The sequence below is a fragment of the Haloglycomyces albus DSM 45210 genome, from assembly GCF_000527155.1.
GTDB lineage: Bacteria > Actinomycetota > Actinomycetes > Mycobacteriales > Micromonosporaceae > Haloglycomyces > Haloglycomyces albus.
The window spans coordinates 1724702-1782372 of sequence record NZ_AZUQ01000001.1; the positions used below are offsets into that span (position 1 = coordinate 1724702).

Annotated in this window: 43 protein-coding genes, 2 tRNA genes and 2 pseudogenes (2 of these 47 running past the window's edge); 33 read left to right on the top strand and 14 right to left on the bottom strand. The window is 60.9% G+C overall.

The window, feature by feature from the left end; genetic code table 11:
• Together HALAL_RS19295 and HALAL_RS19470 are read left to right on the top strand one after the other, a co-directional pair.
• A protein-coding gene (locus tag HALAL_RS19295) for an NUDIX domain-containing protein (RefSeq protein WP_156937669.1) crosses the window boundary here: on the top strand, positions 1-312 show its 3' portion. It extends 144 nt beyond the left edge of the window; the window shows 312 of its 456 coding nt (coding positions 145-456); its start codon lies off the left edge, out of view; its stop codon occupies positions 310-312.
• A 261-nt stretch (positions 313-573) separates the two neighbouring features.
• Entirely contained in the window at positions 574-954 is a 381-nt protein-coding gene (locus HALAL_RS19470) for a YrdB family protein (RefSeq protein ID WP_425402659.1), read from the top strand.
• A 39-nt stretch (positions 955-993) separates the two neighbouring features.
• Here HALAL_RS19470 and leuA read toward each other — a convergent pair.
• Together leuA and HALAL_RS0108140 are read right to left on the bottom strand one after the other, a co-directional pair.
• A pseudogene (gene leuA, locus HALAL_RS19300) lies at positions 994-2688 on the bottom strand (2-isopropylmalate synthase); the annotation flags it as partial.
• Positions 2689-2894: 206 nt separating this feature from the next.
• Positions 2895-3656, bottom strand: a complete 762-nt coding sequence (locus HALAL_RS0108140; RefSeq protein ID WP_156937670.1) for a hypothetical protein — start codon at positions 3654-3656, stop codon at positions 2895-2897.
• 136 nt (positions 3657-3792) lie between these two features.
• Here HALAL_RS0108140 and HALAL_RS0108145 point away from each other — a divergent pair, with 136 nt between their 5' ends.
• The 4 genes from HALAL_RS0108145 to rlmB all read left to right on the top strand — a co-directional run bounded on the left by HALAL_RS0108145 (position 3793) and on the right by rlmB (position 8653).
• Positions 3793-5058 (top strand): aspartate kinase, encoded by a 1266-nt coding sequence (locus HALAL_RS0108145; protein WP_025273527.1) that lies wholly within the window; start codon positions 3793-3795, stop codon positions 5056-5058.
• Positions 5059-5068: 10 nt separating this feature from the next.
• Positions 5069-6130 carry an aspartate-semialdehyde dehydrogenase gene (locus tag HALAL_RS0108150; RefSeq protein WP_025273528.1) on the top strand — a complete coding sequence of 354 codons (1062 nt, stop codon included), beginning with the start codon at positions 5069-5071 and terminating at the stop codon, positions 6128-6130.
• Positions 6131-6220: 90 nt separating this feature from the next.
• Positions 6221-7633 carry a cysteine--tRNA ligase gene (cysS, locus tag HALAL_RS0108155; RefSeq protein ID WP_025273529.1) on the top strand — a complete coding sequence of 471 codons (1413 nt, stop codon included), beginning with the start codon at positions 6221-6223 and terminating at the stop codon, positions 7631-7633.
• A gap of 18 nt (positions 7634-7651) precedes the next feature.
• Complete coding sequence (gene rlmB / locus HALAL_RS0108160) at positions 7652-8653, top strand: 23S rRNA (guanosine(2251)-2'-O)-methyltransferase RlmB (RefSeq protein WP_025273530.1); 1002 nt, start codon at positions 7652-7654, stop codon at positions 8651-8653.
• Positions 8654-8990: 337 nt separating this feature from the next.
• Here rlmB and HALAL_RS18575 read toward each other — a convergent pair whose 3' ends face one another.
• Positions 8991-9137 (bottom strand): hypothetical protein, encoded by a 147-nt coding sequence (locus HALAL_RS18575; RefSeq protein WP_156937671.1) that lies wholly within the window; start codon positions 9135-9137, stop codon positions 8991-8993.
• Here HALAL_RS18575 and HALAL_RS17550 point away from each other — a divergent pair.
• From HALAL_RS17550 to HALAL_RS0108215, 9 genes and pseudogenes are all read left to right on the top strand, one after another.
• On the top strand, positions 9136-11778 hold the full coding sequence (locus tag HALAL_RS17550; protein WP_025273531.1) for an Hsp70 family protein: 2643 nt from the start codon (positions 9136-9138) through the stop codon (positions 11776-11778). The two genes, HALAL_RS18575 and HALAL_RS17550, sit on opposite strands and share 2 nt — an antisense overlap.
• A gap of 182 nt (positions 11779-11960) precedes the next feature.
• Complete coding sequence (locus HALAL_RS0108175) at positions 11961-14024, top strand: HelD family protein (RefSeq protein WP_025273532.1); 2064 nt, start codon at positions 11961-11963, stop codon at positions 14022-14024.
• 357 nt (positions 14025-14381) lie between these two features.
• Positions 14382-16139, top strand: a complete 1758-nt coding sequence (locus HALAL_RS0108180; RefSeq protein ID WP_029767596.1) for an ABC transporter family substrate-binding protein — start codon at positions 14382-14384, stop codon at positions 16137-16139.
• Between the two features lie 704 nt (positions 16140-16843).
• A complete protein-coding gene (locus tag HALAL_RS0108185) occupies positions 16844-18571 on the top strand; it encodes an ABC transporter family substrate-binding protein (RefSeq protein WP_025273534.1) in 1728 nt (575 codons plus the stop codon).
• 196 nt (positions 18572-18767) lie between these two features.
• The gene (locus tag HALAL_RS0108190; protein WP_025273535.1) at positions 18768-19793 is read left to right on the top strand and encodes an ABC transporter permease; all 1026 of its coding nucleotides are present in this window, start codon (positions 18768-18770) and stop codon (positions 19791-19793) included.
• Positions 19794-19841: 48 nt separating this feature from the next.
• Positions 19842-20750 (top strand): ABC transporter permease, encoded by a 909-nt coding sequence (locus tag HALAL_RS0108195; protein WP_025273536.1) that lies wholly within the window; start codon positions 19842-19844, stop codon positions 20748-20750.
• A gap of 4 nt (positions 20751-20754) precedes the next feature.
• Positions 20755-22850: pseudogene (locus HALAL_RS19305) on the top strand (ABC transporter ATP-binding protein).
• Positions 22851-23135: 285 nt separating this feature from the next.
• The gene (locus tag HALAL_RS0108210; protein WP_025273539.1) at positions 23136-23927 is read left to right on the top strand and encodes a Bax inhibitor-1/YccA family protein; all 792 of its coding nucleotides are present in this window, start codon (positions 23136-23138) and stop codon (positions 23925-23927) included.
• 106 nt (positions 23928-24033) lie between these two features.
• Positions 24034-24369 (top strand): hypothetical protein, encoded by a 336-nt coding sequence (locus HALAL_RS0108215; protein ID WP_025273540.1) that lies wholly within the window; start codon positions 24034-24036, stop codon positions 24367-24369.
• A 34-nt stretch (positions 24370-24403) separates the two neighbouring features.
• Here the strand turns inward: HALAL_RS0108215 and HALAL_RS0108220 are convergent, their stop codons facing one another.
• The 3 genes from HALAL_RS0108220 to HALAL_RS0108230 all read right to left on the bottom strand — a co-directional run bounded on the left by HALAL_RS0108220 (position 24404) and on the right by HALAL_RS0108230 (position 27582).
• A complete protein-coding gene (locus HALAL_RS0108220) occupies positions 24404-25057 on the bottom strand; it encodes an alpha-ketoglutarate-dependent dioxygenase AlkB family protein (protein WP_025273541.1) in 654 nt (217 codons plus the stop codon).
• Between the two features lie 186 nt (positions 25058-25243).
• Positions 25244-26437, bottom strand: a complete 1194-nt coding sequence (gene fxlM, locus HALAL_RS17555) for a methyltransferase, FxLD system (protein WP_025273542.1) — start codon at positions 26435-26437, stop codon at positions 25244-25246.
• A 122-nt stretch (positions 26438-26559) separates the two neighbouring features.
• Positions 26560-27582 (bottom strand): hypothetical protein, encoded by a 1023-nt coding sequence (locus HALAL_RS0108230; RefSeq protein ID WP_025273543.1) that lies wholly within the window; start codon positions 27580-27582, stop codon positions 26560-26562.
• Positions 27583-27972: 390 nt separating this feature from the next.
• Here HALAL_RS0108230 and HALAL_RS0108235 point away from each other — a divergent pair, with 390 nt between their 5' ends.
• Complete coding sequence (locus tag HALAL_RS0108235; RefSeq protein WP_281171607.1) at positions 27973-29262, top strand: MFS transporter; 1290 nt, start codon at positions 27973-27975, stop codon at positions 29260-29262.
• Here the strand turns inward: HALAL_RS0108235 and HALAL_RS0108240 are convergent.
• The 3 genes from HALAL_RS0108240 to HALAL_RS0108250 all read right to left on the bottom strand — a co-directional run bounded on the left by HALAL_RS0108240 (position 29219) and on the right by HALAL_RS0108250 (position 36704).
• On the bottom strand, positions 29219-31906 hold the full coding sequence (locus HALAL_RS0108240; RefSeq protein WP_025273545.1) for a helix-turn-helix transcriptional regulator: 2688 nt from the start codon (positions 31904-31906) through the stop codon (positions 29219-29221). The two genes, HALAL_RS0108235 and HALAL_RS0108240, sit on opposite strands and share 44 nt — an antisense overlap.
• Positions 31907-32139: 233 nt before the next feature.
• On the bottom strand, positions 32140-33774 hold the full coding sequence (locus HALAL_RS0108245) for a S8 family peptidase (RefSeq protein ID WP_084472083.1): 1635 nt from the start codon (positions 33772-33774) through the stop codon (positions 32140-32142).
• A gap of 860 nt (positions 33775-34634) precedes the next feature.
• Positions 34635-36704 carry an FUSC family protein gene (locus HALAL_RS0108250; RefSeq protein ID WP_025273547.1) on the bottom strand — a complete coding sequence of 690 codons (2070 nt, stop codon included), beginning with the start codon at positions 36702-36704 and terminating at the stop codon, positions 34635-34637.
• 178 nt (positions 36705-36882) lie between these two features.
• On the opposite strand from HALAL_RS0108250, the gene guaA reads away from it, so the two are divergent.
• The 3 genes from guaA (at position 36883) to HALAL_RS0108265 (ending at position 40641) form a co-directional block, all read left to right on the top strand.
• Positions 36883-38427 (top strand): glutamine-hydrolyzing GMP synthase, encoded by a 1545-nt coding sequence (gene guaA / locus HALAL_RS0108255; protein WP_025273548.1) that lies wholly within the window; start codon positions 36883-36885, stop codon positions 38425-38427.
• 135 nt (positions 38428-38562) lie between these two features.
• Positions 38563-39495: an NUDIX hydrolase gene (locus HALAL_RS0108260; RefSeq protein ID WP_025273549.1), complete on the top strand. Its 933-nt coding sequence runs from the start codon at positions 38563-38565 to the stop codon at positions 39493-39495.
• Positions 39496-39906: 411 nt separating this feature from the next.
• Positions 39907-40641, top strand: coding sequence for a CDP-alcohol phosphatidyltransferase family protein (locus tag HALAL_RS0108265; RefSeq protein WP_025273550.1), 735 nt, complete (start codon positions 39907-39909; stop codon positions 40639-40641).
• Positions 40642-40702: 61 nt separating this feature from the next.
• Here the strand turns inward: HALAL_RS0108265 and HALAL_RS0108270 are convergent, their stop codons facing one another.
• Positions 40703-41926, bottom strand: a complete 1224-nt coding sequence (locus tag HALAL_RS0108270) for a phosphatidylserine decarboxylase (RefSeq protein WP_025273551.1) — start codon at positions 41924-41926, stop codon at positions 40703-40705.
• 248 nt (positions 41927-42174) lie between these two features.
• On the opposite strand from HALAL_RS0108270, the gene HALAL_RS0108275 reads away from it, so the two are divergent.
• The 6 genes from HALAL_RS0108275 (at position 42175) to pcrA (ending at position 48379) form a co-directional block, all read left to right on the top strand.
• Positions 42175-43329 carry a thioester domain-containing protein gene (locus HALAL_RS0108275; RefSeq protein WP_025273552.1) on the top strand — a complete coding sequence of 385 codons (1155 nt, stop codon included), beginning with the start codon at positions 42175-42177 and terminating at the stop codon, positions 43327-43329.
• A 296-nt stretch (positions 43330-43625) separates the two neighbouring features.
• Positions 43626-44717, top strand: a complete 1092-nt coding sequence (locus HALAL_RS0108280; protein ID WP_025273553.1) for a thioester domain-containing protein — start codon at positions 43626-43628, stop codon at positions 44715-44717.
• A 315-nt stretch (positions 44718-45032) separates the two neighbouring features.
• Positions 45033-45323, top strand: a complete 291-nt coding sequence (locus HALAL_RS0108285; protein ID WP_025273554.1) for a chorismate mutase — start codon at positions 45033-45035, stop codon at positions 45321-45323.
• A gap of 156 nt (positions 45324-45479) precedes the next feature.
• Entirely contained in the window at positions 45480-45803 is a 324-nt protein-coding gene (locus HALAL_RS0108290; RefSeq protein WP_025273555.1) for an ArsR/SmtB family transcription factor, read from the top strand.
• 34 nt (positions 45804-45837) lie between these two features.
• Positions 45838-46080, top strand: coding sequence for a hypothetical protein (locus HALAL_RS0108295; protein WP_025273556.1), 243 nt, complete (start codon positions 45838-45840; stop codon positions 46078-46080).
• Between the two features lie 88 nt (positions 46081-46168).
• Positions 46169-48379 (top strand): DNA helicase PcrA, encoded by a 2211-nt coding sequence (gene pcrA / locus HALAL_RS0108300; protein WP_025273557.1) that lies wholly within the window; start codon positions 46169-46171, stop codon positions 48377-48379.
• A 69-nt stretch (positions 48380-48448) separates the two neighbouring features.
• On the opposite strand, the gene HALAL_RS0108305 is transcribed toward pcrA, so the two are convergent.
• Complete coding sequence (locus HALAL_RS0108305; RefSeq protein WP_169732423.1) at positions 48449-49288, bottom strand: M23 family metallopeptidase; 840 nt, start codon at positions 49286-49288, stop codon at positions 48449-48451.
• Between the two features lie 546 nt (positions 49289-49834).
• Between HALAL_RS0108305 and HALAL_RS0108315 the strand changes: the two genes are divergently transcribed.
• The 3 genes from HALAL_RS0108315 to HALAL_RS0108325 all read left to right on the top strand — a co-directional run bounded on the left by HALAL_RS0108315 (position 49835) and on the right by HALAL_RS0108325 (position 52621).
• A complete protein-coding gene (locus HALAL_RS0108315) occupies positions 49835-52303 on the top strand; it encodes a putative bifunctional diguanylate cyclase/phosphodiesterase (protein WP_025273559.1) in 2469 nt (822 codons plus the stop codon).
• 107 nt (positions 52304-52410) lie between these two features.
• Positions 52411-52483: transfer RNA gene (locus HALAL_RS0108320), tRNA-Thr, on the top strand.
• A 66-nt stretch (positions 52484-52549) separates the two neighbouring features.
• Positions 52550-52621 (top strand) — tRNA-Met (locus HALAL_RS0108325).
• A gap of 253 nt (positions 52622-52874) precedes the next feature.
• Here the strand turns inward: HALAL_RS0108325 and HALAL_RS0108330 are convergent.
• Positions 52875-53639, bottom strand: a complete 765-nt coding sequence (locus HALAL_RS0108330) for an SDR family NAD(P)-dependent oxidoreductase (protein WP_025273560.1) — start codon at positions 53637-53639, stop codon at positions 52875-52877.
• A 55-nt stretch (positions 53640-53694) separates the two neighbouring features.
• Here HALAL_RS0108330 and HALAL_RS19310 point away from each other — a divergent pair, with 55 nt between their 5' ends.
• The 4 genes from HALAL_RS19310 to HALAL_RS0108350 all read left to right on the top strand — a co-directional run bounded on the left by HALAL_RS19310 (position 53695) and on the right by HALAL_RS0108350 (position 55551).
• Positions 53695-54060: a metalloregulator ArsR/SmtB family transcription factor gene (locus HALAL_RS19310; RefSeq protein ID WP_025273561.1), complete on the top strand. Its 366-nt coding sequence runs from the start codon at positions 53695-53697 to the stop codon at positions 54058-54060.
• Between the two features lie 479 nt (positions 54061-54539).
• Positions 54540-54710 (top strand): 50S ribosomal protein L33, encoded by a 171-nt coding sequence (gene rpmG, locus HALAL_RS18120; RefSeq protein ID WP_084471918.1) that lies wholly within the window; start codon positions 54540-54542, stop codon positions 54708-54710.
• A gap of 21 nt (positions 54711-54731) precedes the next feature.
• Positions 54732-55124 (top strand): FAS1-like dehydratase domain-containing protein, encoded by a 393-nt coding sequence (locus tag HALAL_RS0108345; protein ID WP_025273563.1) that lies wholly within the window; start codon positions 54732-54734, stop codon positions 55122-55124.
• A gap of 4 nt (positions 55125-55128) precedes the next feature.
• Complete coding sequence (locus HALAL_RS0108350) at positions 55129-55551, top strand: MaoC/PaaZ C-terminal domain-containing protein (RefSeq protein ID WP_025273564.1); 423 nt, start codon at positions 55129-55131, stop codon at positions 55549-55551.
• 67 nt (positions 55552-55618) lie between these two features.
• On the opposite strand, the gene HALAL_RS0108355 is transcribed toward HALAL_RS0108350, so the two are convergent.
• Positions 55619-56470 (bottom strand): 3-hydroxyacyl-CoA dehydrogenase family protein, encoded by an 852-nt coding sequence (locus HALAL_RS0108355; protein ID WP_025273565.1) that lies wholly within the window; start codon positions 56468-56470, stop codon positions 55619-55621.
• Between the two features lie 113 nt (positions 56471-56583).
• Between HALAL_RS0108355 and HALAL_RS0108360 the strand changes: the two genes are divergently transcribed.
• Positions 56584-57177, top strand: a complete 594-nt coding sequence (locus HALAL_RS0108360; RefSeq protein WP_025273566.1) for a cob(I)yrinic acid a,c-diamide adenosyltransferase — start codon at positions 56584-56586, stop codon at positions 57175-57177.
• 26 nt (positions 57178-57203) lie between these two features.
• On the opposite strand, the gene HALAL_RS0108365 is transcribed toward HALAL_RS0108360, so the two are convergent.
• Positions 57204-57671 carry the final stretch of a cupin domain-containing protein gene (locus HALAL_RS0108365; protein ID WP_156937672.1) on the bottom strand. 591 nt of this gene lie beyond the right edge of the window, so only the last 468 of its 1059 coding nucleotides appear in the window; its start codon lies beyond the right edge, outside the window; it ends in the stop codon at positions 57204-57206.

Here is a 57671-nt window from a genome sequence, read left to right on the forward strand (position 1 = left end):
GCCGAGGAGGCACTTCGGGAGTACTATGAGGAGACCGGGCTCGACGGTGTGGAGTTCGGTGAGGTTCTGGGTACGGAGGTTCAGAGCCTGTCGGGCACCGACTGGTGTGAGGACGTCCAGGCGTCCGTGTTTTGTCTTTTGTTTGTTCAGGGGACGTCCTCCACGGAATGGCGGCACATTGTCTCCGACGGCGCGGGAGACGCCGGGTTGCGCTTCCACTGCCGCTTTGTGGCCGCCGAACGGACTCAAGTGGACTTTGGACTGGAATACTATCTGCCACTGGCGTTGCAGCGGGCGAACGAATTGAGATAACGTGCGTCCGCGACTCCCGACACGGGAGAGTTCGTCGGCCGACCGGAGTCCTTTCCTCGGTACGTGGGTGGTTAATGCGGCTCGTGAAGGGGTACGGCCCTCCTGCGGTCCTGTTTGACGGTGTTCTTTCAGTCGATACGGCTGAGAAAACGACCGTTTCGGTGGATTGAACCGCTCGTGTCGGGGAAGGCGTTGTGCCATGCTGAAGGCAAACCCATTCGACGCCCGTTGAAGGAAGTGGCCATGTCTACTACACGACGCATGCTGGTCGTTCGGTTCGTCCTGGAAATCGTGGCCTTCATTGGGTATTTCATTGCCGGTTGGCAGCTGTGGGGCGGTGCGTTGTCCGTGGCCAGTGCGGCGATTCTGGCGGGTGGAGTCGTCTTGGTGTGGGGTACGTTCAACGTCCCCGGCGATCCCACGCGTTCCGGGAGCGCACCGGTCGCGGTGCGGGGTATGACCAGGCTGTACCTCGAAGTCGGCATTCTCGGAGGGGCGGTGTTCGCCTATCTGCTCAGCGGCTGGGTCTTCGTGGGTCTGCTGTACGGGGTCTTCCTGGCCGGGTATTTCTACATCGCGCGCGACCGTTTCGACTGGCTGCAGAAGGTCGATGAGACCGGCCGGACCACTGACGAAGGGTAGACGCCGCGAACGACGTCTACCCGCGAGTGACCCTAAAACCCGATTGACCGCGCTGGCCAGGGCTCGCAGAGTTGCCAGCGTGATGTTGCTGTGCACTCCGGCTCCCCAGACCGTTCGCTCGCCGATCGCGCATTCCACGTACGCGGCGGACTTGGCGTCGGAACCGGTGGAGAGCGAATGCTGGACGTACTCCTGTACCTCCACCGCGACGTCGACTTCGGCCAGAGCGCTCACAAAGGCCGACAGCGGGCCGTTGCCGTCTCCGATGATTTTGTGTTCCTGACCGTCGAGCGTTACTACCGCCTCGACGGTGACCTCGTCGCCGTGGGTGCTGGTATTGCACGACCCCACCGCCAGGCGCGCGTTGGGCTGATATTCGGGGTGGTACTCGCGGCGGAAGACATCGTGGATCTCCTCCGGCGTGACTTCGCGTCCCGAATGGTCGGTGTGCTTTTGAATCGCCTGACTGAATTCGATCTGCATCCGCCGGGGCAGGTCGAAGCCGTAGTCGTGGTGCATGATGTAGCTGACGCCGCCCTTGCCGGACTGCGAGTTGACCCGAATGACCGCTTCGTAGTTGCGCCCGATGTCCTTCGGGTCGACCGGCAGATACGGAACGGCCCAGGGGTATTGCTCGACGGCCACGCCCGCCTGGTCCGCTTCGGATTCCAGTGCTTGCAGCCCCTTCTTGATGGCGTCCTGGTGCGAGCCGCTGAAGGCGGTGAATACCAGGTCACCGGCATAGGGGTGCCGCTCGGGAACGGGAAGACGGTTGCAGTACTCCACCTTCCGCCGGATGGAGTCGATGTCTCCGAAATCGATTTCCGGGTCGACTCCCTGCGTAAAGAGATTCATTCCCAGCGTCACCAGGCAAACATTGCCGGTTCGTTCACCGTTTCCGAACAGACAACCCTCCACGCGGTCGGCACCCGCCTGTACGGCGAGCTCGGCCGCCGCCACTCCGGTGCCCCGGTCATTGTGCGGGTGAACCGACAGAATCATCGCTTCGGGTCGGGCGAAGTGGCGCTTGAACCATTCGATGGAGTCGGCGTAGATGTTGGGAGTGGCCATCTCGACCGTCGCGGGCAGATTCAGGATGAGCGGCCGATCGATCGACGGGTCGATGACCTCGGCGACGGCATTACAGATGTCCACCGCGTACTCCAGCTCAGTTCCGGTGAACGACTCCGGAGAGTACTCGTAGCGGATATCGGTATCGGGGGTGATGTCGGCGGCGTATTTCAAGCACAGCTCGGCGCCGTCGGTGGCGATCTTGGTGATGCTGGGTTTATCGGCCTGGAACACCACCTTGCGCTGCAGAATCGAGGTGGAGTTATAGAAATGGACGATGGCCTGCCGTGCGCCTCGCAGTGACTCGAAGGTGCGTTTGATCAGGTGGTCCCGACACTGGGTCAGCACCTGGATGGAGACGTCGGCGGGGATCCGTTCCTCTTCGATCAGAGCGCGAACGAAGTCGAAGTCGGTTTGGCTGGCGGCCGGGAACCCGACCTCGATTTCCTTGTAGCCCATGTCGACCAGTGTTTGAAACATGGTTTTCTTGCGTTCCAGGTCCATGGGGTCGATCAGCGCTTGATTGCCGTCGCGCAGATCAACCGCGCACCATGTAGGTGCGTGATCGATGATGCGATCGGGCCACGTGCGATCGGGGAGGTGAACTCGAATCTCTTCGTGGAAAGGACGGTAACGCGTCGCTCGTTGACGAAAGTCTGTCATGCTTCCTCTTCAGTGTCGGTTGCCGGTCATCGATATCGGCGCAACACGAAACCCCGCAGCGAGGAGGCCGATCTAATTGGCCTCGCTGCGGCAGCTAAGGAGCATGACGGCGCGAAACATGATGGACCCGATGATAGGCCGACCACATGGTGAGAAGACGGCGGGGGTGGGTACCGCCTGTTCATCTCAAAAAATGAGATAAAATCTCATTCGTCCGTTTCGGGGTCGGTCTCCTCGTCCGGCTCTTCCTCGGACTCCTCACTATCGTCGTCTTCCGCGTCGTCCTCGTCGTCATCCTCCGGCTCTTCGGGCTTTTCCCTGGGGACGGGATCACCGTCGACTATCTCGCCGGGCAACTCCACCGTCTCGAGAACACCGTCGACCTCTTTCGTGCGATCCAAGGACCCGAACGTATCGACCGTTACCGACTCAATCTGGGAATTCTCGTCAAAACACCAGGTGCCTTCGGGAATGGGAGTGTCCACGACCGCCGTGGAGCCGGTCAGTACAAAACACCCGTCCTCCTCGCCGACGACATAGGGGGAGTGCTGATCGGCCAAAATCGGCAACCAGGAGATAAAGGGCTTTTCGACCTTAGGGTCCAATTCGTCGGGAATGGCTCCGGTAATCGAGGCGATTTTCACACATTGATTCTCCGGCTCGTACCGACACTGATAAAAACCCCCGGTCGTCCAGGCATACGAGACGTCAATATCGCCTTCATGTCCCCATCCGTCGACCCGGATCATCCAGGTTCCGTCTTTGGCCAGGTCAACCATGACACGACTGCCCTCCGACCACTCGTATTCGGCACTGTAACGGGCATCGAGGGATTCGGTCGCCGCCGAGGTCAGCGCCGTTCGAGGGCTCTCCACCCGATCGGGGTCCGGAGGTTCCTCCTCGGTGGCCGTCGTCGACGAACACCCCGCTAGTATCGTGATGAGAAACACTGAAAAAACTCGTCTCATAAGCTCCGCCCTGTGATGACAACTAGTCCTGGCTCATACAATCTGGCAGCACACAGCTTGCCACGGTTAAGGTATATACGCTGCCAAGTTGCGGCACGACACAGCACCCGAGACCAAAGAATATGAGGTGAACCCCGTGGCGCTTGTCGTACAGAAATACGGTGGATCGTCAGTTGAGAACGCCACCAGGATAAAGCGCGTCGCCGAACGGATCGTCGCGACCCGAAAGGCCGGCAACGACGTAGTCGTCGTTGTGTCAGCCATGGGTGACACCACCGATGAGCTACTGGACCTGGCCGACGACGTATCGCCGGTGCCCGAACCACGCGAACTCGACATGCTCGTGACCGCGGGTGAGCGCATATCCATGTCGCTTCTGGCCATGGCCATCAACGATCTCGGATTTCAGGCCCGTTCCTTCACCGGTTCCCAGGCCGGCATGCTGACCACCGCCGCCCACGGTGACGCCCGCATTATCGACGTGACACCCGGGAGAATTCAAAGCTCACTCGACGAGGGATACATAACCATCGTGGCGGGCTTCCAAGGCGTCAGCCCCGACACGAAGGCGATCACCTCGCTCGGTCGCGGCGGATCCGACGTCACTGCGGTGGCGCTCGCGTCCGCGATGGAAGCCGACGTCTGCGAGATCTACTCCGACGTCGACGGCGTGTACACGGCGGACCCGCGCATCGTCCCCGATGCCAAGAAGCTCGATACCGTCACCTTCGAAGAAATGCTCGAACTAGCGGCCTCCGGAGCAAAAATCCTATATCTCCGCAGCGTCGAATATGCCCGCCGCTATGGCATACCGCTGCACGTGCGTTCGTCTTACTCAACCAAACCCGGAACCATTGTTGCGGGACACATGGAGGATCTACCAGTGGAACAAGCTCTCATCAGCGGAGTCGCACACGATCGTTCGGAAGCCAAGGTGACCGTCACGAACGTACCGGACAAACCGGGCGCGGCGGCCTCGATCTTCCAGATCATCGCCGATGGGGAAATCGACATCGACATGATCGTGCAGAACGTCTCCACCACCGGAAACGGTCACACCGACATCTCGTTCACCCTACCGAAGGCCGACGGCCGCAAAGCCATCGAACAGCTGCGCAAGCGTCAAGACGAACTGGGCTACGGCAAAGTCATCTACGATGAGAACGTCGGCAAACTGTCACTGGTCGGAGCCGGTATGCGCTCGCACCCCGGTGTGACGGCCACCTTCTGTAAGGCCCTGTCCGACGCGGGCGTCAACATCGAAATCATCTCCACCTCGGAGATCCGGATTTCCGTCGTCTGCCGTGACACCGACCTGAACGAAGCCGTCGCCGCCGTCCACGAGGCCTTTGACCTCGGTGGCGATGAGGAAGCCGTCGTCTACGCCGGAACCGGCCGATAGGAGTAACACCATGTCGAAGAAGCTTAATCTGGCCATTGTCGGTGCCACCGGTGTCGTCGGCTCCATGATGCGTGACCTCATCGCCGAAGAGCGCGACAACTGGGGTGAGATCCGACTGATCGCCTCGGCCCGCTCGGCGGGTAAACAATTGAACGTCGGCGACGAGACCATCGAGGTCCAGGCGATCAGCCCGGAGGCCTTCGAAGGAATCGACATTGCCCACTTCGACCTACCCGACGAGGTCAGTGCCGAATGGGTACCGGTCGCCGCCGAAAAGGGCGCGATCGTCATCGACAAGAGCGCGTACTTCCGCATGGTCGACGACGTGCCGCTCGTGGCTCCTGAAGCCAACCCGGAGGCCGTACGCGAACGTCCGCGCAACATCATCGCCAACGCCAACTGCACGACCTTGACCCTCGTGCCCGCCATCGCCGCTCTGCACCGGGAATACGGCCTCGAGTCCATGTCGGTCTCGTCGTACCAAGCGGCCAGCGGTTCGGGTAAGGCCGGACTGGAGGCGCTGTACGACCAGGTCAACGCGACCACCCCCGCCAACGGGATCGGTACGCGGCCCGACGACGTCCGTGCTCAGCTGGGCGAGGAATACAACGAGCCCTTCGGTGCGCCTCTGGCCTGGAACGTGGTTCCCAAGGTCGGTGGCTGGAAAGACGGTGGCTGGACGTCGGAGGAGCTGAAGGTCCGCAACGAATCCCGCAAGATTCTGAGCCTGCCGAACTTGAAGGTCGCGTCCACTTGTGTCCGCGTGCCCGTGGCGGTGGGTCACGCCCAAGCGGTCCACGCCACCTTCGGCCAGGACGTCAGCGCCGACGACGCGCGTGCTCTTCTGGAAAAGGCTCCGGGCGTCACCGTGGTGGACGACCCGTCGACCTCGCAGTTCCCCACGTCGATCGACGTGGCCGGCAAGCGGGGCATCGTGGTCGGCCGTATTCGTCAGTCGCTGGACTTCCCCAACTCGCTGGAGTTCTTCGTCATCGGCGACAACCTGCTCAAGGGCGCGGCGCTCAATTCCATCGAGATCGCCGACCTGGTTCGTAAGGAACTGACCGAGTAGTCGAGACGAACCCATCTCAATGTTGCCAGGCTCAGAATTCTTGGGCCTGGCAACAATTGTTTGAACTTCCGGGGCCGTTAAACTGAAAGGGTGAGCTTGCGACTATATGACACCGGGACCCGATCTGTACGCGACTTCCAACCTCGCCTCGAGGGGAGAGTGGGGATCTACCTCTGTGGGCTCACCGTCCAAGGACCCCCGCACATCGGCCACCTGCGCTCAGGCGTCTCCTACGACGTTCTGATCAACTGGCTGCGTCATCTCGGGTACGACGTCACATACGTGCGCAACATTACCGACATCGACGACAAGATCCTGACGCGCGAAACCGAACAGGGTCGCCACTGGTGGGCCATCGCCTATGAAAACGAGCGTGCTCTGAACCGCGACTACGCCGCACTCGGCGTGCGAGCACCGACGTACGAACCGCGCGCGACCGGTCACATGACCGAAATGATCTCGCTGATCTCCGAACTTCTCGAAAAAGGACACGCCTACGTCACGTGGAACGGCGACGTGTACTTCTCCGTGGCGTCGTGGAACGAGTACGGCGCGCTGTCCCATCGTCGCCCCGAGGACGTGCAGTCCTCACCCGACACCGGTGACAAGCAGGATCCACGCGACTTCGCTCTCTGGAAGGGCTACAAGGAAGGCGAACCGGCCGACGCATGCTGGAACTCGCCGTGGGGCTACGGACGCCCCGGCTGGCACATCGAATGCTCGGCCATGTCACGCCGCTACCTCGGCGACGGATTCGACATCCACGGTGGTGGAGTCGACATCATGTTCCCGCACCACGAAAACGAAATGGCGCAAAGCCACGCGGCCGGTCTACCGTTCACCGCCTTCTGGGTTCATAACGGAATGCTCAATCTCTCCGGCAGCAAGATGAGTAAGTCCGTCGGCAATACGTTGTCGGTGACCGCATTGGCCGAAAAGGGCTTCCGCCCGGTCGATATTCGCTACTACCTGGTCAGCGCGCATTACCGCAGTCCGCTCGAGTATCACGACGAAAGCCTCAAAGAGGCCGCGGCCGCCTATGACCGCATCGCCAACTACGTGCGGCGCGCCGCCGAAGCGCTCGGTGAGGACAAAACCGACCCCGAGCAGGCCACCACCCCGATCCTCTGCGCCGACTTCGTCAACGCCATGGACGACGACCTCAACACCCCCATGGCCCTGGCCGCCGTCCACGATCAGATTCGCGAAGGGAATGCCGCCCTGGACGCGAAGAACCTGGAAGCAGCCGAGAGCGTGGCGGTCGGCGTCCGGTTCATGCTAAAGTTGCTCGGCCTCGACCCCCTAGATCCGCATTGGAACGAACCCGCAGACGCGAAGGGATCGGGGGCGCTGGACGCTCTGGTTTCCATTGCTCTACAGCAACGCAGCGACGCCCGGAAACGCAAAGACTTCGCTGCGGCCGACGCGATCCGCGACCAACTGTCGGAAGCCGGAATCCTCGTCAAAGACACGCCCCAGGGGCCAACCTGGACCACACAGTAATTCGAAGGGACATCGACCGTGGCTAATTCGAAACCACGCCGAAGCGGCCAAGCCAATAAGGGCAAGTCCGGTTTCGGAAGAGGCACCGGAGGCCAGAAAAAGGGCCTTCAGGGGAAAGGTCGTACGCTCAAAGCCGATCAGCGGCCTTGGCACAAGAAATACTCCGGTGAGGACAAGCCGCAGCGCACGCAATGGAAACAGAGCAAAGAACGCGCTAAGGCCGCCTCCCAAGGACGCACGAGCCGAATCGGGCAGGCCAAGACGCGCGACCACCGCGACGAGGGCCCGGAGCTTCTGCTGGGCCGTAACCCCGTGGTGGAGGCGCTGCGCTCCAAAGTTCCGGCTCGGGTGCTGTACGTGGCCTTCGGTACGCACCTGGACGAACGCATTGCCGAAGCCGTGCGGATCGCCCAGAACCGCGACGTGGCCGTCAAGGAACTGGCCCGCCGCGATCTCGACCGCAAAGCCCAGAACTCGATGCACCAAGGCGTGGCTCTCGAAGTCGAACCGTACGAATACGCCGACCTCGTCAAACTGCTCCACGACGCCAAATCGGGACCGCGTGCCCCACTGCTGGTCGCGCTCGACGGAGTCACCGATCCGCGCAACCTCGGGGCGATCATCCGGTCCACCGCCGCCTTCGGCGGCGACGGGCTCCTCATCCCGTCCCGGCGAGCCGCCTCGGTCACCGCCGTAGCCTGGCGTACCAGCGCCGGAGCCGCCGCCCGGCTTCCGGTCGCCAAAATCGTCAACCTGACCAACACCATCAAGGACCTCCAATCGGAGGGCTACATGGCCGTCGCCCTCGACTCCGCGGGCGACGAGGACGTCTTCAATCTCACCGCCGCCGATGAGCCCTTGGTGCTCGTCGTCGGCGACGAAGGCAAAGGCGTATCGCGCCTCGTAGCGCAGACCTGCGACTTCCGGGCCACCATTCCCATCGCTTCAGAGATCGAGTCACTGAACGCCTCAGTGGCAGCGTCCGTAGCACTCGCCGAAACCACACGGCAGCGAAGCTGACCGCTCAGCCGCTCCACAGCACGTTGTCTAGCGGTGTTCTCAGAACCCCGCGTGCGTGAGCACGCGTGGAACCTGAGAACTCCACTATTCAACGCACTGTGAACCGCCTGAGCTCCTAGCCAGCTCTACCGCCGCTGCACTTGCGCCTGTGGCGCTTCGTTCGCGGCTCGCCGGTTGGCTCGTCCCTGGGGATAGTGGGGTGGTTGAGCTCTATTGGAAGCGCGAGCAGCTCTATGGCGGCTTTGTACTGAAGCACTTGCGGTCGGCCGGCCAGTCGGTAGTTTGTGGATATCCCCCGGTCGGTCTTGAGCGCGTCAACCGATCCGTATCGCCTGGTTTAGACCGGTGTGGTGTAGGTCCAGGTGTGCTTGGCGGCTTCGATTTGCGCCTCGTCGTTGTGTGTGAAGATCTCGTTGACAGCGACGTCAAACCGAGTGGCACTCGTTGCGGTGCTCTGGACGGGATGTCCTAACCTGATACTCATGTCTCCCGGTTACCTTCTCAGCGTTGATCTCGGTACGTCGCACACCGTTGCCGTTATCCAGTGGCCTGACGGGCGTACGCGTCCGTTGTTGTTTGACGGCTCGCCCATCATGCCGTCGTCGATCTTTCTCGACCAGGCGGGCACGCTGCATACCGGGCGGGACGCCGAAGCGATGGCGGCGGCCGAGCCGGAACGATACGAACCCAACCCCAAACAACGCATCAACGACGGGTTCATCCTGCTGGCAGAGCGTGATATTTCGGTCGCGCAGGCGTTTGCCGGGATTTTGCGGCGGGTTGCCTCAGCGGCGGTCGAGTCGGTCGGGTCTCTGCCGGCGACGGTGTTGACCTGCCCGGCCGAATGGGGCGAGCGGCGGCGCGCGGTGTTGCAGGACGCGGCCGCGGCGGCGGGGTATCCGCCCGTGCAGATCGTGCCCGAACCGGTCGGGGCGGCCTATTATTACGCCGATCGCCTCGACCATCCCGTCGAGGCCGGGCAGGCGTTGGCGGTGTTCGACTTCGGCGGCGGCACCCTCGACATCGCCGTGGTCGCCCCCGACGGTACGGGTGGCTTCCGCGTCGTCTCCGAGGGTGGGTTGGCCGATCTCGGTGGCTTGGATGTGGACGCGGCGTTGGTGGAGCATTTGGGGGCCACCGTCGCCGACAGTCACCCCGAGGCGTGGAAGACGCTGCAGCATCCCTCCAGCCCGGTGGAGCTGCGCGACCGGCGGACACTGTGGAAGGACGTGCGAGGCGCCAAGGAGATGCTGTCGCGCTCCTCGGTAGCACCGATTACCATCCCCGGAGTCGATCAGGCGTTTCATTTGACGCGGGCGGAGTTGGACCAGCTCGCTCGGCCACTCCTGGCACGGGGTGCGGGTGAGTTGAAGCGGGTATTGACCGCCTCAGGTTACGGTCCTCATCAGATTGCCGGTGTGTTTCTGGTGGGTGGATCATCGCGCCTGCCATTGGTAATACAGGTACTACAAGAACAGGTCGCCATCGCGCCCACAGTCCTGGAACAACCGGAATTGCCCGTCTCCGAAGGCGCGATACGAGCCGTCCAGGCCAAGCAGCGGGTCCAGTCGCCACCGCAGTCCCCACCGGCACCAACACCACAACCACAACCGTCCCCTGGGCAGGGTCCGGCGACGCCGGAGGCGGGCCTGTCGCCGCAACAGTCTCTGCCACCCCAAACCCCGCCGCCACCGGCGGGTGATCAGACCTACCCCATCCCCGCGGCTGCGCCGCGTAAGAAGGGCCGTAAGTGGCTGTACGCGGCGATCGCGGTCGTCGCCGTCGCCGCCATCGCCACACCCTTGGCGTTTTTCCTACTGCGGGAGCAGTACGTGCAGCGTCCGTTTGTTTCGCTGGAGACCGTCGGCGACACCATCGCCTATAAATCCGACGACGTCGATGCCAATGACGTCGATGTGCGTGGCGATACCGCCTACGTGTCGTATGTGGAAGACGAGGGCGGACCCAACGACCGCGACGTCCTCTATCTACAGGCCATCGACGTGACCACCGGGAAAGTCCTATGGGAAACCGACGATAAAATCAATGCTCGTGATTGGAACGGAATGTTCACGGGGAACGGGATGGTCGTGACTCGGCATTCCTATTACGAAACGGGCGAGTGCTGTGACACGGTTTATGACTGGCGTTTTGTGGATGCGTCAAACGGCGAACTGCGCAACACCGTGACGGTTACGCATGAAGCGGGGCGGAGACTCAATGACAATATGATCGCGGCCAAGGAGGACAGGTCCGAGTTCTCCATGTTCGACGCCTCGGGTGAAGAATTCTATACCTTCGAGGCGGGAGAAGAGGCCGGCAATGTTGAATTTTACCAGCGGTCGTTCGATTGGGATAAGTACGACGGTCGTAACATCGCGGATCGTACCGATGGACGTTTCTGGTGGTTGACCGGCGGCGACCAGGTTTTCCACCTGTACGACGTCGAAGAGCGCATTATAGTCGCCGAACGCGAAATCGGTGGTACCGACGATTCCTATTTGGCGTTTGACGGCAAGGTGTTCGTGGGCTCCAATGACACCGGATACGACCTTCGGATCTACAATGCCGACGATCTGTCGTCGGTGAACAGTGCTCGGGTGGATGACGCCGACGTTGAACAGACCGGAATGTCGATTTGCGGGAAGACCCTGGTTTGCGTCGGAGAAAGCAAGGTCGAGAGCGAGGACCACAAAACCTTCCGAGTTTATGATTTCGAAGAAGAAGAATGGGTGTACGACGGTAACGACGAGTTCGAATCTGTCAGCTATGTGCGTGGGATCGGTAATCGCGTAGTGGTCACTTATACGGAAGGTTCGGAGAACGCCCGGACGGCGATACTGGACCCGGAAGAGGACTTCGCTCAGATCGGGCAGAGCCACGACGGTGCGTTCCGGCCGATCGACAATGCCAGCGCCATGCGGTACCCGACTGGAAGTTCCGACTACCTGTCATCGAATACCGGCCCCGTGATCGGCTTGGGAGTGCAGGACGGCACCCGTGAGGTGATTTCCAATGAGATCGAACCATGGGGGGACTGCGACAATTCGGACGTCAGCCTGGTGTGTCTGGAAGAAGAGGGAATTCAGGTATACCGATTCCGAGACGGGGACACCCGTTATTAGAGTGACATAGGCGTGAACTGGGAGTACAATGGCACCTCGGCTGAAAAACCGGGGCCATCAGGACAAGGTAGCGTGGCCGTGGCCCCGAGACGTGTGTTCATGTCGCGCCCGACACCTCCTACTCAATGACGATGATGCGATGAGGCTGTGTCCGGGGTGCGCTCTTATTACCTGGAGGGACAGTGTCCGAGGCAGAGCTGCGCGCTGAAATCGATTTCCACGAACAGGTTCGCGAGGCCATCGCCTCCATGCGAACCACCACTGCCGACCTACTTGAACAATACGAAGACGAATTCAACGAAGGCAAAGAAAATCGCTTTGACGGCGACAAGGGCCCCGATAAACACCTGGGCTTCTCCATGGCCCGGCAAAGTACCGAACGTCTCGCGGATCTCGCCGACCGCGACGTAGCCTATTTCTTCGGTCGTCTCTGGTTCGACGACGGCGAGGACTACCGCCTGGGCCGACGCCACGTGCGCGATCAAGACTCCAATCCGATGGTGCTGGACTGGCGCGCGCCACTGTCGGAACGGTTCTATCGTGCCTCCGCCCACGACCGGCACGACGTCGCCAAACGGCGACGGTACGGATTCCAAGGCTCGCAGATCACCGGTTTCGAAGACGAAGACCTGACTCTGGGCGAAGAGACCGGCTCGGACATCCTGCGTGCCGAAATCGAGCGCCCGCGCACCGGTCCGATGCGCGATATCGTCGCCACCATCCAGCCCGAACAGGACGAGCTGATCCGTGAGAACGCGAACCTGAACCTGTGCGTCCAAGGTGCCCCCGGGACCGGGAAGACGGCCGTCGGGCTGCACCGTGCCGCGTGGCTGCTGTACAACCACCCCAAGCAGGTCCGGAAGTCAGGACTACTGGTCATCGGTCCCAACGAGGGTTTTCTGAGCTACATTTCCGCCGTACTGCCGACTTTGGGGGAGAAGTCGGTACGGCAGATGACGGTCGAGTCGTTGACGACGTCCGGCTATACGATCAGCGGTACGGACACCCCGTCGCAAAAAGCCCTGAAACACGATCCGCGCTTGGCCGACGTGGCCCGCCGTGCGGTCTGGGCGCACCTGGGTGCGGTAGAGCAATCCCCTTTCGACGCCCAGACGCCTCTTGAGGTGTCGGACAACGGTTGGGTGTGGCGGCTCGGCGTCAAGTACCTGGAGAAATCCCTCAACACCGCTCGTGAGGTCACCACGACCTGGTCGGCGGGACGGGAGAATCTCCTCGATGCGTTGACCTTCGGTCTGCGGCGTCAAGCCGAGATCCGAGCCGGAGTATCGCCCGACGAAAAATGGGTGCGCGCCATGAAACGCAGCGAGCCGGTGCAAGCGTTCATGGAAGCGGTGTGGCCGCGCCTGAAACCGCGCGAAGTCCTGCGTCGCCTCTATACCGACGCCGACTTCCGCGCTCAGGTGTGCGACGGGATTCTGTCCGAGGACGAAACGCGTCTGCTGGCGGTGAAGGGCAAAGCCATGCGACTGTCGGCGGCGGACGCGTTGATCCTCGATGAAATATCGGCCGTGGTGGAAATCCCCGACCCCTCCGAGACGTTCGCTCATATCGTCATCGACGAGGCTCAGGACCTGTCTCCGATGCAGTGCCGCGCCATCGCACGACGGAGCGGACAGGGGTCGATCACCGTCCTCGGCGACCTGGCTCAGGGAACGACGCCGTGGGCGGCGACCAAATGGTCGGATCAAATTCACCACCTGGGTAAACACGAGGCAACCCACACCGAATTGACCACCGGATACCGTGTGCCCGGCGCGATCATTTCGCTGGCCAACCGGATGTTGCCCGATTTGGCCGTGGACGTGGCACCGGCGCGGTCGCTGCGCAGCGACGGTTCGGTCGAATTTCTCCCCGTAGACGACGCGACAGCGGGAGTTCGCAAAGCGGTGGACGAAGCGCTGGAGTTGGAAGGGGCGGTCGGAGTCATCGCGTCCGACCACAGCATCGACCGGCTGCGGCCCGAACTTCCCGAAGACGCCCGAGTCGAACTTGTGCCCGCGTCACTGGCCAAAGGACTGGAATACGACCACGTCGTCGTGGTGGAACCAGAGGACATCATCGCCGCCGAGGGCATCACAATGCCGGTGGAAGGCGCGGTCACCACCGTAGCGGCAACTGTAGGACTGCGGCACCTGTACGTGGCACTCACCCGCGCCGTCTCGCGACTGACCGTCGTACACTCCGGCGAACTTCCCTCCTATTTGCGGTTATTACGCACCATATAGGTATTTTTTTGGAAAACAGCGGTACCGCCGGTACCGCTGTTTTTTAATGTCTCCAGGGGCTAAATCACGCCGCTGTGTCACAGCGGACACGAGGAGAAGGAAAACGAGCGGAATCGGGGAGATGTACGTATCACTGCGGAGTATGTCGGGAATCTCAGGAATCCCTGGTAACAGTCGAATAACGATAGGCACTCGTTTTTACTTCTTTAACACTAATGAACTTGAATCACATTGATCACATAGGCAACATTGCCTTAAGGCACACGAGGCGACACGACCAGACGGTGACAAGCTGGAACGTCGAGCCGATTGCGGTTGACGCGCTCGCCTCTCAGCCCAAAACACGGAGGAGAAAATATGACGCTTAAGAAGCGAGCAGTCGGTGGTGTTGCGATCGCAGCCTCCACCGCACTGGTCCTCAGCGCCTGCGGCGGCGGTTCCGACGACGGCGGCCTGCAGGACGCCAATGTCGGCTATGAAGACTGTGAAGACAATCCCACCACCTGCAACTCCGGTGATGTTGCCGACGGCGGCGAAGTGACCTGGGCCGTCAGCGATGAATGGAGCGGATGGAACTGGACTCGCTCCGATGCGAACACCACGTACCTGAGCCAGACCATGCGCCCGATGTTCCCCGACGTCGGTGACTTCAACCCCGCGGCGGAATGGGAGTTCAACGAAGGTTGGTTTGAAAAGGACCCCGAAGTCATCGAAGAGGACCCGCAGACGGTCGAGTACACCCTGAAGGAAGGGGCCGGCTGGTCGGACGGTACGCCTTTCAGCGTCGACGATGCCATTTACAGTTGGTACACCTACTCCGGCAATGAGGAGTTCTGCGACGAGCAGTGCTCGCCCGCCAGCAGCCGTTGGGGGAGCAACGTCGCCGACGTCGCCGAGGGCGAGAACGACAACTCCATCGTCGTCACCTACAAGGACGGTTACTTGAACCCGGAGTGGTTCACTTCCACTCTTTTCACCCACCCGACTCACATCATCGAGGAAAACGGTTTCGAAGACTGGAAGAGCGACCCCTCCGTCATGGGCGAGTCCTCCGTCTGGTTGAACGAGACCGCCCCCACCTGGTCGTCCGGCCCGTACGTCCCCACTCAGACCGAAATGGGTCAGTTCGTCATCTACGAACCGAACGAGAACTGGATGGGTACCCAGCCGGCGATCGATGAGCTCACCGTCCAGTCGATGTCCGGTGGCCTGAGCACTATGGTGGACGCACAGCGTAACAACGAGATCGACGGTGGATCACCGGCCGACTTCAACACCGATGAGGTAGCGAAGCTACGAGAGGCCAACGGGATCAACTGGCGCGTGGGCAAGGGTGGCTCCTGGAGCCACATCGACCTGAACACGCAAAGTGAATTCCTGGGCGACCTCGAACTGCGTAAGGCCATCTTTACGGCCATCGACGTGGAAGGCATCCTGGAGAAGACCTACAACGACATGGGCGTCGAAAAGCGCGGAAACCACATTTTCGACCGCGACAGCAAGTACTACGAGGACTACGTAGGCGACGCCAACCAGGGCTTCGGTGACATCGACGGCGCGATGGAGATTCTGGAGGACGCCGGTTACGTCGTGGAAGACGATCAGCTGATGACGCCCGACGGGGAAGCGGTCGAACTGGAGATGCGCGCCGGTGCGACCAACACCGTTCGGCAGCAAACCGCCGAGCTGCTGCTGGAACAGCTGAAGCAGATCGGTGTGAAGCTGAATCTGAACCCGATTCAGGACGGCAAACTCGGTGAGGTTCTCAGCAACGCCGAATACGACATGGTCATGTACGGCTGGAGCGGTAACCCCGCCTTCACCGTCGCGCCCGGTCAGTACTGGCGCAGCGACTCCGGTTCGAACTGGGGTGGACTAGAGGTCGACGGTATGGACGAACTGGTTGACAACGTGCGTGGCACGCTCGACATCGATGAGGCCGCCGACTACGCCAACCAGGCCACGGAGCTCGTTGTGGAGAACGCCTACGTGCTGCCCTTCAACAGCGACCCCGAGGTCGCCATGGCGTCGGATGACATGATCAACGTGCGTCCTAACGGGAACAGTCAGGTATCGGCTCTTTACAACGTAGAAGAGTGGGGCCTGGCCTCCTAATGGGCCACGATGGGTCCGGCGGATTGTCGTGAACGGTATCGTGGGTGGCTGCTTCGGAAAGGGAGCCGCCGCCCACGGCACCCACGGTCGGGATCGCTCGATACGTGTGGCGCGCCGGCCCGGCGGAAAAGGACTGAGATTCCGAGTGGCGTGGGAAGAATTAACGATTCGTAACTTCAAACGCTACTTATTCTTTAATAGAAGTAATACATAAATATGGTTTTCGATTTTCCCGTGGATTGGATGATCACCATCTGTTGGGGACCATAAATCGGACCCGCCGTCATGGCTAGCTGTTTTGGAGCCTCCGAAAGGGTTTTCTCCCCGAAAACACTCGGTGGGCAACATATCGAATTCGTCGCCGTACGTGCTGGTAGCGATGCAGATGGAAGCGGCATGCCACGAGGATTACGAAAAGGGCTCGAAATTGTCTCATCTGTTCTCCGCACTCAAGTGGAACTGGTTGAGCGGACTAGTTTTGCAAGAGTGTTACTGATTGGGCCGCTGGGAAAAAGATCCCAAATAAACGATTTTGTCCAGTAGTTCGATCGGTTACGAAGGAGCCGCCTCGAAATGGTAACCCCGCACCGTTGAATTGCGAGCGAATACGCATTGCCGGTCAATGTTGATTCGATCGCGTCGCGGGCGAACCTACCCCGGTTATCACCCATGCCAGGGGCGGCTCATAGGAACGAAGGAGATGTATGACCAAAAAGGTGAAGTTGTGGGCTTCCTTGAGTGCCACTGTGGTCGCCTCTGTGCTCCTTGCGAGCTGCGGCAGTGGCGACGGTGCCGAGGATTCCGGATTCGAAGCCTGTCTGGACCGGCCCACTGAATGTAACTCCGGTGATCGGGCCGACGGTGGAAGTATCGTCTGGGGCCTGGAAGCCGGCTGGAACGGTTGGCATTCGACCTCCAGCGAATTCAACTCCATTTACACGAACGCGGCCCTGGCGGGAATGACCCCTAAAATCGGTGAGTTCGATCAGAACGGCGATTGGTACCACAACGACGGCATACTCGATGGCGAACCGTACGAAATCAGTTCCGACCCGCTCACCGTCGGATACCCCTTGAATCCGGCGGCGAATTGGGGCGACGGGACTTCTATTACGGCCGATGACTTCGTATTCAGTTGGTATGCCTATTCGGGCGATGAGGACAAGTGCGGCGGTTGTTCCCCTACCCGGCGGTGGGGCGCCAATGTCGCCGACGTCAAGGCAGACGGCGATAACGTCGTCGTCACGTATAAGAAGGACTACTACAGTGCGGAGTGGAAGTACGAGGAAGCGGTATTGACCCTTCCCGCACACCGGGCTCCTGAGGATTGGAAGTCCAACCCTGAAGCACTGGGGAATTTCATCGACGACTTCGCGACCGAGCGTCCCGACTGGTCGGCCGGTCCCTACCGAATCAAGGACGGGGAACTGGGTGAATGGGTGACGTATGAACCGAACCCGGACTGGCCGGGATCGGTGAAACCCACCTTGGACGAGATCGAAATGCGTGTCTTCGAATCCCCTTCCGACATCGTTGCCGCGCTTGGCGAAGGTGAGATCGACGGTGCCGCTCCCTCACAGGTGACCTCGGACGATCTCGCTGCCCTGCACGGTAAGGAAGGCATCGACTACGATGTCGCTCCCGGCTCCAGCTGGGAACTCGTCTCGTTCAACATGGAGCACGATCTTCTGGAAGACGATGCCCTTCGTAAGGCGATTTTCTACGCGCTGGACACCAACATGATCGTGGATCGGACGGCGGGAACCGTGCTCCCGGGCGCGGTGGCCAAGGGCAACCATATTTTCCGCAACGACAGCGACTTCTTCGTCGACCACGTATTGGCTTCCGGCCAAGGCAGCGGCGACGTGGAACGGGCCACCCAGGAGCTGGAGGCCTCCGGATACTACTGGGAGGACAGTGCGCTCTACACCCCGGACGGGAAAGCGGTGGAGCTGTCCTTCAGTTACAACGTAGGAAACGATGTTCGAGCCGATATCGCGGAATTGGTACAAGAGTTGCTATCGGATATTGGAATCGACATCACAATTGACGCTTACACCGAATCGATCGGTGAGAAATTGTCGAGTGGTGATTATGAGATAGTGAACCACGGTTGGTCCAGTAGTGCGACTTTCGTGCAATCCGCCGGTGATTACTGGTATTCGGATTCGGCCCTGAACTTTGGGCATTTGGAGTCGGACGAAATTGATGCCGTCATCGATGAGATCAGGCAGACCGAGGATCTCGACAAGGCGGCGGAACTATCGAACGAAGCGGTGGAACTGGCCACGGACGAGGCCTATGTACTGCCGATCTTCGACGCCCCGGACGCCATTATGGTGAACGAGGATTTGGTGAACGTTCGCGACAATTGGGCCTCCAGTTTGCGGGCGCTTTACAACATGGCCGAATGGGGAATCTCCGATGAGTGAGAAATTCCTCTATAGAGGCTGACGTGAAAAGAGCGGCTGTGGGAGCAGTGACAACATTGGTTGACGAAACAAACAATAATCAATTGCACCGCTTCGACAGTCGCTCAACCTGTAAGTAAGTGGATTGTGGTGGGGATACCGTACCGTAACCCACTTATTTGCCCGGTTTAATGCAGTTCGTAGTGATCGAGGGACTATGTTTACCTACATTATTCGACGCGTTTTGATGATGATTCCTGTTCTCATCGGCGCGACGATTCTGGCCTTTCTCCTGGTGGAAGCTTCGGGCGACCCGATCCAGGAACAGGTCACCGCTTTGGAGATGTCAACGGGAGAACCCGTGCCGGAATCCACCGTCCAGGCGATGGAGGAACGAATCTACGCCGACCGTTCCGCGCCGGAACGGTACTGGCTGTGGCTGACCGGCATCGGCGATACCAAAGGCGACATCGGCATTCTGCAAGGCGAGTGGGGACCCTCGGTCGAGGGAACGGCGACGGATGTCGGTGACGATCTCACCTCCAAGTTCTGGACGACCTTCCGCCTGGTCACCATCGCCACCGTCGCTTCTGTGGGACTGGCGATTCTGACGGGCGTGGTCAGCGCCGTCCGGCAGTACAACTGGGTGGATTATCTACTCACCTTCGTCGGTTTCCTGGCTCTGGCATTGCCGACCTTCTGGTTCGGTGCCCTGGTCAAGGAAGCCGGTATTCAAGCCAACCAGGCGATGGGTAAGGACTACTTCAAAACGTACGGCGACTCCACGACCGGCTTTACCGGCAGCGGATGGGCCACCGTCGTGGACGCCTTGCCCTATCTGATTCTGCCGACGTTGGTGCTGATGTTGACCGGTTACGCGTCGATGGGGCGTTACCAGCGTGCGGCGATGCTGGAGGTATTGAACTCCGACTACGTGCGCCTGGCCAAGGCCAAGGGAGTCCGCTCGCGCACGGTCATGCGTCGCCACGCACTTCGGACCGCCTTGATTCCGGTGGCGACGTTCGCGCCCCTGGGGATCGCTACGGCCATGGGCGGTTCGCTGATCATGGAGAAGGTTTTCGGTTGGCAGGGGCTCGGTGCCTATGCCTTCGATGCGATCAAGAGCTACGACATTTTCGCCATCATGGGCTATCTCCTGCTTTCGGGTGTACTCGTCATGGCCGGAATTTTGGTCTCCGACCTTCTGTACGGGGTCTTGGACCCGAGGATTCGTTATGAATAAGCAGTTCGGCCCGGGTTGGTTGACCGAAGTCAAAGGAGAGTAGCGAGAATGTCATCACTGACAACCATTAATGAATCCGAAGCGATCACGACCAAAGAGCGCAGCCAATTGCAGATGGTCATTAAACGCTTCTTCCGCCATAAGTTGGCGGTGGGAAGTTTGATCGTCTTTGTGCTGATCTGTGCCTATGCCTTCATAGGGCCGTTGATCTGGCAGTACGATCACCGTCCGAATCTGGGGGTGGAGTCGCGCTTGGCGCCGTCTCCGGAGCATCCCTTCGGTACCGATAAGACCGGTAAGGACATGTTCGGGGCCGTGATGAAGGCTACTCAGATTTCCCTGTTCATCTCGTTCGTGGCCGCGGTAGGCACCTCGATTCTCGGTGGTCTGGTCGGAGCGGTCGCCGGTTACTTCCGCGGGCGGGTCGACGCGATTTTGATGCGGTTCGTCGACATGCTCTTTGTGATCCCGTTCATCATCATCGTCGGTGCCGTCGCCGGGAGCGTTCGTGGTGGTGCCAGTTGGTGGGTCATGGCTACCATCATCACACTCTTCGGGTGGTTGGGAACGGCGCGTGCAGTGCGTGCCGAAGTGCTCTCTCTGCGTGAAAAAGAGTTCATTGAAGCAGCTAAGGCCGTGGGTGCCTCCGACTGGAAGATCATCATTCGTCACCTCGTCCCGAACGCGATGAGTATCATTCTGGTCTCGGCTACGTTGCAAATTGCCTTCGCTATTCTCGCTGAGTCTTCTTTGTCGTACCTTGGACTTGGTGTTCAACCCCCTGACACCTCCCTGGGTCTTTTGATTGACCAGGCAGGGGGGACCGCATTTGGAAGTGAGGCATACTTGTTTTATATACCGGGTGCCTTCATCATCCTGATTGCGTTGACCATTAACTTCATTGGGGATGGACTTCGCGACGCGATGGACCCCCGGCAAACGATGGTGAGGCGATAAAGCTATGGCAGAAACGAAACAAACCGGAGAAAAAGGGGAGTTGATCCTGGAAGTCGAGGATCTCCAGGTCTCCTTTCCCTCTGACGAGGGCGAGGTCAACGCGGTTCGTGGGGTGTCCTACGAGCTACGGCGTGGTCAGGCGCTCGGGATCGTGGGTGAGTCCGGTTCCGGTAAATCCGTTTCCTCTATGGCCATTATGGGGCTGTTGCCGAAAACGGCGAAAATCGAAGGCTCAGCCAAGCTCATGGGCCAAGAGCTCCTAGGGCTAAACGACAAAGAGATCTCGAAGGTACGTGGAAAATCGATCTCCATGATCTTCCAGGATCCGCTGACCTCGCTTAATCCGGTCTACACGATCGGGTTCCAGCTGATTGAAGCGATCCGGGTCCACTACCCTGAGAAGTCCAAGAAAGAAGCACGTGAACAGTCCGTTCACCTGCTAGACGTGGTGGGTATCCCCAACCCTGACCAGAGGGTCGATGCCTATCCACACGAGTTGTCCGGTGGTATGCGGCAGCGTGTGGTGATCGCCATCGCCATGGCGAACAATCCGGACGTGATCATTGCCGACGAGCCCACGACGGCCCTGGACGTGACCGTGCAGGCACAGGTGATGGAAGCGCTGGAAAGGGCGCGTGACGAAGTCAACGCCGCTCTGGTGCTCATTACCCACGACCTGGGAGTCATTGCCGGGCACACCGACGACGTACTGGTGATGTACGCCGGACGTCCGGTCGAAAAAGGCACGGTCGACCAGATCTTCTACGAGCCGCGTATGCCCTATACCCTCGGCTTGATCGGGTCGATGCCGCGCATGGACCGGAGCCGTGAGACGCGCCTTACTCCAGTTCGCGGAACACCGCCTTCCATGGTGTCGCTTCCAGAGGGATGTCCCTTCAGGCCGCGTTGTCCAATGGCCAAGGATGCGTGTCGGGAAAGTGAACCCGATCTGCTCCAGATCGATGGCCCGGAGCACGTAGCGGCCTGCCATTTCTCCAGCGAACTCATTGGAAAGAAACCAGCGGACGTTTTTGCCCCTGTCAATAAGGAGAAAGAGTAATGAGCGCCGTCGATGCCGCGAAGACCGACACCGAACCGGTCATCGCAGGAAACAACCTGGTCAAGCACTTTCCCGTGCGCTCCAAAGGACTGATTCGTCGTAGGATTGGCGATGTACACGCGGTGTGCGGCGTCAACCTCGAGGTATCCGAAAACGAGACTTTGGCCTTGGTGGGCGAATCCGGTTGCGGAAAGTCCACCACCGCCCGATTGATGATGAACCTCATCGAGCCCACCTCCGGTGAGGTCATGTACGGCGGTCAGGATCTGACGAAGCTGTCGCGCCGTCAGATGCGCCCCAAGCGCCGTGACATCCAGCTGGTGTTCCAAGATCCCATGGCCTCGCTCGATCCGCGTATGACCGTGTTCGAGATCATCGCCGAACCGTTGCGGGTGCACGGTTTGTTCGGCAACAACGGCCGTAAACGGGTCAACGACCTGATTCAGACCGTGGGGCTCAACCCGGAACACCGCAACCGTTACCCGCACGAGTTCTCCGGGGGACAGCGGCAGCGTATCGGCATCGCCCGTGCTCTGGCGCTGGAGCCGAAGGTCCTCATGCTGGACGAACCGGTATCGGCGCTGGACGTGTCGATTCAGGCCGGCGTCATCAACCTGCTGGAGGACCTGCAGGCGGAACTCGGTCTGTCCTACCTGTTCGTTTCTCACGACCTCTCGGTGGTGCGTCATATCGCCAATAAGGTGGCCGTGATGTACTTGGGTCGCATTATCGAGCAGGGTACGACCGACGATCTGTTCGCCGGTCCGGCCCACCCGTACACTCAGGCGCTGATGTCGGCGATCCCGCTTCCGGATCCGCGTAAGGAGCGGGAGCGTGAGCGTATTCTGCTGCAGGGTGACGTTCCGAGTCCGTCGAACCCGCCCTCGGGTTGCCGCTTCCGGACTCGTTGCCCCTTGTTCAAGACGCTGACGTCCGATGAGCAGAAGCTGTGTATCGACGAAGTTCCGCAGTTGCATCGCGATCACGAGGGGCTGACCGAGGCCGCTTGTCATTACGCGAAGCCGAAGAGTCTGGTTTAGAGACTCGGATACGTTCGCGATCGAAAACGTGTGGCCACTTTCTATTTGGAGTGCGCCACACGTTTTTTGTTAGTATGGGGCCGATGCGGTGATGAACCACCCCGAACCTAAGAGAAGTCTAACGCCGTTTCGTGATGTCACATGTGCATCACATTGACACTATATGGTGGGCATCGGCTAGGCTAGAATCATGTCCCGACGGTCTAGTGGAGGGCCAATAACATAATGGAAAGTAGAAACAGTTCGCTTAAGTCGATGTTGCGGAGTTCGAGCCGGGAAGGCTCGATGGGCGCGGCATACGGCGATTACAACAACATGACCCAAGCGCCGCAGGCGCAGGGGACGATGACGTACGACGACGTCATCTCACGTACCGCCATGCTGATCGGGGCTACTTTCGTCGGTGCGCTCGTGACCTGGATTCTGGCTCGTGGAGCCATGGAACAGCAGGTCATGTTCGACGGAAGCACCGAAATGGCGATCGTGGACTCCTCGCGATTCGGCCTGGCCATGGGGCTGGGTACGATCGGTATGCTCATCGGTCTCGGTGTCATGCTGTTCTCCATCTTCAAGCCGGTCATGAACCCCGTGGTGGCCTTTATTTACGCCGGTGGGCAAGGTCTTCTGCTCGGTGGTTTCAGTGCGATCATGGAGGCGCAGTTCCCCGGGGTCGTCGTTAACGCGCTGGTCGGAACGATCATCGTGTTCGGTGGAATGCTGGGGCTGTTCAAGTTCGGCTACATCCGTAACTCGCCCATGTTCACCAAGATCATGGTCGGAGCCGGTTTCGGTATCTTCGGCCTGATGATGGTGAACATCGTGTCGGGCCTACTGGGCTTCGACCTGGGCCTGTTCGCCAACGACGGCAACGCCAACGCTCTGCAGTGGATCATCGCCATCGGTCTGGTCGTCTGGGCGGCCTTCTCGTTCGTGCTCGACTTCGACATGATCCAGGAAGGCGTCAACGGCGGTGCGCCCAAGAAGTTCGCTTGGGCCGGTGCCTTCGGTCTGACCGCCGGTCTGATCTTCCTGTACTGGAGCATGCTGCGTCTGGCCTCGTACTTCATGGGCGAGTAGCAGGCTGCGGCGAACGGGGCACGATGTCCGCCCCTTAATGTGACCATGACGGGTCCGGGAGAATGCGATTCCCCGGGCCCGTTTTTCGGTGAGTGGAAGGTGATCGGTGGAAATGACGGAATCGCGGGCGAAGTTGGACGAGACGCTGCGGTCGTTGGAACGCGTCGTCAATGGAACGCGCGCCTGGCAGGCGGGGCGCTGGAACGCCGCGGGCGGAGTGAAGACGACCGCGATGTGGGACTTCAACACCTATCTCGTCGCCGTGGCGGCGCGGGTGGAGAAGCGTGGTCCGGAACCGATTCCCGACCTCGGCGCGGCACATCTGCCCATGCAGTTGTCGGTGTTCCTGCGAGACGTGATGGACGTGGCCGATCGTCTCAGTGACGCCGACGTCGACGAATTGGCGACGCGCACCGCTCAACTACGTGAGATCCTGTTCTAAGCTCCACAGGCGCCGTGGCGGTTCTCGTCGGTGTCTAGCCGAACCCACTGACGCGTAGGGTGATGTTGACGCGCCCTGGGAGATCCAGTCCGCTCGGAGCGGTACCGGGCTTGACTTTGGGGACTCCGTGATAGGCCAGTCGCGCCGGTCCACCGAAGACGAAGGCGTCGCCGCTGTGCAGTTCCACGTCGGTGTAAGGACGTGTTCGCTTTTCCGTATTTCCGAAGCGGAACGTACACGAATCTCCCAGGCTGAACGACACGACCGGGGCCAAGGACTTTTCGTCCTGGTCGCGATGCATGCCCATCCTGGCCGTCGAATCGTAAAAATTAATGATGGCGATATCGTAGGTCTCCGTAGCCGATCCCGGGCCGTAGGCGGCGTCGACGGTACGACCGGCCAGGTCATTGAGCCAGGCGGGGAAGGGTTTGACGGGAGCGCCGTCGCCGTCCTCCGCCGTCGTCGCGTATCGGTACGGGTACCAATGCCAACCGAGGCACACCTGCTGAGCCGACATGGTGCCTCCGCCCGGCGTGGAAACCGTACGCATCCCCGCAGGTGGACGGGACCATTCCCGACAGGCTTCCAGCAGGTCGCGCTGTTGCCGGAGGTTAAACCAGTCCGGAAGAAAAACGGCTCCGGGACTGATGTCAACCGGTTCCGGGCGTGACGGTGAATCCTCCTCCATGCTCCGATCGTAGTCGGAGACCAAGACAGGCTGCGTGGTCGGCCGGGAAGCGCCGTCCGCAGACCGGGAGCCCGCTCCTGTTCCGGGCATGGTCTAAGTAGGGATGGTCTGGATCGGTACGGCGTGTTGCACGGATATCGAAAACCGGCACGGAGGCGTGAGGACTCTCGAGTAGGCCCGACACGGTCACGGTAACGAGGATTCGATGACCAGGTAGCTGTCCGGTTTAGAGATGACTCGACCGGGTGGGAAGGATTTTGGATCGGCGGTCTTCGGAAAGACGCTTATCTGCGGATTGTCGTGCTGCCCGAACGCGTCCCATTCGGCGATCAGTCGGTTCAATTCAGACACCAGCCGTTCTTTCTGCGGACCGAAACCGGCCGCTCCCAATTCAGCACGATGATCGTCGGTCATGCGTAGCACCACGTAGGCGATGGAATCGTTGGTCCACGTGGCCGCTGATCCTTGGGGAAGCAACCACCCCAACGGCAGGTCCTCGTGCTGTCCCACCAGGACGCCGTACGGATCGAGGTGCCCGGCCATCCAGAGTTCCAGATACGGTGAAGCGCCGGCGTCGAATCGCAAGGGGATCGCACTCCAGGCGGTATACGGTTGGCCGGTGAAGAGGTCGGGAAGCCGCTCCAGACCGTCTACGACATTGTCCTGTACGTACAGCCGGGTGTTTCCGTTGTGGAGGTCAAGATAACCACGGTCGTCGGCACTCGAACCGCGCATGGACAGGAAACCGCAGATCTCCATCGAACCGCTGATCAAGTGACCACCGTCCTTGGTGAAGGCAATCGATCGGGTCATGGACGCGAACATCAGCGGTACCACCAAACGACCGCCGTCCCGAAGCTGATCGAACCAGGCGGTCGGGATGTCGAACGCACCCACGGTCACCACGATGACGTCGTACGGTGCGTGTTCCGTATTGCCGTAGGCCCCGTCGGCCGCTTCGACGGAGACATTCTGCGCCCCGATGTCACTTAGGATGGCGGCCGCCTGATCGACCAGTTCGGTATCGACGTCGATACTGTGAACGTGGCCCTTGGGTCCGACCAGGCATCCCATCAAAGCCGCGTTGTATCCGCGCCCCAGACCGATTTCGAGAACGCTGTCACCGGGCCGAACCCCGGCTTGAATCAATTGTTCGGCGACCATTCGGGGTTGGGACACCGAACTGACAGGACCGTCTTTCGGATCCCATTTCGTAATGAGCGCCTCATTAGCGTAAGCGGTATCGAGGTCGTATTCGGGAAGAAAAGCATGGCGCGGTACTGTTCGAAACGCCTGCTCCAAACGGCGGTCGGGCAGAACGCCCTGCGCGCGAAGTGTCGCGACCATGCTCGCACGCGCACTATCGGCCTCAAAAACCATGACGTCCCTCCTGCACTTTTTCGAGACGGTATGTCGGCCCTTCTCTCGCAGGCGGTGATACGTCCAGTCTAGAACCGATGTGAGACGTGCGAGCACGGCTCTTTACAGATCCGTTGCCTGTTCTAGTCGTCGGACGTGGAAAGGTGCACTTCGAGGATGTAGGCACTTCCGGCATTCGGAGTATGGACGGAGTCTATTTCTTCTCCGGAATCATCAAAGAAAATAACCGTCTGCCATTCCATACCGCGCGAGACGTACCCGTCGGCGGTCAGCTCGAAACAGTGTGCTGCTGGAGCCCAGTCATAATCGGTGTTGGCCTCCAGAACGTCAATCTCACCGCTGAATAGATCCACCACGGCGTTTTCGACCGAATCGTCGGGGGCGATGCACGCACGATCGCCTACAATACCGCGCAATTCGACCTTGTCGGAGTCATTCGGAAGTTCCGGAAGTTTGAGGGTATCGAGAGTCTCGCCAGTGTCCGGATCGGCAAGCAGCAGGCTTGGTTCGCCGGTAGGCGCTACCCATAGCCCTTGGTCAGTCCAATTCATCGAGCAGTGCGCCGGTAGGTTCTGTTCCGTCGTTTCTTCTCCCGACATTGAGATAAAGCTGACGGTACCCTCTTCTGCGTCACTGGCAGCGGCAATGCGCGATCCGTCGGGTGACCACACAGGAGAGCCACAGGTCCGGTCGATGGGGCCTTCCATGACCCTTTGGATTTCCCCGTTCTCCAAGTCAATAACGTAGAGGTCATGACCGAGATCCCCACTGGCAGCGAAGGCCATGTGGGCAAAGTCGGGTGCGATGGTCATGGACTTGAATTGGATTCCCCTGCTCTCCAGGTCGTCATGGGCTTCGCTAAAGCTGAGAAGGGAGGTTTCCTCACCGGAATCGAGATCTAGCAGAAGTATTTCAGTGGTTTCTTGTTCGTATTCCACCGCAACATCTTCGGTGGGGAATTGGTCCGCTACCTCTGCGGACATGCCGGAAAGGCCGGAGGATTCGGATTCCGAGCTCTCGTCGGTGTCGGCATTCTCGGGGTTCGTGTCATCATCTGCTGCCGTGTTATTGCAGGCAGAAAGTACCATCGCTGTTGCTGCGCCACACGCTAGTGCGGACAGGCGACGGGTGAATTCAGGGTGCATACCCTTCTCCTTCTGGGGTTTGTTAAATAAATGCAATGACTGACACGCCTAATTAACATGTGCGCCTTGGGTTTTAGTCTACATAGTAAAGAACTGAATGTAGTCTATTGATGTCAATGTGTTGTTTAGATGCTATATAATCGATATCTTTGCCTGGATTCGATCCACAGCGTCGCGTTATGTTAAAGAGTATCCGCGTGGAAGGATCGTGACATGACGAACCCCTCAAATGTCGAATCGAGGAATCGTCCCGAAAACGGCAGTCGGCATCGCTGTGCCACACCCGAGACGCCGGATTCGGGATGTTATGCGTGTGCATGTGCTAACTAATGTCACAGGATTCCCCCTCCTATGCTGGGGCGATCCTGTGGCTCCGCTATCGTCGAAGAGATGGCTCATGTTGATTCTGTACCCGGTTTGCTGCGGGACAGAGCCTTCCGCCATTTTATCGCGTCAATCGGGTGTGGGGCCTTCGCGCAGCGCATTATGATGTTCGCCGTGCCAATGATCTCGGTGTACGTGCTTCACTCCACCGAACTCCAAATTGGAATCACGACCGCTCTGAACACGCTTGCCGTGCTCCTCTTTGGACTACCCGTTGGAGTGTGGGTCGACCGCCTGTCCCTCAAACCGCTCCTCATCGTCACCGGACTGGCTCGCGCGATAGCGATGGCCGCGATTCCCGTCATGTGGCTGACCGGATGGCTGAGTTTCCTCAGCCTCGCCATCGTCGTATTCCTCGTCGGCACCCTCAATCTCCTCTACGAAACCGCCCGCCACAGCCTGCTACCCGTACTGGTGGGACGCCGCCGACTCGGAGCCGGCAATGCCACCGCCGCGGGGGTCCATCAGTCCCTCACCCTCTCCGCCCCCTCCCTCGGAGGCGGGATCGTCGCCGCCATCGGAGCACCGTTCACCTTACTGGTCAGTGCCGTCGGAAGCGCGGTGTCCAGTCTGTTCCTGACCCGGGTATCCGTCCGACGCGAGACTCACCATCACTCCGACGATCCCCACGCGATCCGGGAAGTCTCCGAAGGACTCCACTACGTCCGACACCACCGCATACTGCGCCCACTCCTATACAGCGACATGTGGCTCAACCTCTGTGCCGCCATGTACACCGCCGTCCACATCGTCTACATGGCCCGCACCCTGCACGCCTCGCCCACCGTCATCGGCTTCGTCCTCGCCGTCGCCGCCGCCGGAGGCATCACCGGAGCCCTGGTCACCCGTCACCTCACACGCGCCATCGGTCAGGGCAGGACCCTCGTCGCCAGCCTCGCCCTGCTCGCGCCGTTCATCCTTCTATTGCCGATGATTCACAACGACCGACTGGTGTGGACGGTCGGCATCGGAGGAGCGGGAGTCGGATTCTGCACCATCGTCTACAACATCACGCAGATGACCGTGCGCCAAACCCTCACTCCCGACTTCATCCTGGGCCGTGTCAACGCCACCTTCCGCGTCGCGACCGCACTGACCGCCTCCACCGGAGCCGTCGTAGGCGGAGCCGTCGCCGCCGAATGGGGTCAGCGCTCCGCCTTGTGGGCGACCGGACTCCTAGCGCTCGTCGCCTGCCTGCCCGTTGCCAAGTCGGCGATCGTGCGATGCCGCGACTTCAGAGTTTATACACGACTCAGACCTTGGACACCTGCGCGACCAACTCGGCGCGATTATTGACCCCGAAGCGCCGATACAGGCGAGTCAGGCGACCCTCCACGGCTTTGACCGACAGGAACAAGGTGGCGGCGATATCGCTATTGGTCAGTCCGGCGGAAACGAGCTCCACAATTCGGCTGTCGGTCGGCCCCAACGAGGCCAACGGAGAGTCCTCCACGGTCAACGACGTCTGTCCTAGTGCTTGACGGGCGAGTTCACGCCACGGTTCCGCGCCGATGTCGCCGAACAGTTTGGTAGCGCGTTTGAAGTCCGCCTCAGCCACACTACGACGCCGCAGCCTGTGTGCGATACGGCCCGCGATGAGGTGGGCGCGTCCGACTTCGAGCGGCTCGGCGGAGGCACCGTGTTCCTTCACGGCGGCGTCGATGAGATCGTAGGCTCCGGCCATGTCACCGGCCGCGCAACGAATGGCCGCCTCGGCACGCGCCAACGGCAGATAGAGGATCTGGCGTTGATGTTGGTGAACCCTTGCGGTGAGCCGATCCAGATAATCGCGCGCCTGATCTCGCTTGGCACTGTAGGCCAAGGCTTCGACGTAATCGCTGTGCCACGGGCAGACCGCCGGGTCACCGTGCCCGCTGAGTTTCTCGGCATCATCCGCGTCGGCGAAATAGCGCAGCGCCTCCGTATGATTTCCCAGAGCGTTCGACGCCATTCCCGCGATACCGCTGGCCAACTCGAACCATTCACGATCACCGGCCGATTGGCACGATTCAAAAGCCTGCTGCGCGAGACTCAAGGCCGATTCGAACGACCCGCCCGCCCATTCGGTCAGAGCTCCCATGACCTCACCGACACTCTGCAGGCCGGTTCCTTCGCTCAGGTCCAGACATTCGCGCCCGGCGGCAAGTCCGCGTTCGCAGTCGCCGTTGCGGTAATAAATCGTCGCCGACGAAATCAGAATGACCCGAAGCTCCGAGACGCGCCCCAATGCGCGAGCCTCGTTTTCCAGGGCGGTGATCGTCTCCCACGCCGCCTGTCTGCGGCCCCGAAAGAGGTTGAAGGTACACCACAATTGCCGAGTGTTCGCGGTGCGATCGTCCAACGGCAGTCCATCGGCCAGCTGCTTTGCCTCGTCCTGTAGCCGAAAGGCCTCATCGGGATCGTTCTCCAGGGTCACACTGGCCATAGCGGTAATGGCACGCAAGCGGATGGTGTCATTGCCCAACTGGAGACCGGCGTCGTGAGCGGCTTTGGCATATGCCAGGGACGCGTCCCAATCCCGTTTGTGGTAAGCGATGTCGGCCTGTTCGAGGGCTACCTCGGCCTCAAGCTCAACATCGCCCTCCGTCGATTCGGCCGCCTGGTTAACATAACCGTGCGCCGTATCGATATTCTGACCGCTCAAGTCCGCCAACAACAATAGTGCTCGCGTGCGCGGTCGGGCGTCTTCACACCGCGCGACCGCCTCGGCCAGGCCCTGTGCGTACGTGTGATTGCCCGCCTGGTGGCTGAACCGTGCCGCGGCGAGTGATCGCTCGGCGGCCTTATGCGGGCACGGTGAACGGCGTGCGGCCAATTCCGCCAATTCGGCGGCCGCGGCGGGAGCGCCCCGATCCGCGGCTTCGTCAGCGGCGTCGACGGCGCGAGCGGAAACGTCCTCGTTTGCCGTCGGACTGGACAGAATCAGGTGCCGGGCGGCGATGACGGGATCGTCGACGGCATTGGCCAGCACATGGTGTGCCCGCCGCGCCTGAGAGGACGTCGTGGTGGATTGAATCAACTCCGGCAGAAGGGGATGACGGAAATGAATATGTCCGTCGGGGCTGATGCGGATCGTGTCGCTCAGTTCCGCCGGTTCCAAACAGTGCTCGGGAAGAGCGTCGCACTGCTCCAAGAGGTCGAGTGTCGGGCGAGTCGACAGTGCACTGAGCAGTAGAGCCCATTGGGTCCGGCTCTGATGCGGAGTGATGCGGGCGGCGATGAGTTCGTTCAGACGCCGGGGAAGCGGCTGTTCGCTGTTGCGACTGAGGAAGTCGGCGCATTCGACGATATGGAGCGGATTTCCGTGTGCCTGGTCTATGATCTGCTGGTGCTGAGCCGGGGTGAGTTGCGGAGCGGTGCGCTTGACGAGGCAGGAGGCTTCGCGATCGGACAGCGGAGGGATCTCATATTCTGAGAGGTTGGTGGGGTGAATCGGCGTGGTGCGACTGTCGTATTCACTGCGCTCGCACACCAGGAAGGTCGCATTGAGTTTATCGATACGGCGCGCTACATAGGACAGAACTTCGGCGCTGGATTCGTCCACCCACTGCACGTCGTCGATGATGATCAGAATAGGACGGTCGTTACCGGCCCGGCGCAACAGTTCGGCGGTAGCCATGAGCAGGCCCATGCGATCGGGGTCGTCGTCGGTGTGCGTGTTGGTGAGCAGGTGATTGAGGATCGTGGCCTGTTGCGGGGGAAGCGTGGGGATGTAAGAAGAGAGTTCGGAGATGAAATCGATGAGGATGACGTTGGGGAGGCGCCGTTCCTCGCGTGTGGGACAGGTATGAATCTGGCGTATTTTGTGGTCGGCCAAGGTTGTGCGTACGCGGTCGACGATCGTGGTCTTGCCGATTCCCGCCGGGCCATGAAGATATATATTAGTCGATTTTATAGCTTGTCGAGCGACGTCTTGAGTGAGCTCTCTTCTGTCACGCATGACCGACCCCCGCTAGTTGGCGTTGTATTCAGGGTATTGAGCGAAGACAACAGAAGTATAACTATTCGATCATAATTGAGTTTCGGGTGCGACGTTTCGGCATCTCAGAATATGAGAAGGGTGGTCGCGGCGCCATGAAAACGCGACCACCCGGGGGAAAGAAGAGGATGAGTAAATGATGTGCGGCCCCAGTCGTCCACGCTAGGGCCGCACCGCTCTATTGAGCTGTTCCCCTAAGGCTGTGTGTAGCCGAAGGAGTAGGAGCCGCTCCCGCTGTAGGAGTAGGCGACCCAACGGTAGTATCCGCTGCTTCCGTCGTAGCTGACGGTCTCTTGCGAGTCGGCGGAGGTGCTGGAGATGACCGTCTGCCAGGAGCTACCGTTCCACTTCTGCAGGTACAGATCGAAATCGGTACCGTCGGCGCCGTCCAGGCAGCCCTCATGGGTGCCGGAGTAGGCGTAGTAGTAGCTGCCGTCGGGGTGCACCGCGGTGTCACCGCTGCCGCTCAGGGTGCCCTCAGCGGTGGTGGCGTAGTCGGCGCAGTTGCTCGGGTCGGACGGTTCATCCGGGTTGTCGCTGCCGTCGTCACCGTCACCACCGTCGTTACCGCCCTCGAGCATGAACTCGGTGTTGGTCATCAGGTTGGGTGAACCGGTACCGACGTCGGTGAGAGTGTCGGCGGTGGCGTTGTCCAGTACGGCGCTGGTGGCCTGAGCCGGAGTGGCGTTCGGGTTCTCGCCGAGGTAAACGGCGACGACACCCGCCACGTGCGGAGAGGCCATCGAAGTACCGGTCATCGAAGTGACTTCGGTGTTGCTGTCGTGTGCGGCCGACAGGATGTCGGTTCCGGGACCGAACACGTCGACGCAGGTGCCGTAGTTGCTGGTGCCGTAGCCGGTGTAACGAGCATCGTTCTGATTGGAATTGGCAACGGTGATGACGTTGTCGAATTTGGCCGGCGTGTAGTTGCAGGCGTCGTCGCCGTCGTTACCGGCGGCGGCCACAACGGTGACGCCGTTGGCGACCGCGTTGCTGACGGAGTCCTGGTAGGCCTGGTCTTCTCCTCCGGAGGGGCCACCGAGGCTCATGTTGATGACGGCCGGACGGTCGCCGTATTCGGTGACCCAGTCGATGGCGGCGATGATGCCGTCGGTCGAGCCGTAACCGTCGCAGCCCAGAACCTGTACACCGACGACGTCGGCGCCCTTGGCGACACCGTAGTCGCTGCCGACCGAGGTACCGGATACGTGGGTACCGTGGCCGTGGCAGTCGGTGGAGTCGTCTTCATCGGCGAACGACGGGCCCATGGAGGCGCGGTTTCCGAACTCGTTGTGGTCCGGGTTGATGCCGGTGTCGAGGACGTAGACGGTGGCACCGCTACCGGCGTTGTCCGGGTAGGAGTAAGCGTCATCGAGGGGAAGATCGTTCTGGTCCAAACGATCGGTGCCCCAGTTGGGAGGGTTGCTCTGCGTGGTGTCGGTGGATTCCATCTCACGGACGGTGTCCACATAGTCGACGTCGGGGTGAGCGGCTACTTCTTCAGCCTGCGATTCGTTCCCGCTGAAGGAGAAACCACGCAGCGAAGAGTGGTACAGGTGGTCGAGGTCGTCGGCCTTGTCGGCAACGATGCCTTCGGCGAGTTCCGAGAGCTTCTTCTTGCCCTTGGGAGCCTCTTCGTCGAAGACGGCGATGTAGCTGTTGCTGACGGTGCCGGGGCTGTCGGTGCCCAGGACCTCGACCGCTTCATCCGATGAACCCTGCGCGAAGGCGGTAGAGGTCAGCGGTATGGAAACGGCGCACGCAACGGTGGTGGCCCCCACCGCGGCGAGTGTCCGCTTCATTCTGCGGCGCGGATTGTATGAACTCATATATAAGAAATCCTGTTCATGTGAAGTGCCGTCGGGAGTACGTCGGCGGAACTTCTCGAGTCGGTTTTCTGCGAGGAATGCCGGATCTCGCTTCGCATTGGACGGGGTCTCCATCCCGTACGAAACGACGTTTCGGCATACCTTCGTATCGAAGAACATTGCTTCGATTTCCAGTTCCTACGAACGTACGTTTAATACGTGTGTCCACTCAATAGGGAATACCCTTGCATACGAACAGGTAGATGAATGGTTAACCAAAAGTATGGTTAGTAAAACTTAGAAATGAATATTATTGGAGCACAAGCGGTATAGTTGCTATCAATTGATATTGATAGATGTAGAGAAATAGCGAAAATTGTTGTCCACAATGAGGGAAACGTGCGCAGCCCGCAACTATTGAATTCGTGGGATCACTCCATTATTCGGTACTGAATCGATCGATCCCAGAGCGATGAAAACATCTCTAAAATAAATGAGCGTGCATATTTATGCTTAGAGGCTAAAGTAGCAAATCGACTGGTGGCACCGAGACATCTGCGTGCACCTCATCAACTCAACCACCAAACCATCTGCACCCAAGTACTGGTCAACGGTGAACCCCTAGCACTGAATGTGCAATGTGGCGGTAGAGGTGGCTATTTCCCAAAAGAGCTCAACCATCAAGCTATCCCCAGGGGCGAGCCGACTGGCGAGCCGCCAACAACGCGCGAAGCGCGTGTGTAGCGGCGGTAGAGCTGGAGGGGAGCTCAGGTTGTTCCAGGTGCTGCAGATGTGCGCGAGGAGGATTCTCGCGACCTTCAGGTCGTGAGAATCCCCCGCAGCGTAAATATGGAGTGCCTGGGGCAAGCTGAGCGGTCACCTCACCACCCACTTACTAGGAGTTGGGTGTCTTGCAACGCTTCGACGAGGTTTTGAATTTCCCACCCTAGTACGTTGCGGCGCCCTGCGCTTGCGGCGGAACCGTTCTGAAGCTTGGTCATGAGGGTTTCGGCTGCGGCTTCCAAGTCGACCGCCGTTCCCGGTGGTGCTTCGCCTCGGGCGCGTGCCGACAGGCGCATGTAGGTGGTGTCGACGGCGTTCGCGAAGTCGTCTATCTCCGGTATGTCGGTGGTTTCTTTACGCCCGATGTCGGCGTTGATGGCGATCAACGCGCGTGCCGCTCGGTTCAGGGCGTCTTCGACACCGGTGACGTCGCTGGATTCCGGGGTGCCGCCGACCGGTTCGGCGGCGGCTTTGTCCACGGCGGTGCGTACGGCTTGGCGATTGACGCGGACGTTGTCGATGACCGTCCGCATGAGGTTGGCGTCGTAGTCGACCGGATGCGCCTGGCGGTCCATGACGATGCGGGCGTAGTCGCGGTAGGAGTCGATCAGGTCGGCGAGGAGGTCGCCGAGGCGGCGAGTCTGCCAGGTGGGCGTCAAGAGGTACAGCAGCAGTGCCAGTCCCGCGCCGATCAGGGTCGCCGATACACGTTCGAGGCCGGAGGTGATGACGTCGGTGCCGGCCAGGTCGATTTGGAATACCGTATAGGCGGCTACGGCGGCGTTCCACAACATGGGGGAGACGGGTCGGGCGAGGTAGGCGACGGTCGCCCAGAGCAGTACCATCCCGAGAATCACCGGGTACAGGTGCGGGATGAACAGGGAGATCACACTGGCGAGGAGGACTCCGGCGGCGGTTCCCAACGCACGCACGGTTCCTCGCGTCAAGGTTCCGGCGTAGTCGGCCTGCAGGACGATCCACGCGGTCAGGGGAATCCAGTAGCCGTGGGTTCCGGGCCAAAAATACAGGGCGATCAATTGTGCCGAGGCCACCACGATTCCGTGACGCCACGCGTGGTGCGCGGTGGGGGAGGACAGGCGCAGGTTGGTGCGGAGTCGACCCATTCCTTCGCGCATCTGGCTGCGGGCGTGCCGGACGGTGCCGGTGGAGATGATGTCGTCGTTACCCGAGATGATCCGTGCGGCGTAGCCGTCGGCGTCGTGCAGAACGCGTAGTAGTCCTCCGATTTCCACCGGGATGGTTCCGGTGGCGGTGGCTACCGGGTGGCGGCCGAGTTGTTGCAGTAGTTCATCCCAGTTGGGGGAGACGGCTTTGCGGGCGGTAATGGATTCGGCATAGGTGCGCAGGACCTGTGAGGCGAGCAGTAGGGCGTCGGAGTAGAGATCGGCGGCGTCGGGATCGGTGTTGCTGAGTCGGGATCGAGCCGCTGAGACGCGGTTGATCGCACCGACGATCTCATAGATCTGGTTGCGCGCGGCGGTGATGGATTCGGGGAGGCGGCGGCGGTGTTCCAGTTGATCGGTTGCCGTCAGGACTTCTTCACGGGTCAATGGGGCTTCGGGGTTCTCGGCCAGTTCGGCGGCTTCGTCTGCGAGGGCTTTCCATGCTCCCGCCAGGTAGGCGCGGTCGGTGGTCCAGCGTTGGTACGGCGGCATGAACGTCAGTAGAGCTTGGATTCCGCATCCGCCCGCGACCGCCAGTGCGGCGATGAACGGCGTGGTGTCGGCGGTGATCTGTTCGGAGAGGAAGAAGACGATGCCGACGGTGATCGAGGTGGCTCCGATATTGGGGCCGATGGTGCCGACGTAGGTCATGACGACGGCGAATGCCGCCGACGCCAAGAGAAGAGGTAGGGGATGGGTGATCGCGCCCAGAACGACCACGACGCTCCCGGCGATCCCGATCAGGAGCGGGGTGGACGCCTGGGAACGAGCGGTCGGGGTGACGAGGCCGACTCCGCCGAGCCAGGCCCCGATCATCAGAGCGATCGACCAGCTCGGATTTCCCAACGCGGCGGTGATACCCATTGCGACGGCCATGCCGACGGCGCATTTGACGGCCAAATAGGGGGTGACTTCATTGGGAGTCCACGATTTGATGTTGTCGCGAATTTGCGCGCCCGACCGTTGAATCCCCGCTTTGACCACGCTGCCAGTCTAAAGGAGTATTGAGCGCCGTGCGGTGTCCGGTCGATCCGGCATGGGGTGAGCGGTCGGACCGGCGTAGCCGAAACACGAGTTCGGTGAGTGAGACAACAGGTGTCGCGGCTGTGACTCCCGCGCCCTCATCGCTCAAGTGAAGGCGACAACACGTTACGCTGGAAGAATGCAAGATCTGGTACTCGTGGTGGACTTCGGTGCCCAATACGCGCAGCTCATCGCCCGCAGAGTGCGGGAAACGCAAGTGTATTCCGAGGTAGTGCCCTCAAACATGCCCGTCGCCGAGATGCTCGCGAAGAAGCCGTCCGCCGTTATCCTGTCGGGTGGCCCGTCGAGCGTGTACGCCGAAGGCGCTCCACAAATCGATGCGGCTCTGTTCGAGGCCGATGTTCCCGTTTTCGGGATCTGCTACGGGTTCCAGGCTATGACTCAATCCCTGGGTGGCACGGTCACCAAGACCGGTTTGAGCGAGTACGGCGGCACTGAGCTCGACGTCGATTCGGATTCCACCTTGTTGACCGGTCTTCCCGAGCGGCAATCGGTATGGATGAGCCACGGCGATTCGGTGACCGAGGCTCCCGACGGTTTCACCGTTATCGGCCACACCGAGCGCACTCCGGTGGCCGCCTTTGAGAATCTGGACCGCAAACTCGCGGGCGTGCAGTACCACCCCGAGGTGGCGCACACCCCGCACGGCCAGGCGGTACTGCGTCATTTCCTACACGACATCGCCGGGATCAAACCCTCGTGGACGTTCGGCAACATCATCGACGAACAGGTCGAACGCATTCGTGCTCAGGTGGGTGACAAGCGAGTCCTCTGCGCGCTGTCGGGCGGGGTGGACTCCTCGGTCGCCGCCGCACTGGTGCACAAGGCCGTCGGTGATCAATTGACGTGTGTGTTCGTCGATCACGGTCTCCTGCGTCAGGGAGAGGCCGAACAGGTCGTCAACGACTACGCGCAACTCACCGGAATCGACGTACGCGCCGTCGACGTCAGTCAGCGTTTCCTCTCCGAACTCAAAGGCGTCACCGACCCTGAGGAGAAACGCAAGATCATTGGGCGGGAGTTCATTCGCACCTTTGAACAGTCCGCGCGAGACCTGGCGAGTGAAGGGGAATTCCATTACCTCGTACAGGGCACGCTGTATCCCGACGTGGTGGAGTCCGGGGGAGGAACCGGTACGGCCAACATCAAAAGCCACCACAATGTCGGGGGACTTCCCGAGGATCTTAAATTCGATCTGGTCGAACCGCTGCGGACGCTCTTCAAAGACGAGGTTCGCGCGATCGGACTGGAACTGGGACTGCCGGAGTCACTGGTGTGGCGCCAGCCGTTCCCCGGCCCCGGCCTGGGAATCCGCATCATCGGGGAAGTGACTCACGATCGACTGGAAATGCTGCGGGCCGCCGACGCCATCGCCCGTGCCGAGCTCAAAGCGGCCGGTCTGGAACGGTCGGTCTGGCAGTTCCCCGTCGTTCTCTTGGCCGACGTTCACTCGGTCGGAGTGCAAGGTGACGGCCGCACCTACGGCCATCCGGTCGTACTTAGGCCCGTATCCAGTGAAGACGCCATGACCGCCGACTGGTCGCGGCTGCCGTACGAGCTGCTGTCGAAAATCTCCACTCGGATCACCAATGAGGTGCCCGAGATCAATCGCGTCGTCGTCGACGTGACCTCCAAACCACCGGGAACCATCGAATGGGAGTGATCCCTCGTTCACAGCCGCCGACGCCCCGCATCGCCCAGTCGGCGGTTGACGATGGGTCCGGTACCCCACGGACGTGTCACCACCGCGTTTAAGAGGCGACACTGACAGTTCTCACTCCGACGTAGAGTTGAAGGTATGCAATTCCGGATAGCTGCGTACGGGGAGGTACGCGATCATCGAGGGCGCCTGTTGCTGACCAGGCGCCGACACGCGAAAGGGAGCCACGGTCCATGGCATCTTCCCGGCGGAATCATCAATCATGGGGAAAGCCCGGCGGAAGCGGCCGGGCGACTCGTCAGCCACGAGGTAGGAACCGACCTCAACGCGCTGGAGCCAGTCGCGGCCCTGGCGATCGCACGTAACGACGTTCACACCAACGCCGTCGTCTTTCGCATGGACACTCCGGCGGCGGAACCGCCGTCCCGCCCCGGCACGACTGTGGCATGGGTCGATCCCCAGCAGGCGCTGGCCGAGACGCATTCCCCCTTCGTATCCGCAGCGCTAGGGGAAACCGATACCCGGCTCGCCGGGCAGATTCACAAATCCGAGGCACAGGAGGTACGACCCACCCCGCCGAGTAAGGCACGCAAAGGACGCCGGAAACGCGGGCAGCGGTTCGGTGCCTACGGTGTCGTCAGCGACGCCGACGGACGGATTCTCCTCGCCCAGATTTCCGAGGGATATCCGGGTGGAGGTACCTGGCACCTGCCTGGAGGCGGAGTCGACTTCGCCGAGGCGCCCGCACAAGCGGTCGTGCGCGAAATATGGGAGGAAACCGGCCAGAACGCCCAGGTCGATCGGCTCCTGGGAGTGACTTCGTTCCGCCACCGCCGTGCCATCGGCCCGGAAGGATATCCGCTTGACTGGCACGGAGTACGAGCGATATACGGGGCGTCCGTGTCAGATCCGTCACGTGCCCAGGTGGTCGAGGCCGCCGGAGGCTCGACCTGCCAGAGCCGCTGGTTCCAAGCCGACGAACTCCGGGAACTACCGATTTCCCCGGCAGTCGAGGACGCTCTGGGAATACTGGACCACTCCTCACCGCTCAAACAACACCTGACGGCCTGACGACCGAACGGTAAAACCAGGGGCAACGGTCGACTAAAGTCGAGATGTTCTAGAGGTATCGCGGCAATACCGAACAGACCGGTGTTCACGGGGACTTCATCGCCGGCGACGCCTGGCAAAACAGCCACGACAACAGGCATAACGTCGCTTTCCTGAAGGCCCCGTGCCACGGACGCCTCAATCGTACGGAGGCTCTAAAAGCCTTCTTCACGTATTGGTATCGTCGTGGAGTTCATAGATCATTAAGGAGGAGCCGTGCTCCCAAAAGCCCCATGGAGGCGTAATCGTCCGGCTGTCACTCGACGCAACCCCGCGAAACCACGTCGGGTACGAACCGTGGCACACCGGATAGCGCATCCCACGGCGAGCCGACGGGTACGCGCAGCTCATCGACCGCCCAGCGATGACTCCATGGCGGCTCCCGAACCGATCCCCCTGCTCCCCGGCGAACACACTCTGGCGCGGCGCTGTTCGTTCGCGCTCGCCAACTGTTTCACTCTCGCTTCGATCACCCTGGCCCTTTTCTCCATCGTCCTGGCCACCGACGGGCAACTCACCTACGCCGCGGCGGCACTGGTCGGCTGCGTTCTCGCCGACGGCCTCGACGGTCCGGTCGCACGACGTTTCGGAGTGGCCAGTCCCTTCGGCGCACAAATGGACTCTCTGGCCGATATGTGCGCCTTCGGGGTAGCGACGCCCATTCTGTTCTTCTGCTGGATGGAGGGAACCTTCCACTCGGTGCTCCTACTGGCCATCAGCGTCTTCTTCGGAGCCTGCGCGGCGATTCGACTGGCCCGCTTCAACGTGTCGCCTAAGGACGGTCGGTACTTCTCCGGCGTCCCCACCACACTGGCGGCCGCGGTGGTCACTCTGTCGGCCCTATTGCTCGACGAGCCCATTGGAGTAGTCGGAATACTGACCGCCACTTGTGCGATCTTCATGATCTCGCCGTTCCCGTACCCCAAGCTGGGGCAGCTGGCCAAACTGCCGATCTGGCTCTGGGCACTTCCGATCGCCGGCTTCTGGTTCGACCATGAAATGACGTTTTACACCTTGGTATGGGCTTACCTGGGCGCGGGTCCCATTCTGTGGATCGGACTGCGGCGTGGGAAAGAGTCCGAGGATCTGTCGGGAAGCCCCGCGTAAATCGACCTCGCGCATGGAAAAAGCCGGGGCCGACCATGCGGCCCCGGCGACGATGCTCCGTTTAGCTCCAGCGGGCCAGTACCGACTCGCCTCCGCGTACGGTGTCGCCCGGCTCGACCAGAGCCTGCGCTTCACCCTGCGGCAGGTAGATATCGGTGCGCGATCCGAAGCGGATGAGACCGTAGCGTTCACCCTTGGCGACCGTGGCACCGATCTTGGATCGATTGACGATGCGACGCGCGATCATGCCCGTGCGCTGCGCGACCGCCACCCGTCCGCGTCCGGTGTCGAACACCGTGTAGCAGGCGGCGTTGTGCTCGGACTCAGGCTTCATGGCATTGACGAAGCCGCCCGTCTCGGTGAAGATGTCGACCACGTTTCCCGAAACCGGGGCTCGGTTGATGTGTACGTCCAAGATGGAGAGAAAGACGGAGATGCGCAGCCAGTCGCTCCCGGCGTTCCCGGTGGCGGCGCCGAACCGCTCGTCCACGACCGTCTCGATGGCGGTGACCGTGCCGTCCGAGGCGGCCAGTACCGAATCGGGGTCGGGGTCCATCCCGGCCACGTCGGCGGCGCGCTCGGGGTCGCGGAAGAACGCGCCCACCGGCAACGACAGGGCCGCCGGGACCATCCAGGCCTTGGACTTCGGGCGAAGGCGTTTGGTGATCAAGGCCGCGCCCAGGCACAGACCGGCCGCGATGACGCCGTTCGAGTCGACGTGCATGCCCGGTGAGACCGGTACGGACGAGGCCCGCCACGCGGGCGCGATGTCGTCGGTGTCGTTCTTCGACTGTGCGGAGTCGAACCGCAGCTTGTGGATACGCAGAGGTGGGAAGGAACGGGCGATGAGATCGGACCCGATGCCGTGGTCGGCCACCAGTTCGGCGATTTCCTCCCGTGCGGGGGCGGTCAATGTGGCGGCGAAGGTGAGAGTTCCGCCGGCTTCGACCTTCTGCTTCAGGGTTTCGATGTCGTTGATGAACTCTTCGGCTTCAACGGTGACGGGGGTGGCGAGCATGATGTGGTCGACCGCGGCGGCTTCCTGAACGTCAGCGAGGACGTCGACGTTTCCGGAGGTCCAGGAGCCTTCCTCGTCGAGGCCGCGACGGACTTCGTCCACCGCGTCGGTGACGACGGTCAGTTTGTCGTCGGGCATGAGGCTCTCGAGGGCCGACTTGAGGACATTGTCGTTCCACGCGGCACCGATGACCAATCCGGTCTTGGGGCCGCGTCGGCGATTGAATTCGTCTGTGATTCCGCGAGCGGCGGCTGTGGAGATAGGCATAGCACTGACTATAAAGGCTAAGCGCAAGGGAACGTAAACCGACAAGCGCACAGTGGCGGGGACCGAGAAAAAGAACCGCCCGGGCCTACGCCGAACCGACCGATCAGCGGAGCGGTTCCGGCTCGGGAGACCGCCTGATCGGCGTCATACTTTTGGTCAATACCGATAATCGTTCGTACGAGAAGCCGTCTCAGCGCCGCAGAGCCGTCGTTGACCAGGATGTAACGGTTTTGCGATAGGAGGCCGAGATGCGAAAGTCACAGACGGTGAATCCCTGGTTCAAGGGAACGGGCGCGTTGATTCTGGCAGGTGGAATCGCCGCCTTGGCCGTGAGTCCGGTTCACGCCGAGGAAGAGGAAACGCCGCTTATCACCGGTGATGTTGAGACGACGGAAGGCCTCACACTTCTGGAGTCCACTGACGACGGTTCGGGAGACCTCATGGAGATCGAGGCCGACATCATTTCCCTCACCCCCCACGACGGCGATGGAGAGGCACTCCTGACCTACTGCATCGACTTGGAGACCGACCTGATCACCGACCACCCGTACGCCGAGGGTGAGTGGACGGAGTCAAATGTTCCCAACCTCGAGTCCGTGCGGTGGGTTCTGTCGAATTCCTACCCGAACGTATCGGCTGACGCGCTACTGAGCGCGTCCGACTTCGACGGAGATCTAGACGCCGGCGCGGGTGTGGGTGCCGAAGTGGTCGCGTATGTGGCGACCCAGGCCGCCGTGTGGCATTACACGGACGGCTTCACTTTGAACTCCGGCGACGCCACCGTGGAAGTGGACGGTGTGGCCGACGAGGCCATCGAAGCCGTCTACGACTACCTGGTGGACAACACCGGTACGCTGCCGAACCCGGACGAGTACAACATTGAGATAGGAAATCTGGACACGGCCACGTACGACGGTGAGAAATTCGGTCCGTACATTATGCAGTCCAATGTGGGCCAGGTGGAGCTCGCCGCCGAGGGCGGTTCGTTGGTGGACGAAGACGGTGAGGCGGTGGACGTTCTCGCCGGCGGCGAGGAGTTCTACATCAGCTTGGAACGGGCGTCGAACACGATCACCATCGACGGAGTCGCGTCCTACGATCTTCCGCTTGGGCGGGTATTTCTGGCCACGACGCCGGAAGCGGTCGCGAGTGACTTCTCCCAGGCGTCGGACAAGGAAGCGTCTCAGAAACTGATCCTCGCTCAGCCGCGCGAGTCCGAACTGCCGGCAAACTGGGCCTTTGAACTGGAAGTGCCGCGCACCGATGGGGTTCCGGAGTCCGAGACTCTCCCGGTGACCGGTAACGCCTTTATTTACGCGGGAGGATTGGCCGCCGTGCTGGTCGCCGCCGGAACGGTGGCCTTGCTGGTAACAACCCGGCGGCGTACCACCACATCTGTCTAAAGTAGATATTCGTCACTCCTGTTCATGTCGGCGAGGGAGCGATCGTCATCGATCGACTTCCTCGCCGTTTTTCGTGTCATGACCCCGATAACGGGATGTGGAGGTGAACGTCGTCGCGAATCGTGTCCGCAAAGTCCTTGCCTCGTACTCGGGGTACCCCACCCGAGCGAGGCGTGACGCCATTGGATATGAATAATGGACATGACCGCAACCGAGAATCGCTCACGAGCGTGTTTGTGGTTGAAGACAAATCTCTAATCCTCCCGATCTCAATTAAATTAAGGGGCGTCAAAGGGATGTTCAAACGTTCACTCAAAGCCGGTGCGGCGGCAGGAGCCGGTCTCCTGGTGGCCATCGGATCGGCAAACGCCGTACAGGCGCAAGACGATGGCAATGAACCGGTTCGCGGTGGGATCGACACCGCTGAAGGATTGTCGCTGAAAGGCAACCAGGGCGGCAATATTCAAGCCAGCCTCATTTCCGTTGAACTGGATGGGCAGAGCCTGCTCTCGTACTGCATCCAGATTGAAAACCCCCTCCAGGAAGACAAGATCCACGAGGAAACGGCCTGGGATGAACTGGGCGAAGAAGTAGAGAACCTCGAGGAAGTGCTCGCGGTACTCAACGAGGGCTTCGGTTCCAACGACGCCGACACGGTGTTCGAAAAGGCCGGTGTCGAGGGCGACTGGGACGCGGCACTGAGCGATCAGATCGCTTACGCCGGTACTCAGAGCGCCATCTGGTCGCTGACCGACGGCTGGGAGCTGGGCGACGACGCCACCGGCAGCCCGGAGGACGTCGACGCCGCTGTGACGGCCGTACAGGACTATCTGCTGGACAGTGACCTGGACCCGGTTCCCGAGCCGATCGACGAGCCGACCTTCGAAGTCACCGGTGACGATGCCGAGTACGACGACGGCGTTGCCGGCCCCTTCCAGGCCAGCACCAACATTGGCCCGCTCACCTTCGAGAGCCCGGAAGGCACCACCGTTGTAGACGCCGACGGCAACGAGTTGACCGAGCTGAACGACGGTGACACCTTCTACGCCGAACTCAGCGAGGATGCCGACGAGTTCGCGCTCAACATCACCAGCTACACCAACTACTTCGCCGTGGGACGCACCTTCGAAGCCACTCCCGACGAGGTCAGCACCAAGTCCGACGTGCTCAAGGCTCAGCGCATCATCCTCGCCGAGCAGGGTTCCCAGCAGATCGAGGGCGAAGTAACCCTGTCGATCGAAGTTCCCAAGCAGCCGAAGCTGCCCGAAACCGGTACCACCTACGTGATGTTCGCCGGAATCGGTGCGGCTCTGCTCGCCGCCGGTGCCGTCGCGCTCGTCCTCATGCGCCGTAAGCGCACTGCCGGAGACTGGGGGAGCCCCGCATAAAGTGCTCCGCAGGTTGCGACGACGGTCGGCCTACGAACCGCTGAGTACGGATATGTGATGCATCGCATGTGTCATTCAGTGGGATATGTCGTGAGGGGGACTGGCTAGGGCCGGTCCCCTGTGGCATACTTTGAGTCATGAACAGCAACGCGCGATTTTACTTTTACTATGGCCCGGTCCGTCCGAGCTATAGGTTGTCGCGCTAGCTAATGACCTACAGCCCCGGGCGGGATGCCCGGGGCATTTTTTGTGTCTCAGGGAACCGGTCGGTGCTGGATTTCTACCTAGATCCGTACTATCGAAGGGATAGCCCTCATGACCAGTGAATCCACTGAATCAGCAGTGTCAACCTCCACCGTCAACGCGGACGACGATCTGGACACCTTGCGAGATCGAATCGACGTTCTTGATTCCGAAATAATCCGACTCTGGAAAGAGCGTGCGGGCGTTTCACAAAAAATCGGCCAAATCCGCATGGCCTCGGGCGGTACTCGCCTGGTATTGGACCGCGAACGGGCGATTCTAGACAAGTTCTCCACGGCATTGGGCCAGGACGGTACCGAAATCGCCATGCTCATTCTGCGAGCCGGCCGAGGGCCACTGTAATCGACCTTTGATCGCCGTTTTCCGTCAGGGCCGCTACCGACCGGTGGCGGCCCTTTCCGCGTCTGAGACGGCTATGGCATCGGTGTTTTCGAACAGGGTTGACATTCCTGCGTTTCATGTGTCAAGATTTTCTTACATAGGTAAGGAAAGTGTTTTATGGAGATGAAGGATTTGACGGGTGATGATCTCCTAGTTGTCTGCGCGGCGCTGGGGAATCCACATCGCCTCCGGATCATGGCCGCGCTGGAAAAGGGCCGTCAGTACGTCAGCCTGTTGGCGCGGGAACTGGAAATCAGCCGTCCTCTGTTGCATATGCACCTCCAGAAACTGGAAGCGGCCGGCCTGGTACGGGGCGAGCTGGAGCTGTCGGAGGAAGGGAAGGCGGTCAAGTACTTCGAACCGACCGATTTCCAGCTCAAGCTCACCCCGAAAACCATCGGGGACGCCGTGTCGACCCTGCGGCGCGCCTCGGAATCATAGTCGCACCCACTTTGAAAACAGGAAGGAAAACACCATGTCAGTTGAAAACGCGGGAATGCTCTTTGTCTTCGGCATTCTGTTTCTCATAGCGCTCATCACCGTCGTGTCGATCATCTGGGGAACCAAGGTGGCGCGCGCCAAAGCGGTCGCCGCACGCGAGGAGCGCTACCGTGAACTGGCTCAGAAAGTGTCGGACGACACCGCTGAGGTCAAGGCGTCGCTGGTGGAGATGAAGGCTCGCGTGGCGGCGATCGAGAAGATGCTTAAGGAGGTCTAAGCGGTCGTCAACCGTGCCGACGGGAGCTCGACGGCGGTTCGGGGTGGCGGAGAGAATGCGTCGGTCGTCGAGGCATAATGGAACACCTATGGCTACTGCGCTTCTCGAAGGACTCAATGAACCGCAACGCGAGGCGGTCGAACACACCGGCGGACCACTTCTCATTGTGGCGGGAGCCGGCTCGGGTAAAACCCGAGTCCTGACGCACCGGATCGCCCACTTGATCGGGGAGCGCGGGGCACATCCGGGTGAAATTCTCGCCATCACCTTCACCAACAAGGCCGCCGGGGAGATGCGCGAACGACTCGACGAGTTGGTCGGTCCGCAGGCGCGCGGCATCTGGGCGCTGACATTCCACTCCGCCTGCCTGCGGATTCTACGTCGGGAAGCGGCCCGATTGGATTTGAAGAGCAGCTTCAGCATCTATGACGCCGACGATGCCCGGCGCCTGCTGGGACATATCGTCAAAGAACTGCACTTGGATTCGAAAAAGCACTCCCCACGCTGGCTGGCCTCTGAGATTTCGAAGTTGAAAAACGAGCTGATCAGCCCCGATCAGGCCGGTGCCGACGCCGACGACGCCCGCAGTCGACTCATCGCCGACATCTATCGCGAGTACAATCACCGCTTGCGTCTGGCCGATGCGGTCGACTTCGACGACATCATCGGGCTCACCGTCGACCTGTTCCGAACCTTCCCCGCAGTGGCGGAGACTTGGAGGCGTCGGTTCCGCCATGTACTGGTCGACGAATATCAGGACACCAACCACGCGCAATACGTCTTCCTGCGGGAACTGGTGGGGACGGGCGACGGCGCCTCCGAACTGTCCGTTGTCGGGGACGCCGACCAGTCCATTTACGCTTTTCGCGGGGCCACGATTCGCAATATTCTGGAATTCGAACGTGACTACCCCGATGCCCGCACCGTTCTGCTGGAACAGAACTATCGATCCACTCAGACGATTCTGGACGCTGCCAACAGCGTCATCCGTAAGAACACCCAGCGGGGACCGGAGAAGAAGCTGTGGTCGTCGCAGGGCGGCGGTGCCACGATCGTCGGCTACAACGCCGAATCCGAGTCCGCCGAAGCGACGTGGGTGGCCAATCGTATCGACGACTTGATAGACGACGGTGCGGCCGGATTTTCGGATATGGCCGTCTTCTACCGCACCAACGCACAGTCCCGTGCCTTCGAGGAGATCTTCATCCGACGCGGTATTCCGTACAAGGTCGTCGGCGGGGTGCGGTTTTACGAGCGTAAGGAAATCCGGGACCTGCTGGCCTATCTGAAACTCGTGGTCAACCCCGACGACACGGTATCGGCCCAGCGCATCATCAACGTACCCAAACGCGGGTTGGGAGATAAGGCCGTGGGGGCGGTCTCGGCGTGGGCGGCCAGTAGGGACATATCCTTTCCCGCCGCCGCTGCGGAGGCCGACGACATCCCGCAGCTGTCCCCTCGCGCCCGTACGGCGGTCAAGCGGTTCACCGAGATCATGGCCAACGCGCGCCGATTGTCCTATACGGCCGGGCCGGACGAGGTCGTGGAGCAGCTCCTCTCCGACACCGGGTACCTGGAGGACCTTTCGGCGTCTCGCGATCCACGGGACGAGTCACGGGTGGACAATATTCAGGAGCTGATTTCGGTGGCGCACGAGTTCACCGCCGAATCCGCCGTCGACGACGATGAACCCGAGGCGACCGACACGGCGTCGTTCTTGGAACACATCGCCCTTGTGGCCGACAGCGACGCGATCCCCGACGACGAGGGGCAAGTGACGCTCATGACCTTGCACACCGCCAAGGGGCTCGAATACGACACCGTCTTTCTCACCGGGATGGACGACGGAATGTTTCCGCACGAACGATCCATGTCGAAGCCCGACGACTTGGAAGAGGAACGTCGACTGGCCTACGTCGGCCTGACCCGAGCCCGCCGGCGCCTTTTCCTCACCCGCGCCACGTCCCGGAGCGTATTCGGAACTCCGCAGTTCTTCCCGGCCAGCCGATTCCTCGGGGAAATCCCCGGGGAGCTGCTCGAATGGAACGACTCCACACCACCGGCGGCCCCACGCAAACTGGGGAAGACGCCGTCCTTCGGCCAACCGATCGCGGTGAAGGAGGCCGCCGACGTCCCGGTGCTGACGGTCGGCGATCAGGTCGAACACGCCAAATGGGGAACCGGCAAGGTGGTGGAGACGAAAGGGTCGGGGCCACGGGCCCAAGCGCGCATCGATTTCGGGAGCGGCGAGCCCAAGTGGGTGATTCTGCGGCTCGCGCCCCTGACGAAGGTCGAATGAGCCGCCGGGCCGTGTGAGCGGCCCACAATGATGCGTCGGTGAGGCGAGTTTCCTCCTCACCGACGGGAACTACCGCAAGCTGAGCCCTTTTTCCTGCAGGAAACTGAGCGGCTCCACCGGTGTGCCGTTGTCGTGCACCTCGAGGTGCAAGTGCGACCCCAGCGAGAATCCCGTGTTTCCGGCCTTGGAAATCTGATCTCCGGCCTCCACCCATTGGCCCGGTTCGACCAGCAGCTCGGAATTATGAGCGTAGTAGGTCTGTACGCCGTCACCGTGATCGAGTATCACGAGACGACCGAATCCGCCCTCCCAGCCGGCGGTGACCACTTCACCCGGATAAACGGCGTATATGGGATCGCCCGTCGCGGCCGAAAAGTCCACCCCGTTGTGGCTGGAACCCCAGCGGGGGCCGTATTGCGAGGTGATCATGATGTCCTTCAACGGTTCGACCCACCTCCGTTCCGGCGACTGAACCGTTACCTCCGAATGGGGAATGTTGCGGCGTTCCACCTCGCGCGATTCGCTCGCCTCGTCCGCGCCGTCCGTCGAGCCGTTCTCGACATTGCCCGTGCCGGAATGAGCACCGTTGACGGCCGTATTGTGCTGTGGAACTCTGGCGTTGGACGCGATGTCGGCTATCGCTTCGTTCGCGGTGGAGTCGGGAGTGTTGTCCGGCAGGGTGGCCGCTGACGACAGTGCCACGGTTGATGCGCCCACCACGGCGGCGCCGAGAACGGCGGCATAGCGCTTCTGGGTGCCTTCCAGGAAGGGCGCGATCTCGGCGGTCCATTTGGCCCGGTGTCGTCCCCGTAGTCGGTGTGGACGGGCCGCATGGCGTCGAATGGGACGGTCGTCCACGTTGGAGTGGTCGCCGTCCGACGTCGGGTTTTTCAATCCAATGCTGGACAAAATACCTCCAAAGACGTTGGGACGCCTCGCCGATTCGGACCTGCGAGGGTCGTCTTTCGTACGCGCCTGAAATGGGAAGGGAGGCGTGGACGTATCCTCACCTCCGTCGTGGTGAAGAGCCGAGCCTCGATCTTCCATCGATGTCCGTACCGGCGCACTGTGCCGGTCGGTCAGGCGGTCCGGTGGCTGTGGCCACAGGACAGGCAGACGCCTCATCCTATGAGGCGGTGCGGCGCTTTAGCGTCATTTGTGAACGATCGGCGTGTCGGCGGCGGTGTAGTCCGTGGTCGAAGCCGGTGCTTGACCTGCGGCGGTCGGGCTCCACATACAGCAAGCTCGATTCGTATGCCACACTGAGAACGCCATGTCCAACGAGTGACCGTCGAACGTGCCCGATGTTCGCCGGTCGGACCGATTCAGACGGTGAAAAGACTATGGTTGTCGGATAATGTCCGCAATCGTTGACAATATGTCGGATAGAGAACAGTTGTTATGCAAGCGACCGCCCATAGACCGTTCAAGCGTCCCCATCTAGGGTCGCGGAAGATGCAGATCCTGCAGTCGTGGCTGTTGATTCTCGTCTACTACGCCGTGGCCGGTTTCGCCCTCGCGCACTTCTGGACAACCGAGTCACTCATGCCCGTGGAGCCGTTGGCGTTCCTGGCTTTGTTCCTGGTTACCCAGAACCTCAAGATCCAACTGCAACTGCGTTTCCAGAGCCTGTCGTTCACCTTCTCCGACATCGCGTTGGTTCTGGCGCTCTTCTATCTGCCCTTGTTCTGGGTGCTGGCGGTGAAACTGCTCGCCGTCGTTATATGGCAAGGGTCCCGGCTTCTGCGGCATGAGGTGCCCGTCTTCAAACCGGCGGTCAACCTGGCGGCCAGCAGCGTCGGTACGAGCGCCGGCTGCGTCACCGTCGCTCTCCTTGGGCTGGGCGGCGCCGACGAGCCGCGTACCTGGCTGGTCTTGGTGACCGCCGTCGTCATCGCCACCGTCTGCACCTGGATTCCGTTCGTCACCATCATCCCGATCGCACAAGGGTGGGCACTGACCAAACCCGTGGTGGGGCGGCTGCCGGTCGGCATACTGGTCAGCCTGATCGGTGGTTCGGTGGGCATCATCTGTCTGGCGCTCATCGACACCAACGTCTGGGCGATCGTCCCGATCGCATTGGTGGCGGGAATCTTCATCCTTCTGGCGCGTAACTACGCCCGAATCCGCAAGGCCCGAGCGGTCCTGGACGACCTCAATTCCTTCACCCAGGTGGCTTCGGGAGCGGTCCGCTCCAATCGGCTTCTCGACGCCGTCCTGCACAAGCTGCGTGAAATCATGCAGAGCGAGTACGCCGTGCTCTGGATACCACGCGAAGGTCGTTATCCGCAGGTGCGTCTCGTGTCCTCCGCCGACGGAGTGGCTTTGTCCGACACCGACCCGATCCACCCGGAGCTGGAAGAGCGGGTCGTGCGGCAGGATCAGGCCATGGACGTGGGTGCGTACGCGGGCACCTTCGAAGAACGGCTCTGGCTGCGCGAATCGGGTCTTGACGGAGCCATCATCGTGCCGCTCCGCTCCGGACCGGAAACCTACGGCTGTCTGGCGGTGGCCAACAAGATCGGCGGGGAGCTCGCCCGGTTCAACTCCGACGACCGTCAGCTTATGGAAACCATTGCCGCCCACGTATCCGTGGCGGTGGACAATTCGCGCCTGATCGACCAACTCACCTACGACGCCTACCACGACCCTCTTACCGGGCTGCCCAATCGACGACGGACGACCGATGCGGTCGCGGAGGCCATAGCGATCAACGTGGCCGACGACGTGGCCGCGGTGATGCTGTTCGACGTCGACAACATGCACGAAGTCAACGATGCCCTCGGCCATGAGGCGGGTGACCGTCTGCTCAACGAATTCGCCGAACGGCTGCGTCAGAAAGCGCCGCAGAGCGCGTTCATCGGACGAGTGGACTCCGACGAGTTCATCGTGCAGCTACGCGTCCCCACCACACGGCAGGCGGGCGAACTGGCACAGGAACTGCACGATCAGGTCGCCGAGGAGCCGTTCAACCACCACGGCGTTCTCATTGACATCTCCGCCGCCGTCGGGGTCGTCACCCACCCCGATTTTGCCTCCACCGCCGAGGAAATGCTGCAACGGGCCAATACGGCCGTGCGCCAGGCGAAGGAAAACGGAAACCACGTCACCGTCTATCACACCGGGCTGGAATCCCAGTCCCTACGACGGGTCGGCTTGGCCGCCGACCTGCGCCGCGCGCTCGACGCGGAGGCCCTGGAAGTCTATTACCAACCCAAGATCGATCTGCGCACCGGAGAGGTGGAGGGAGCCGAAGCGCTGCTGCGCTGGTCGCACTCCACCTACGGTTTCATCTCTCCTGAAGAGTTCATCTCGATCGCCGCCCAGACCGGTCAACTCGGTCGCCTCACCGAATGGGTCCTCCGGCAATCGATGCGACAGGCCGCCGAATGGAGCGACGAAAACGGTCCATTGCCCATGGCGGTCAATCTTTCCCCTCGAACCCTGGCCGACCTGAACTTCCCCGACCGTGTCGGAAACGTGCTCAATGAATTCGGAATCTCCACCGACCGCCTCATCTTCGAAATCACCGAAGACGACATGGTCGCCGACGGACCCCGTCTCACTCCGGTCCTGCAACGACTCCACGAAGCGGGAGTGCAGTTGGCCGTGGACGACTTCGGTACCGGTTATTCCTCCCTCAGCTACCTACGACGCCTACCGGTCAGTGAGATCAAGATCGACCTCCGTTTCGTACAGGGGATGAACACCGACCCCGACGATCGAGCGATCGTCAAAGCCATCATCGACCTGGCCGAACACTTCGACATGCGCGTCGTCGCGGAGGGAGTGGAAACCGCCGAGGTCATGGACGAACTGCGGCAGCTCGGGTGCGACTCCGGACAGGGATACTACTTCACCCGGCCGCTGCCCGCCCAACGTTTCGAGACGTGGCTCGACAGCCATCGAAACTCCGGTCGCTAGGCAGTATCCAACCGGAATGCGTTGTGGGTCATAATGGAGACCCCAGAAGCAAACGCCCATAAGGATCGTGTAATCTTAATGAGGTCGCGGCGCACAGCGCAGCACAGGCCCCAATAGCTCAGTCGGTAGAGCGTCTCCATGGTAAGGAGAAGGTCAACGGTTCGATTCCGTTTTGGGGCTCGATGGCATCGCTCACAAGCTGGTCAGCTCACGGGGCGGTGCATTTTATTGCCTAGCATGGCATTTGGCGGTGTAGCTCAGTGGTAGAGCGTACGACTCATAATCGTTGTGTCGCCGGTTCGATCCCGGCCACCGCTACTTTTGATTGGTGGGTGACCGTTCCTCCTGTTTCAGGCACGTCATCTTCACGTTGCGGGGGCCTCTTACGGCCGAAAGGCCGCAGCGAGTCCTCCTCACGCAAATCTGAAGCACCTGAAACAGCCTGAACTTCTTTCCAGCTCTATCGCCGCGTCGCACGAGAGCGCTCGCGGCTCGTTCTTCGCGAACCCGACGGTGCACGTCATTCGAAGATCTTGTTTGGTAGCGCCGTACGTCGGTACCGGCGTGTTGCTCAGGTGAGAGCGAGACCTCCGTCGACAGTGAGGACCTGGCCGGTGATCCAGGTGTGGGAAGGGCTGGCCAATTGCGCAATCCAGTTAGCGATTTCGTCGGGTTCGCCACGTCGGCGTAGCGGAATGCGAGCAGCTTCGTCTTGTTTGACAGCCTCGACATCGGCGTCGGAGAGTCCTGCGGCGGTAAGCGCCTCGCTCTCGGTTGGCCCGGGGGCGACGGCGTTGACACGAACGCCGTCGGGGGCGAGTTCAAGTGCCCAGCTGCGTGTGAGCTGTTCAAGCGCCGCTTTGGAAGCGGCATAGTGGGCAGCGTGAGGCAGTGGCCTGTGGCCGAAAGTGCTGGAGATATTGACGATCGCCCCACCATTGCGGCGCAAGTGTGGCACGGAGGCGTGAGCCAGGAGACTCGGCGCGGTGATGTTGAGCGCGAAGAGTTCGTCGATCCCCGTTGCGGTGGTCTGGTCCAATGGCATCATGCGGGTAGCTCCGGCGTTATTGACCAGGATGTCGACCTTGCCCCACCGGTCGACGGCTGTATCGATGACCAGTTGCGACGCTTCGGGTTCGCGGAGGTCGGCGGCGTAGGTGCTAATGGTGGGGTGGCCGGTGGTGGTTTCATCGAGGGCGTGCTGACGTCTGCCCACGCCGAGCACTTGAGCCCCGGCCTGGGCGAACACACGGGCGGTGGATCGGCCGATACCTGAACCGGCACCGGTAACGACGACTACCTTGCCGGTGAATTCCTGATGTGGTCGAGTGTTCAACGACGACTCCTTTGTTCGATGTTCGTGAAATATAGAACTAAGGTATCATGGGGTCATGAAATTGGTGCGGCACCCTAAACCGGAGGAGATGGTCCTCGTCGATGTGCTCAGAGCGCTGAGTGACCCTATTCGTATCGGGCTTGTGCGAGTCCTCGCTGATGGTTGTGAACGTGGCTGGGCCGAGCTTCAAGCGCCGGTGTCCAAGTCAACGTTGAGCTATCATTTGACGACGCTGAGGGATGCGGGTATCACCCGGACTCGCCAGGAAGGCACGCGTTGTTTTGTCGAACTTCGTCGTGATGATCTTGACAGTCGGTTTCCGGGACTCCTGGATGCGGTTCTAGGGGCGGTCGACAGTGGCGAAGTTGGCGTCCATGTGGGGTTGCGAAGCGACGTGGATTCTGGGAGCGATCGTTCGTAATTGCGGTACCGGCTGTCGACGACCATCGCTACGGCTTTCCTAGAGAAGGGTTTTTCGGCGGCCAGACGCGCTCTTGAGGCTGTAGCGCGGTATGTGGTGGCGCGTCCGAGCCGCCCGAGGCACATTTGCACATCGAGACTGCGACGGCGTTTGAGCCGGTGAAGCCGCGATTTTTCGGTGGTGTTGCGCACTACAGCCGCTCCCCCTCGGTGCGATGAGGGGATGAGAGGTATTATCGTAGGGCTACGGAGCAACCATCGTTGGGTTGCCGGGAGAATCCGGCCATCGCCACGAAGTCACGGCGGTTTCGGCGTGAAACTGATCATCGTGAATATGAGCTGTCGATTCGCGGTGATAATCTTGAGTGGTTGCTTTCGCGACTGAGTGGTGATTCCGATGCTGAATACGGTTTCCGATGATCACCACTTTTTGTTTTGTCCACACGACTGTAAAACAGTCCCTGAACGAGGAAGGCACTCATCGTGGCTAAGGCTACCGACGTCCGTCCTAAAATCACCATGGCCTGCGTGGAGTGCAAGGACCGCAACTACATCACCAAGAAGAACCGTCGCAACACGCCTGACCGTCTTCAGCTGAAGAAGTTCTGCCCGCGTTGCCGCACTCACCAGCCGCACCGCGAGACCCGCTAGTTACGGTTTCTTCCACCTCCAATGCTTAATACTTCTTATGTGGGGCAATCCCTGCCGAAAACCGATTCGGTGGAGATTGCCCCAGAATCCGTTGCGGCCTTTGCCTCTGCCCTGGGGCTTGAAGATACTCGCACCGTTCCGCCCACCTTTCTCATATCCCTGACCCTTCCCGCCTCCGATCGGCTGATCGAGGACCCGGACTTTGGCCTGGATTTCAGCAAGGTTCTGCACCGCGAACAGCAATTCGACTACTACCGGCAGCCCCGGGTGGGTGACGTGGTGAATTGCACCGTCACCGTTGAATCGATCAAAGAGGTGGCTGGAAACGAACTGTTGACCCTTTCGACCTTGGTGGAGACGGCCGATGAGCCGATCGCCAAGGTCACGACCGTTCTGTTTGTGGCAGGGGAGTAGCGATATGGGGCGTTTCGACGATTTTGACAAAGGCCAACCGGTGGTTGATCGCCGGTTCACCATTTCGCGCGCCGATCTGCGCGCCTACGCCGAGGCCTCCGGCGATCACAACCCGATTCACTTGGATGAACAGGCCGCTCGCGATGCGGGTCTGCCGGACGTGATCACTCACGGGATGTACACCTTGGGCCTTGCGGCCCGAGCGATCAGTGAATGGCTGGACGACGCCGGGCTGACCGCCGATGTGTCGCGGCTGTCCGGTCGTTTTGCCCGCCCCGTGGTGGTGTCGGCCGACGACGGCGGAGCCATCGATGTGGAGGCCAAAGTGCGCCGAGTCGACGATGACGAGCTCGAGCTGGCCGTCACCGTGTCCAGCGAAGGAAACCGCGTACTGGCTCCCGCCCGTATTACCTGCCGGGCGGCATAAGCGGTGAAACCGTAGTGTGAGGGCCCGCCGACATCGGCGGGCCCTCACGCGTGTTCAGACGACGCGGTTATTTGTCGTAGTTGAAGAAACCTTGGCCGCTCTTGCGTCCGATGTCGCCGGAAGCCAGCAGACGACGCATGAGAGCCGGAGGATGGAACTGTGCCTCCGGGGTGTCGTCGTGAATGTTCTCGGTGGCGTGCGTCAGCACGTCGATACCGGTGAGATCGGCCGTCGCCAGTGGCCCCATGGGGTGGCCGAAACCTAGCTGACAAGCCGTGTCGACGTCCTCGGCGGAGATGACTCCGTCCTCGACGAGCCGGATGGCCTCGTTGACCAGAGCGCAGATCAAACGCGTGGTGGCGAACCCGGCGATGTCGCGATTGACGACGATGCAGGTCTTGCCGATCTTCTCGGCGAAGGCCCGGGCACGATCGAGGGCTTCGTCGCTGGTCTTGTATCCGCGTACCAGCTCGCACAGCTTCATCATCGGTACCGGGGAGAAGAAGTGCGTCCCCACGACGCGCTCGGGGTGCGAGGCGGTGGCGGCGATTTCGGTGATCGGAATGGCGGACGTGTTCGTCGCCAGCAGGGTGTCCTTACCGACGATCTCCGAGAGTCGGGCGAAGAGGTCCTGTTTTATCTCGAGACGCTCGAAGACGGCTTCCACCACGATGTCGGCGTCAGCGGCCGCGTTCAGATCATCGCTGGTGGCGATGCGTGACTGGGCGGCAGCGGCGTCGTCGGCGCTGATTTTGTCCTTGGCTACGAATCGTTGCAGAGAGGATTCAATGGATTCGGTGGCCCGCTTGAGCGCGGCGGGGTCCTTGTCGACGAGGGTTACCTCGTCACCGGCAACAGCGGTCACCTGTGCGATACCCGAACCCATGAGACCCGAGCCGATTATTGTCACTTTTCCCATAACATGAGACTAACGGAGGTTTCATTCGTCGCGGCACCGGGGACTCCTTTCCGGTGCGTATGCCCGTGGCCGCAGTACGCCGACGGGCGAAGCGTTTCCTCTAGACTGTGGGCATGTCAGTTCATCTCACCAAGATCTACACCAAGACCGGCGACAAGGGCACCACCGCGCTGTCCGATTTTTCTCGCGTGGCGAAGACCTCGCCGCGCATCACCGCCTATGCGGACGTCGATGAGACCAATGCCGCGATCGGAGTCGCCCTGGCGCTGGGCGGCGCCGACATCGAGCCGTTCCAGGCGGTTCTGACGGAAGTGCAGAACGACCTCTTCGACGTCGGTGCCGACCTGTCCACCCCGCTGAGTGAGAACCCCAAGTACCCGCCGCTGCGCATCGACGACGGTTATGTGGAGCGCCTGGAGACGGCGATCGACGAATGGAACGAAAAACTCGAACCGTTGCGGTCGTTCATTCTGCGCGGAGGAAACCCCGCAGCCGCCCTACTGCACCAGGCCTGCACGATTTCACGGCGGGCGGAACGCTCCATCTGGGCTCTACTGGAGGTGGAAGAGGAGACCACGCACGGACTTCCGGCGCAGTACCTCAACCGGCTTTCCGATCTACTGTTCGTCTTGGCGCGCTGTGCCAACGGTGGTAACGACGTCCTGTGGCGTCCCGGTGAGTCCGGGTCGAGCTCCACGGACGACTAGAACCCTGCGGAAGACACACCGCCGCGTCACGCCGTGCTGGTAAGACGGAATTCAGTGGGGCGTACGTGGTGGGTGTTTTTAAAGGCGTTGCTGAAGCCGTACGTGTTGGCGTAGCCGACCGTTCTGGCGATCGCGGCGATGCTCAGATCGCTTTCGGCCAGCAGCTCCTGAGCCCTGTGCATGCGTAGGCGGGTGAGGTAGCGCAGGGGAGGCTCGTCCATGACCTCCCGGAAACGTTCGGCGAAGGCCGCGCGGGAGACGCGACAGTGGCGCGCCAAGCTCTCCACCGTCCAACGATGGCCCACGTCGTCGTGTATGACCTCCAAGGCGGGGCCGACGATGTCGTCGGACATGCCGCGATACCAACGGGGTGCTTGGTCGCCTTGGCGGCTGAACCATTCCTGGAGCGAACACACCAGCCCCCAATCGAGAAAGCGGTCCACCATCGCCTGCGTCCCCGCTTGTTTCGAAGCCGCCTTGTCGGCGACGTAGTT

What these genes read in the sequence shown, in the direction of transcription:
- HALAL_RS19470 (WP_425402659.1), top strand. Translation starts at nt 574, where the DNA reads ATGCTGGTCGTTCGGTTCGTCCTGGAAATCGTGGCCTTCATTGGGTAT.
- HALAL_RS0108140 (WP_156937670.1), bottom strand. Translation starts at nt 3,656, where the DNA reads ATGAGACGAGTTTTTTCAGTGTTTCTCATCACGATACTAGCGGGGTGT.
- HALAL_RS0108150 (WP_025273528.1), top strand. Translation starts at nt 5,069, where the DNA reads ATGTCGAAGAAGCTTAATCTGGCCATTGTCGGTGCCACCGGTGTCGTC.
- HALAL_RS17550 (WP_025273531.1), top strand. Translation starts at nt 9,136, where the DNA reads ATGTCTCCCGGTTACCTTCTCAGCGTTGATCTCGGTACGTCGCACACC.
- HALAL_RS18575 (WP_156937671.1), bottom strand. Translation starts at nt 9,137, where the DNA reads ATGAGTATCAGGTTAGGACATCCCGTCCAGAGCACCGCAACGAGTGCC.
- HALAL_RS0108180 (WP_029767596.1), top strand. Translation starts at nt 14,382, where the DNA reads ATGACGCTTAAGAAGCGAGCAGTCGGTGGTGTTGCGATCGCAGCCTCC.
- HALAL_RS0108185 (WP_025273534.1), top strand. Translation starts at nt 16,844, where the DNA reads ATGACCAAAAAGGTGAAGTTGTGGGCTTCCTTGAGTGCCACTGTGGTC.
- HALAL_RS0108190 (WP_025273535.1), top strand. Translation starts at nt 18,768, where the DNA reads ATGTTTACCTACATTATTCGACGCGTTTTGATGATGATTCCTGTTCTC.
- HALAL_RS0108195 (WP_025273536.1), top strand. Translation starts at nt 19,842, where the DNA reads ATGTCATCACTGACAACCATTAATGAATCCGAAGCGATCACGACCAAA.
- HALAL_RS0108210 (WP_025273539.1), top strand. Translation starts at nt 23,136, where the DNA reads ATGGGCGCGGCATACGGCGATTACAACAACATGACCCAAGCGCCGCAG.
- HALAL_RS0108220 (WP_025273541.1), bottom strand. Translation starts at nt 25,057, where the DNA reads ATGGAGGAGGATTCACCGTCACGCCCGGAACCGGTTGACATCAGTCCC.
- fxlM (WP_025273542.1), bottom strand. Translation starts at nt 26,437, where the DNA reads ATGGTTTTTGAGGCCGATAGTGCGCGTGCGAGCATGGTCGCGACACTT.
- HALAL_RS0108230 (WP_025273543.1), bottom strand. Translation starts at nt 27,582, where the DNA reads ATGCACCCTGAATTCACCCGTCGCCTGTCCGCACTAGCGTGTGGCGCA.
- HALAL_RS0108235 (WP_281171607.1), top strand. Translation starts at nt 27,973, where the DNA reads ATGGCTCATGTTGATTCTGTACCCGGTTTGCTGCGGGACAGAGCCTTC.
- HALAL_RS0108240 (WP_025273545.1), bottom strand. Translation starts at nt 31,906, where the DNA reads ATGCGTGACAGAAGAGAGCTCACTCAAGACGTCGCTCGACAAGCTATA.
- HALAL_RS0108245 (WP_084472083.1), bottom strand. Translation starts at nt 33,774, where the DNA reads ATGAGTTCATACAATCCGCGCCGCAGAATGAAGCGGACACTCGCCGCG.
- guaA (WP_025273548.1), top strand. Translation starts at nt 36,883, where the DNA reads ATGCAAGATCTGGTACTCGTGGTGGACTTCGGTGCCCAATACGCGCAG.
- HALAL_RS0108260 (WP_025273549.1), top strand. Translation starts at nt 38,563, where the DNA reads ATGCAATTCCGGATAGCTGCGTACGGGGAGGTACGCGATCATCGAGGG.
- HALAL_RS0108265 (WP_025273550.1), top strand. Translation starts at nt 39,907, where the DNA reads ATGGCGGCTCCCGAACCGATCCCCCTGCTCCCCGGCGAACACACTCTG.
- HALAL_RS0108270 (WP_025273551.1), bottom strand. Translation starts at nt 41,926, where the DNA reads ATGCCTATCTCCACAGCCGCCGCTCGCGGAATCACAGACGAATTCAAT.
- HALAL_RS0108275 (WP_025273552.1), top strand. Translation starts at nt 42,175, where the DNA reads ATGCGAAAGTCACAGACGGTGAATCCCTGGTTCAAGGGAACGGGCGCG.
- HALAL_RS0108280 (WP_025273553.1), top strand. Translation starts at nt 43,626, where the DNA reads ATGTTCAAACGTTCACTCAAAGCCGGTGCGGCGGCAGGAGCCGGTCTC.
- HALAL_RS0108285 (WP_025273554.1), top strand. Translation starts at nt 45,033, where the DNA reads ATGACCAGTGAATCCACTGAATCAGCAGTGTCAACCTCCACCGTCAAC.
- HALAL_RS0108290 (WP_025273555.1), top strand. Translation starts at nt 45,480, where the DNA reads ATGGAGATGAAGGATTTGACGGGTGATGATCTCCTAGTTGTCTGCGCG.
- HALAL_RS0108295 (WP_025273556.1), top strand. Translation starts at nt 45,838, where the DNA reads ATGTCAGTTGAAAACGCGGGAATGCTCTTTGTCTTCGGCATTCTGTTT.
- pcrA (WP_025273557.1), top strand. Translation starts at nt 46,169, where the DNA reads ATGGCTACTGCGCTTCTCGAAGGACTCAATGAACCGCAACGCGAGGCG.
- HALAL_RS0108315 (WP_025273559.1), top strand. Translation starts at nt 49,835, where the DNA reads ATGCAGATCCTGCAGTCGTGGCTGTTGATTCTCGTCTACTACGCCGTG.
- HALAL_RS19310 (WP_025273561.1), top strand. Translation starts at nt 53,695, where the DNA reads ATGAAATTGGTGCGGCACCCTAAACCGGAGGAGATGGTCCTCGTCGAT.
- HALAL_RS0108345 (WP_025273563.1), top strand. Translation starts at nt 54,732, where the DNA reads ATGCTTAATACTTCTTATGTGGGGCAATCCCTGCCGAAAACCGATTCG.
- HALAL_RS0108350 (WP_025273564.1), top strand. Translation starts at nt 55,129, where the DNA reads ATGGGGCGTTTCGACGATTTTGACAAAGGCCAACCGGTGGTTGATCGC.
- HALAL_RS0108355 (WP_025273565.1), bottom strand. Translation starts at nt 56,470, where the DNA reads ATGGGAAAAGTGACAATAATCGGCTCGGGTCTCATGGGTTCGGGTATC.
- HALAL_RS0108360 (WP_025273566.1), top strand. Translation starts at nt 56,584, where the DNA reads ATGTCAGTTCATCTCACCAAGATCTACACCAAGACCGGCGACAAGGGC.